Genomic DNA, 57,671 nt, shown 5'->3' with positions numbered 1-57,671 from the left:
TCTCCAGATATGTTGTACACGTCCCGGTTTTGTATTGAAAAGCCTGAAAAATACGCTTATGGCAGTTGCTATGAATAATAAAAATATAGCTTTTCGTGATTTCTTACCTATTTATCATAAGAAGAAAGGCAATGAATCCCCCGTTTCTGCTGCGCCAAAAGTGTTCATTGTCTTGACGCTCCTAGAGGGGGGGAGTACAATAAATATGTCATATTCTTGTACATGATGCTTATGGCAATGAGAAGATATTTTGCTGATATAGGAATATTTTTCACATTGCCTACTAATGTTTTGAGGGGGGTAAAATTTTTGGATAACAATCGTGAATTTCTAATGCGCAGGCTGCACTCTTTACTCGGAGTCATTCCAATCGGTTTGTTCCTGACGCAGCATTTGATCGTCAACCATTTCGCTACGCAAGGGGTGGAGGAGTTTAACCGCGCTGCTCACTTCATGGCAAATCTTCCATTCGTCATCTTCCTGGAGATCTTTGTCATCTACTTGCCGCTAATGTATCATGCTTTCTACGGATTATACATAGCGTTCACAGCGAAAAACAACCCGGGTCATTACAGCTATTTGCGCAACATGTTGTTTGTGGCGCAGCGCTATACGGGAATTTTCCTAGTGGTCTTTATCGCGTGGCACATCTTCGAAACTCGATTCCAAGTAGCAATCGGTGCAGCGGAAGCGGACTTCAGCATGATGGAAAACATCTTGTCGAACCCGTTCATGTTCGTATTCTACATCTTGGGTGTCGTATCGGCGACGTTCCACTTGGCGAACGGATTATGGTCTTTCTTTGTAACGTGGGGAATCACGGTTTCAGCGAAAGCACAGCGCTACTCAACTTATTTCACACTTCTAGTCTTTATTGTATTAACGATCATCGGTATCAGAGCATTGTTTGCGTTCGTTTAAGAATGTTTCAAACATTGGTGAACTAAAAGAGGAGTGAATACTACAATGGCGAAAGGCAAAGTTACTATCGTCGGTGGGGGCCTAGCAGGTCTTATGGCAGCGATCAAAGTTGCTGAAGTGGGCTCACCCGCTGATCTATTCTCTATCGTTCCAGTTAAACGATCTCATTCTGTGTGTGCACAGGGCGGAATTAACGGAGCGGTGAATACAAAAGGTGAAGGGGACTCCCCGGCAATTCACTTTGATGACACCGTTTATGGCGGCGACTTCCTGGCGAACCAAAAGCCAGTTCAAGCGATGGCAGATGCAGCACCTGAAATCATCCGCCTGCTTGACCGGATGGGCGTTATGTTCAACCGTACGCCGGAAGGTTTGCTCGATTTCCGCCGTTTCGGCGGCACGATGTACCACAGAACGGCATTTGCCGGTGCGACGACTGGCCAGCAATTGCTTTATGCACTTGATGAGCAAGTGCGCCGCTATGAAGTGGCCGGCTTGATCACAAAATTTGAAGGCTGGGAATTCCTTGGCCTCATTCTTGATGATCAAGGCGTATCAAGAGGCATTACAGCCCAGAACTTGACGACAATGGAGATTAAAGCGTTCCGCTCCGATGCTGTAATTATGGCAACGGGCGGTCCAGGGATTATCTTCGGGAAATCCACGAACTCCGTCATCAACACAGGATCTGCGGCATCAATCGTTTATCAGCAAGGCGCATATTACGCAAACGGCGAATTCATCCAAATCCACCCGACGGCGATTCCTGGGGACGACAAGCTCCGCTTGATGTCCGAATCAGCTCGCGGTGAAGGCGGCCGGATCTGGACATATAAAGACGGCAAGCCTTGGTATTTCCTTGAAGAGAAATATCCGGCTTACGGAAACCTTGTGCCGCGTGATATCGCGACACGTGAGATCTTCGACGTGTGCGTTAACCAGAAGCTCGGCATCAACGGCGAGAACATGGTGTACTTGGATCTTTCCCATAAAGACCCGAAAGAACTCGACCTCAAACTCGGGGGCATCATCGAAATCTACGAGAAGTTCACAGGCGACGACCCGCGTAAAGTGCCGATGAAAATCTTCCCGGCTGTCCACTATTCAATGGGCGGACTATGGGTAGACGATCATCAGATGACCAACATTCCAGGCGTATTAGCAGCAGGCGAATGCGATTATTCCCAGCACGGTGGCAATCGTCTCGGCGCAAACTCGCTTCTTTCTGCAATCTACGGAGGAATGGTCGCTGGCCCGCATGCGCTTGAATACATCAAAGGACTTGATGTTCTGGCAGAAGACATGCCGAACGATATTTTTGCAAAGCAAGAAGCTGAAGAGCAGCGTAAATGGGATGAGCTCCTTGCCCTTGACGGAACAGAAAATGCTTATATCTTGCACAAAGAGCTTGGCGAATGGATGACGGATAACGTGACAGTCGTGCGCTATAACGACCGCCTCGAAAAAACCGACAAGAAAATCGTCGAGTTGCTTGAACGCTTTAACCATATCAGCATGACCGACACGCAACTTTGGAGCAACCAAGGCGCGATGTTCGCACGTCAGCTGAAAAATATGCTGCACCTGGCACGCGCTATCACAATCGGAGCCTTGAAGCGCAACGAAAGCCGCGGAGCTCATTACAAGCCGGACTTTCCGGAACGTAATGACGAGGAATTCTTGAAGACGACAATGGCGAAATTCGATGGTTCCAATGCGCCGATCTTCCATTATGAAGAAGTCGATACTTCCTTAATCCCGCCACGCAAACGCGACTATTCAGCGAAAGCATAGCATTTAAGAAGGGAGCTAATTTACCATGGGTGAAGCAGCAAAAACGGTTATTTTCGAAATCGAACGCCAAAACTCCACAGATGATAGTTCATACTGGGAGAAGTTCGAATTGCCATATCGCGCCAACATGAATGTCATCTCGGCATTGATGGAAATCCGACGCAACCCGGTTAACATGGACGGCAAACGCACAACTCCAGTCAACTGGGACATGAACTGCCTTGAGGAAGTTTGTGGCGCGTGTTCTATGGTTATCAATGGCAAAGCACGCCAGTCGTGTACAGCTCTTGTCGATAAGCTCGAACAGCCGATCCGCCTTCAGCCGATGAAAACATTCCCGGTTGTCCGCGACTTGATCGTAGACCGCAGCCGCATGTTCGATTCTCTGAAAAAAGTCAAAGCGTGGGTGCCAATCGACGGTACGCATGATCTAGGCGAAGGTCCACGCATGCCAGAGCGCAAACGCCAGTGGGCTTATGAACTATCCAAATGTATGACTTGCGGTGTTTGTCTTGAGGCATGCCCGAACGTCAACGATAAATCCGACTTTATCGGTGCAGCTCCGCTTTCTCAAGTCCGCTTGATGAATGCGCATCCATCCGGAGCAATGAACCGTGATGAGCGTTTGAACGCCATCATGGGCGAGGGTGGCCTTGCTGATTGCGGTAACTCTCAAAACTGTGTGGAATCTTGTCCAAAAGGAATTCCTTTGACGACTTCCATCGCAGCTTTGAACCGTGACGCAACGATCCAAATGTTCCGCAACTTCTTCGGAAGCGATCACATGGTCGACTAATCAAAACTCCGCCATTATGGCGGAGTTTTTTTGTTGTGTGCCAGGCATGGCAACTATCTAGGTGGTGAAAGTCCACTGTGGGGGTACACATCGACCAACCACTAAGGAAGCGCAAGGTGCTTATCGTGAGGTGAGGGCTGGAGGAAGCGTGGAATAAAATCTTGGCTCGACGAACAGAAATCTGATACGAAGGCTCTTCAAAGGGATAAGGCTCCAACACAAGTCAAAGTCCAAAAGATGTGCGTAACTTTGTTGGGTAAATCAGGCGAGTAAAAGAGGAAAGATAGTTGTCTTACCCTGGTGGGTCTTGCGGATGCACTAACGTGCAGTCGAAAAAGGTTAATCGCAAGAAGTCAGCCGAAGCCATAGTAGTGAAGCAACTCACGAAGGGCTGAACCATTTATAGTGTTTCAACGCCGCGAGTGCGTAAGGGATGAACTCCGAATGTGTTACGGGTGAAAGTATGAGCGTATCTCAAAGGACAACCTAAAATGGAGCTATCCCTTACTACGCGAGAGGAAAGGAGAAACGAGTGTGGACCTTTTAGAACAGATTCTAAGTAATCAAAACATGAATGAAGCCTACTTGCGCGTTTATCGAAATAAAGGGCAAGTGGGGTCGATGGAATAACGGTCGATGAACTGAAGGAATACCTGAAAGAGAACAAAGATCTGCTTTAGAGCGTTATCTAAAAGTACACACTGTAATATAAATTGAAACGCCGTATACGAGAACCGTTCGTACGGTGTTGTGAGAGGGGCGAAGATAAATCACTTTTTTCCCTCTACTCGATTCAATTGAAATACTGTTAGCTTGGCTGAAACCGATGTCCTTGGCACCGGTTTTTGCTATACTTAAAAAATGAGAAGTAGATTATAGGGGGAACAAGGATGAAAGCGGCATACATAGAGAATTTTACGCAATGGCAGGAAGGTTTTACATTTTACGCACCGGTGCATGTGCGGTTTTCTGAGACCGATATGTTCGGCCATGTCAACAACACAGTACCGATCGCTTATTTTGAGTACGCACGGATTGAGTTTATGAAATCCATCGGGCTTATGCAAAGTTGGCTTCAGAAAGATAGTGATTTGATTCCTGTTGTAGCCGACATGCAAGTGGATTTTGTGCGGCAAGTATTTTTCGATGAACAGCTGAAAGTTTATGTCAAAGTGGCGTCAATCGGCAATTCTTCGGCGGACATCCATTACTGGGTGGTAAACGATCAGCAGGAAACGTGCTTCACCGGCAGAGGGGCCATCGTCCAAATTTCCAAAGCGAGTGGGAAAGGCTCTCCTTGGACTGCGGAAGAGAGAACGATGCTTGGCGCAGGAAGTCTGACTTCCTCGCGAAAATGAAGCAAGCCTTGCCTTCTTAGGAAGAAAGCTTCACTATAAAAGAAAAGAACTGTAGCTAGGGAGTGAACCGAGTCCATGACTGAAGACAAATTAAGCGGACGCCATGACTTAGAGCGCGTGGCGTTTATGGAAAAAGAATTGCGTTATATATCCGGAATCATCAAACAAAAAGGGCGCGAAATTCTCCATTCCTATACAATCACACCACCTCAATTCGTTGCTTTGCAATGGCTGTTCGAGCATGGGGATATGACGATCGGCGACCTGTCGAACAAAATGTTCCTCGCGTTCAGCACAACGACGGACCTCGTCGACCGGATGGAGAAAAATGAATTGGTTGTTCGGACCCGCGAAGAACAAGACCGCCGCGTCGTGCGCATCAAGCTGTTAAAAGAAGGCGAACGGATCATTGAAGAAGTCATCAAAAAACGTCAGGACTATTTGGAAAACGTCCTCGAAGATTTTAGCGAAGAAGAAGTCGAGCAATTTTCGTCATTGTTGGAGAAAATGCATATCAACATGAAATAGGAGCGGGGCTATGACATTGAATGCGCCAATCGGAGTCATTGATTCGGGCGTCGGCGGATTGACCGTCGCCAAAGAAATTATGAGACTTTTGCCTAATGAAAAGATTTGTTATATCGGCGATAATGCCCGTTGTCCTTATGGCCCCCGTCCACTTGCAGAAGTCCGGCGCTATACATGGCAAATGGCAGAGGCGCTCATGAAAATGAACGTCAAAATGCTGGTCATCGCCTGTAATACGGCCACGGCCGCGGCGCTCAATTCGCTTCAGAAAAAACTGCCCATTCCAGTCATCGGTGTTATTTTTCCAGGCGCCAGGGCAGCGATAAAATCATCCTCGACTAAAAAAATCGCGGTACTCGGAACAGCTGGAACTGTCAAAAGCGGCGCTTATGAAAAAGCGATCAAATCGCTCGTTTCGTCGTCCGAAGTCATCCAATTGGCGTGCCCGCGGTTTGTGCCGCTAGTGGAAAGTGATGAGTACGAAGGGGACTTTGCGCGGCGCATCGTCGTGGAAACGCTTAGCATGATCAAATTGAAGGAATTCGATACGGCGATTCTCGGCTGTACGCATTATCCGCTTTTGCAAGGATTTATCGAGCAGGAACTCGGCAAGACGGTGACCGTGCTGTCGTCAGCTGAAGAAACAGCAAAAGACGTGTTTCGCCATCTTAGTTATGAAGACAAGTTCGCAAAGCGCAAAAAACCGCCAGTCCATCAATTTTATACTTCCGGTTCAACTGAGATTTTCCGCACGATCATCCGCAAATGGCTCGCTATCGAAGAGCCTTGCATCCATTCGATTCAATTTGCAAAAACCTGACCGCCTTGCTGTCGGGTTTTTGTCGTTACAGTGGAAATATGTTAAGCTTTGTGGGTATATGAGGAGGAAAAAATATGACAAGAATAGATAATAGACAAGTTGATGAACTGCGCCAAGTGGAAGTAGAGACGGATTACTTGATCCATCCGGAAGGTTCCGTATTGATTACGGTCGGCCAGACAAAAGTCATTTGTACAGCGACAATCGAATCACGGGTGCCAAGCTTTTTAAGAGGGCAGGGCAAAGGTTGGATTACGGCTGAATACTCAATGCTGCCACGGGCAACAGGAAGCCGCAACCAGCGAGAAGCGACACGCGGCAAGCTTGGCGGACGGACAATGGAAATCCAGCGTCTGATCGGCCGCTCACTGCGTGCCGTTGTAGACCTTGAGAAAATCGGCGAGCGTACACTTTGGATCGATTGCGACGTCATCCAAGCGGACGGCGGAACACGCACAGCATCGATTACCGGTGCATTTATCGCTATGTCCATCGCACTCGGTAAATTGGATGTTCCGGTATTTCCGGTAACAGATTATTTGGCGGCAACTAGTGTCGGCATCAATAGCGACAAACAAGCGATCCTCGATTTGAATTATGAGGAAGATTCCACAGCAGCTGTCGATATGAATCTGGTCATGACCGGGTCCGGGGAATTTGTGGAAATGCAAGGAACCGGAGAAGAAGCAACGTTCAGCCGCACAGAGTTGAATGAAATGCTCGATCTAGGCGAAGAAGGCATCCGCCAATTGATCGAAATCCAGAAGCATGCACTTGGAGAACTGGCTTACCGCATCGGTGAAAAGGTAGAAACGGCATTATGAAAAAAATCGTCATCGCCACGCAAAACAAAGGAAAAGCCAAAGACTTTGAAACTTTGCTTGCGCCTTTAGGCTATGAAGTGCTGACATTGAAAGATGTCGCCGAAGAGTTGGATATCGAAGAAACAGGCACCACGTTTGAAGCGAACGCCATCTTAAAAGCAGAAGGCGTTGCAGCAGCACTCGGCATTCCGGTCATCGCGGATGACAGCGGTCTTGAAATCGATGCATTGGACGGCGAGCCTGGCGTGTACTCGGCGCGTTACGCCGGCGGGGAGAAAAGCGATGACGCCAATATCGATAAAGTGTTGGAGAAATTGGCGCAAGTGCCGGACACAGAGCGCACGGCGCGCTTCCGCTGCGTGTTGGCAGTCGCAGCACCCGGTGAAGAAACGGTGATGTTCTCAGGCTCATGTGAAGGCGAGATCTTGCGTCTGCGCCGCGGCGACCACGGCTTCGGCTACGATCCCGTTTTTTACGTTCCGTCACAGGAGCGGGCCATGGCGGAGCTTGAGCCGCAAGAAAAAGCAGCCATCTCACATCGCGGACAAGCAATTCGCAAGCTCAGCGAAGCAATGCCTACGTGGCTGAAATAAACAATTTGATATTTTTTTGAAATAGCATTGACTTTTCTTCGAATGATTTCTATAATTAAAATTGTCTTTCAGAAGGAAAGTCATGTCTCAGTAGCTCAGCTGGATAGAGCAACGCCCTTCTAAGGCGTCGGTCGGGGGTTCGAATCCCTCCTGGGACATTTGAACCTTGTTTTCCATTTATGGAAAGCGAGGTTTTTTGTTTTTCAATAATAATTTGAAGCGGAATGGTGAAAGAATGATGGCCTTTTGATTTCCTGCTGTTTATTTGCGGGCAATCGAGTACAATGGAAAAAGATAGAGAAAAAATAGACCTAAAGGTGGAAAAGATCAGTGTTCAAAAACAACTGGAAACGTCTTTTGATCATTTTCTCACTTATCCAAGTGAGCCTCATAGCATCAATCGCATTGAGCATTTGGGCTTTCGGCAACGAGTCGGAATTGCTTGAAGCCGATGCAGCAATCGTCCTCGGTACAAAAATCATCGGCGAAGAGCCTTCGCCTGTGCTCGAACAGCGCATACGCCATGCCATCGATTTATACGAAGCCGGCTATGTGAAGAAAATCATTTTCACAGGGGGCATCACTGATGGAGCGGACTTTGCCGAATCGGCCGTCAGCCGCGACTTTGCCATCCGCAATAACGTTCCGGCAGAAGATATTCTGATTGAAACCGAATCGTTGATCACAGAAGAAAACTTCCTTTTTGCCGGTGAGCTCGCAGCTGCGAACGATTTATCGAGCTTTCTTGTCGTCAGCGATCCCTTACATATGAAACGGGCGCTGCTAATGGCGGAGCATGCCGGCATTGACGCCCATTCATCCCCGACACCGTCGACTGAATTCACGAGTTTTTTCAAGACTCTACCGTTTTTTGCCCGGGAAATCATTTGTTATATCGCATACGTCGCCATCCATGCTTTCGTTTAAAACTGCCTTGCGCGTGCAGGCAGTTTTTTAATATGCTTAAAAGATGAAATATTCTGAAGTCGAATGATACACTGTTAAAAAGAGGAAAGGGTGATGGAGATGGAAACCGAACTATTGAAGCTCAGCACAAAATGGCAAGGTGATTTTGTTTTTGAAGCAAGCGGCCAAGGTGGACACGTCCTGAAGATGGACGCCCATAAAGGTGTCGGGAACGATCAAGGTTTATTGCCGATGCAAGCGCTGCTTGGTTCGCTCGCCGGTTGTGTCGGAATGGATGTCATTATGATTTTGCGTTCGAAAATCGACAAGGTGCAATCGATTGAGATTGTCACTGAAGGGGAAAAACGGAAGGATCCGCCAAAAGAATTTTTAGCGGTGACGGTCACGTTTTTAGTCGAAGGCGATATAGACGAGGAGAAAGTGCTTCACGCCATTGAAGTGAGCGGTGAGAAATATTGCCCGGTCGCTCATTCCATGAAAGCGGATGTCCGTTACGAACTTGTCCTGAACGGCAAAAAAGCTGGCGCACAGTAGTGCCAGCTTTGGTTTTAAAAGCACTATTTTATGGTATGATGAATGGACAAAGAGGTGGTAGGATGCGGAAGAAATTTGGGGATTTGAAACGCAGGGGCAATGTCATTGTTTTCCCGACGACCGTCACGCGTCTGTTGACGGAAGGCATGACCAACTTGAAAAACGAACAGTACGAAGACGCACGCGATAAACTATATCAAGTGCTCGTCTACGAACCGGAGCACGCAGCGGCACTCGGCGGCTATGCTTACAGCTTGTATGAACTTGGTGAGTTTACTGAGGCGCTCGAAGTAGTCAAGGAATTGCTGCGCATCGGACCGATCCATTATTTGGAGACGATGGAGTTATACATAAGCATTTTAATGCAAGTGAAAGAGTTTCAGGAAGCGGAGAAAATGATCGAAGTGCTGATAGAGGAGAACGTTCTGCCGGCAGAACGACTCGAGCAATTCCATCAATTGCGCGACTTGAATGAACGGATTGCGGAAAGCAATACTACGTTCAAAAAAGATGTCGAACGTTACGCACTTGATCAGTTTTTGCTTTTAAGCCCGGTCGAACAGGAACAACGGGTGACGGAATTGCCGAAAGAAGCATATGCTGCGATGTGCGATCAATTGCAGCAATTGATCGCACATCCGGAAGTGGACTGGGTTGCCAAATCCTATCTGCTGCTGATGCTGCGGGAACAGCAACTCTCCGGATCCGTCCACGTGGAGAAATTTCATTACACGCAAGAGTTCACGGTTGAAACGCTTCCGGATCCGCTGAAAGACAAACGGCTGTTGAATATCCGGCTGCTGCTGGAAAGGGGGTTGGAGAAAGAGCCGGCAAAATTGCAAATGGCGATGGAACTGGTCGACCGGCATATTTACCTGCTGTATCCGTTTTTCTGGGAAGATTTCGATGAAGCGGAAATTGCCGATGCCTACCATTTGTATCTCGACAGTTTGTTCAGCGGGGAAACGGCAGACCAAGCCAATCCGGAATTGATGAATCTGCTGAAGCAAGCGGAAGCCTACATAGAATTGCGCAACGGTTAGAAATAGTTGAACCTGCTCGTATTTATGATATAATGTGGAGGTTGTCAAAAATTCGTGCAAATAAAGTACACACTTTGTAAAAAAATGTTTGGAGGGCTTATACATGTCAGCAAAATGGGAAAAGCAAGAAGGTAACGTCGGAGTCTTAACAATAGAAGTACCGGCTGAAGAAGTAAACGGCGCACTTGATAAAGCATTTAAAAAAGTCGTAAAAGAAATTAACGTACCAGGTTTCCGTAAAGGGAAAATGCCACGCCAAATGTTCGAAAAGCGTTTCGGTGTAGAATCTCTTTACCAGGATGCACTTGATTTCATCCTGCCTGACGCATACGCGAACGCAGTCGAAGAATCAGGAATCAACCCAGTTGACCGTCCTGAAATCGACGTGGAAAAATTGGAAAAGAACGAACCGCTTGTCTTTACTGCAAAAGTTATAGTGAAGCCTGAATTACAGTTGGGCGAGTATAAAGGCCTTGAAGTTTCCAAAGAAGACGTGAACGTGACGGATGAGGAAATCGAAGCGCAATTGAAAGAAAGCCAGGAACGTATGGCTGAATTGTCGGTCAAAGAAGACAGCGCAATCGAAAATGGCGATACAGCTATTATCGATTTCGAAGGATTCGTAGACGGAGAATCGTTTGAAGGCGGAGCAGGCAATGACTACTCCCTAGAAATCGGTTCAAATTCATTCATTCCAGGATTTGAAGAGCAATTGATCGGCGCTAAAACCGGCGAACAAAAAGAAGTGGAAGTGTCTTTCCCTGAAGAATACCACGCGGAAGAACTTGCTGGAAAAGCAGCAACGTTCAAAGTGACGGTAAACGAAGTGAAAGCTAAAGAATTGCCAGAGCTTAACGATGAGTTCGCTAAAGAACTTGACGAAGAAGTAGAAGGCCTTGACGCACTTCGCACGAAAATGAAAGAAAGCTTGAAAGCGGAAAAAGAAACCGCTTCTGACGCAAAACTTCGCGATGACCTCGTGCAGCAAGCGGCTGAAAACTCAACAGTTGAGATTCCTGAAGCGATGATCAACACAGAAATCGATCGCATGATGCAAGATTTCGAACAGCGCCTAAGCCAGCAAGGAATGAACAAGGAATTGTACTTCCAGTTCTCCGGCCAGGACGAAGATGCACTCCGCGAACAAATGACAGCTGATGCTCAAACACGCGTACGCGTATCATTGACGCTTGAAGCAATCGCTAAAGCGGAAAACATGGAAGTCACTTCTGAAGACATCGATAAAGAGCTTGAAAAAATGGCTAGCCAGTTCAACATGGACAAAGAACAGATCAAAACTGCTCTTGGCGGCACTGAAATGCTTGAAAATGACATCCGCATGCAAAATACGGTTGAATTCCTAGTGAAAAACGCTAAAGTTTCCGATGACGCTAAGGCTTCTGAATAAGACCAATAAGATCTTTTAATAAAACAAGGTGCGGCATTCGCACCTTGTTTTCTATACATACTGGTAAAAGACTAAATATCTCTAAACATATTGCCGTTCACCGTCGGAAGATTACCTGCTGAAAGTCATAGCTTCAACTTAACAGATATGCTTTTCATTTCCTTCAATATAGAGTTTCTTCATATATAAAGGCAGTTTGATTGGAATAATTCTAATTAGTTGATACAATCATATTAATCTTGTAAGATAATGGCTTGAATAGGGGTGACTACATTGTTCAAATTCAATGATGAAAAAGAGCATTTAAAATGTTCATTTTGCGGTAAACCGCAGGAACAAGTTCGTAAACTGGTCGCTGGACCAGGTGTATATATTTGCGATGAGTGCATCGAACTTTGCACCGAAATCGTAGAGGAAGAACTCGGCACGGAAGAAGAAGTCGAATTCAAAGAAGTACCAAAACCGAAAGAGATTTTGGATACCTTAAACGGTTATGTCATCGGCCAGGAAAAAGCGAAAAAATCTTTGGCTGTGGCAGTTTATAATCATTACAAACGGGTTAATTCCAATAGCAAAATCGACGATGTCGAGCTTTCGAAATCGAATATCGTTTTGATCGGTCCTACAGGAAGCGGGAAAACTTTGCTTGCGCAAACACTCGCACGCATTTTGAATGTACCATTTGCAATTGCAGATGCTACATCTCTGACTGAAGCCGGTTATGTCGGCGAGGATGTCGAGAACATTCTGCTTAAACTGATCCAGGCTGCAGATTACGACGTGGACCGTGCAGAAAAAGGTATCATCTACATCGATGAAATCGATAAAGTGGCGCGCAAATCCGAGAACGCATCGATTACACGCGATGTTTCAGGTGAAGGCGTTCAGCAAGCTTTGCTGAAAATCCTAGAAGGCACAACAGCGAGCGTTCCCCCACAAGGCGGACGTAAGCATCCTCATCAGGAATTCATCCAAATCGATACGACGAACGTCTTGTTCATCGTCGGCGGTGCGTTTGATGGCGTCGATCAGATCATCAAACGCCGTCTCGGCAATAAGATCATCGGTTTCGGTGCCGATCCGAACAAAGAAGAATTGGATGAAAAATCCCTTCTTAGCCAATTGATCCCAGAGGACTTGTTGAAATTCGGCTTGATCCCTGAGTTCATCGGCCGTTTGCCGGTACTAGCAAGCTTAGAGCAATTGGATGAAAATGCACTCGTGGAAATTCTGACAGAGCCTAAAAACGCACTGATCAAGCAATATCAGAAAATGATGGAGCTTGACGGCGTGAAGTTGACGTTCGAACATGAAGCGCTGGTTGAAATTTCCCGCCTCGCCATCGATCGGAAAACAGGCGCACGCGGATTGCGTTCGATCATCGAAAACATCATGCTTGATGTGATGTTTGATCTGCCTTCCCGTGAAGACATTGTGGAGTGCATCATCACGAAAGAAACGGTGACTGACAGTGTTCAGCCTAAACTGATTCTTGAAGACGGCACTGAGTTCGATAACGGCAGCAACGAAAAAACATCCGCTTAATTTGTCCGGCGGATACACAAGAATAGGATGATACGGGCTGACTCTGAATCGTGCACATCCGCGCGTATGGGGTCAGCCCTTTTTTTTCTACGAAAAAACTTAGTAGCAAGAGAGATATAGAGAATTAACGGAGGTGGGTTACAAATGGCGAAGAAAAAAGTAACGAAGCGAGTTCCGCTCTTGCCACTTCGCGGGCTGCTCGTCTTTCCGGCGATGGTACTGCATATAGATGTCGGACGCGACCGTTCAGTAGCGGCATTAGAGCAGGCGATGATGGATGACCAAATCGTCTTTTTGGCTGCCCAAAAAGATATGGCAGTCGAACAGCCAGGCAAAGAAGACTTGCACAAAATCGGCACATTGGCATACGTCAAACAAATGCTGAAATTGCCGAACGGAACGATCCGTGTGCTGGTCGAAGGCCTAGAACGCGGCAAGTGGAAGGAATACGAAGAAGATGACAAGTTCACAGTAGTCGAAGTGATGTCGTTCCCGGATGAACCGGAACGGGACGCAGAGCAAGATGCCTTGATGCGGATCTTGCTTGAGCAATTTGAAGTCTTCGGCAAAAGCTCGAAAAAAGTGACGACTGAAACATTCAATACGGTAGCCGATATCGAAGAGCCGGGCCGGTTGGCTGATATGATCGCTTCGCATTTGTCGCTGAAAATGCCAGCAAAGCAGGAAGTACTCGAAACTTTCGACATCAGCAAGCGCCTGGAACTATTGATCAGCAGCCTGCATAATGAGCAGGAAGTGCAGGATATTGAAAAGCGCATTAACGACCGCGTGAAAAAAGCGATGGAAAAAACGCAGAAGGAATTCTACCTGCGCGAACAGATGAAAGCAATTCAAACTGAGCTTGGCGACAAGGACGGCAAAGGAGTAGAAGTAGCGGATTTGAAAAAGCGCATCAGCGAAATCGGCATGCCCGAATCGACGGAGAAAACCGCGCTGAAAGAATTGGAACGCTATGAGAAACTGCCTTCTGCGGCAGCGGAAAGCGGCATCATCCGCAATTATATTGAATGGCTCATCACGATCCCTTGGTCGGAAGCGACCGAAGACCGTCTTGACATCAACTACGCGGAAGAAGTATTAAACCGCGATCACGACGGCCTTGAGACGGTAAAAGAACGGGTGCTCGAATATTTGGCTGTCCAGCAGATGACGAAATCGCTGCGTGGACCGATTCTTTGCCTTGTTGGCCCTCCAGGCGTCGGGAAAACCTCACTTGCCCGTTCGATCGCCGAATCGCTCGACCGCAATTTCGTCCGCATCTCGCTAGGCGGCGTGCGCGATGAATCGGAAATCCGCGGCCACCGCCGTACATATGTCGGCGCGATGCCGGGACGCATCATTCAAGGAATGAAAAAAGCAGCCACGGTCAATCCGGTGTTCTTGCTTGATGAAATTGATAAAATGTCCAACGACTTCCGGGGTGATCCGTCTTCGGCGATGCTCGAAGTGCTCGACCCGGAACAGAACCATACATTCAGCGACCATTACATCGAAGAAAGTTATGACCTGTCGAATGTGCTGTTCATCGCGACAGCAAACGATCTGGGTTCGATCCCAGGACCTTTGCGCGACCGGATGGAAGTCATTTCGATCGCCGGCTATACGGAACTCGAAAAGAAATTGATCGCCAAAAACCATTTGGCGCCGAAACAAGTGAAAGAACACGGCTTGTCCGAAGAGCAGCTGTCATTCGGAGAAGATGCATTTGTCTCAATGATCCGCTATTACACACGTGAAGCCGGTGTGCGCGGATTGGAGCGCCAAATCGCATCCATCTGCCGGAAAGTCACCAAACAGATTGTTTCGAAAGAAATAGAACACGTGACGGTTGGAGCGAAAGAAGTCGAAGGCTATCTCGGCAAAAAGAAATTCCGCTACGGCGTCGCTGAAACCGAAAATCAAATCGGTGTTGCCACCGGCCTTGCGTATACCGCTGTCGGCGGCGATACATTGCAGATCGAAGTGTCCTTGTCCGCTGGGAAAGGCAAGTTGCAGTTGACCGGGAAGCTCGGGGACGTCATGAAAGAATCGGCACAGACCGCTCTTTCTTATGTCCGTGCACAAGCGGAAACACTCGGCATCGATCCGAACTTCAACGAATCGCACGATATCCATATCCATGTGCCGGAAGGAGCCGTTCCGAAAGACGGCCCTTCTGCCGGTGTGACGATTGCGACAGCGCTCGTCTCAGCCCTCACGAAGCGCCCTGTGCGCCGCGAGGTCGGGATGACGGGAGAAATTACGCTGCGCGGACGAGTGTTGCCGATCGGCGGGCTGAAAGAAAAAACCTTGAGTGCCCACCGAGCAGGTTTGAAGACAATCATCATACCTGCAGAGAATGAACGCGATCTCGACGATGTGCCGGAATCAATTCGCAAAGAATTGGAATTCCATCTTGTCAGCCAAGCGGAACAAGCGCTCGAGATTGCGCTGGAAGGAGAAAAACAATGAATGTCAATAACGTAGAACTCGTAATCAGTGCGGTCCGTCCGGCGCAATACCCGGAAACCGAGCTGCCGGAGTTTGCACTCGCAGGACGCTCGAATGTCGGCAAATCGTCCTTCATCAATAAACTGATCGGCCGCAAAAGCATGGCGCGGATTTCCTCCAAACCCGGCAAAACTCAAACTTTGAATTTTTACAAAATCGAAGAAGAATTGTTTTTTGTCGATGTGCCGGGCTATGGCTATGCAAAAGTATCGAAAACCGAACGTGAAGCATGGGGCAAGATGATCGAAACGTATATTACAAGCCGCGAGCAATTGCGGGCTGTCGTGCAAATCGTCGATCTTCGCCACCCGCCGAGCGTCGATGACCGGACGATGTATGATTTCATGAAATATTACAACATCCCGTGCATCATCATCGCGACAAAAGCCGATAAAATTCCGAAAGGCAAATGGGACAAGCATAAAAAGATTGTCCGTGAAACACTCGACATGGAAAAAGGCGATCCGTTAATCGTCTTCTCTTCCGAAACAGGACTCGGCAAAGATGCCGCCTGGCTCGAAATCGAAAAACGCATGAACTGAAAACAAACAGGGACCGAAAAATCATTGATTTTTCGGTCCCTGTTTTTAATTTGGGTTGGATTAATAAAAAGAGAGCTAATAGAATACGATAGCTTTAGTTGGACCGCTCGGCACATTAGAGAAGCGAAGTTGATAGGGTGTTTATGAGAGCGTGATGGTTCGTTCATGGATCGGTTCATCATGGACTAGCCGCCTTCCGCTTAGGGCACGCCTTTCGCAAGGAGCCCGTGTGCGCGGTGCGGCTGAGGGGTTTCATTGAAGTCAGCGGGAGATGAGGCGACCACATTGTTTTCTTCATCCGCTGGGTGAGCGAACTTATTTAGAGCTACCGAGTGACAAAACTTCTACACATTGAAAAGTGGCTGCTTACTCTACTAATTTTAGATAACGAGGAAACATACCACCATTTTAAAATTAGAGATGAAGCGGAAGGGAGGCGACGCCTGGGGGACTGCGCGGGACTGGCGAGACAAATGTGGCGCGCACTTTGCGGCACATTGGCTCGACGCCCGCCCCTCGGAAAGCAGCCCCTGCAACGGAATCTCCAAAAACCATTATGTATAAGTTCACAGTCTATTCCGACTACAAGCGTTATACTTGTTACGGAATTCGCGCTTTGCTAAGATTGAATTTAGGTTAAGATTAGGATGATTATATAGTGAAACTTCAATCAGTAGGGCATACCTGCTGATTGTTAGTTGAACCACTCGAACTTTTACGGCCAGTGGATCTCCCGCTTGAAAAGTGGCAGTCCTGCTGTCCGTTAAAGCGGGATTAACAAACAGGTTCATGCCTTGTTCACAAAATCGCAGGCATAATCCACTCGTGAAGTGGTATACTTAGAGAAGTGAAATATTGAACGTGAAAGGTGTTTTAAGCCCATGCATACACTCGTAATTGGGGTCAACTACCATTCAGCACCTGTATCCATACGTGAGAAGCTGTCGTTCATCGAAAGCGAACTTCCACAAGCGATGCAAGCGCTGCAACAACAAAAAAGCATATTGGAAAACGTAATCGTTTCGACATGCAACCGGACGGAAATCTATGCAGTAGTGGATCAACTCCACACCGGCCGTTTTTATGTGAAGCAATTTTTGGCTTCTTATTTTAAAATTCCGATGGAACAATTCTCTCAATATTTGTTCCTTCATGAACAGGACGAAGCGATTGATCATTTGTTCCGCGTTACTGCCGGAATTGACTCGATGGTGCTAGGCGAGACACAAATTCTCGGCCAAGTGAAATCCAGTTTCCTTGCAGGGCAAGAAATCGGCACAACGGGGACAGTATTTAATCAATTATTCAAGCAAGCCGTGACGCTTGCGAAGCGTGCACATAATGAAACTGCAATCGGCGAAAATGCCGTATCGGTTTCCTATGCGGCTGTTGAACTGGGCAAAAAGATTTTCGGTACGCTGAAAAATAAGCATGTCGTCATTCTCGGTGCAGGGAAAATGGGCGAACTCGCCATTAAAAACCTGCAAGGCAGCGGCGCAGATCGCATTACCGTGATCAACCGCACATTCGAGAAAGCGGAAGTGCTTGCCGATAAATTCGGTGGCAACGCAAAACCGTTGAACCAATTGCAATGTGCACTGCTTGAAGCGGACATTCTTATTTCTTCTACCGGGTCGACTGATTTCGTCATCGACTTGGAATTGATGCAGTTTGTCGAAAAGCTCCGAAAAGGCAAGCCTTTGTTTATGGTCGACATCGCGGTACCGCGCGACATGGACCCGCGCATCGGTGATCTTCAAAATGTGTTCTTGTACGATATTGATGATATGCAAGGCATCGTCGAAGCGAATCTTGCTGAACGTGAACGCGCGGCAAAACAAATCGGCGTCATGATCGAAGAAGAAGCAGAACAGTTCAACGATTGGCTCGGCACACTCGGTGTCGTTCCGGTCATTTCCGCTTTGCGTGAAAAAGCGCTCGGAATTCAAGCGGAGACGATGGCCAGCATCGAAAACAAGATGCCGGAATTGACGGATCGCGAAAAGAAGATTCTCAACAAGCATACGAAATCGATCATCAATCAACTATTGAAAGAGCCGATTTTGCAGGCGAAAGAAATGGGCACTGCCAAAAAATCACGCGAGCAATTAGAGCTGTTTATGCAGATCTTCGGCATCGAAGAAGAAGTCGAACAGCAGCTCGACAAGCAAGCACGCGCAGTCCGCCAGAAAGCGGAGCAAGTGAGGCTTGAAAAACAGCAGGAAACATTAGAAACTCCAGGTTATACTGTATAAATAAAAGCTAACAATCAGTGGGAAGTCTTCATTGTGTACTGATTGTTAGTTGGACCAATTGGACTTTTTCCGACCGTTAAAACGGGATAAAGCTATCTTATAATGAGGCGTTTTCGAATCTATATGTTAAAATGTAGAGGCGAAACGCCTTTAATTATGGAAACGAAGGGGAATGGGATGGCTGATATAACAATGGCAAGGCTGCACGAAGCTATGGTTATACTATACGCTGTCAGCCTTGTCTTTTATTTTGTCGATTACTTATATACTACGAAAAAAGCCATCCGGATCGCTATGACACTTCTTGGGGCCGTATGGTTATTGCAGACCGTGTTTCTTGTTCTTTACATCATTGAGACACAGCGCTTTCCGGTGCTGACTTTATTCGAAGGCATCTATTTCTATGCGTGGCTATTAGTTACGCTTTCGCTCGTCCTGCGGATTTTTTACCGCTTCGACTTTGCGGTGTTCCTGATCAATATCATCGGATTCATATTCATGGTTATCCATACATTTGCGCCGGTACAGATTGAACGTTCGCCGGTCGGGGAAGCGTTGGTGTCGGAGTTGTTGTTCATCCACATCACGTTCGCCATCCTGTCGTACGCGGCATTTTCGCTGTCGTTCGTTTTTTCGGCTTTGCATTTGCTGTTGTACCGGCTTTTGAAGCAGAAGAAATGGACGAAGCAATGGAGCAGTCTGCCGTCGCTCGGACAAACCGAACAAGGCGCAACCATCTCCATTCTTGTCGGGATTCCGCTGTTGTTCGTGTCGCTCGTCCTCGGTTTTCAATGGGCGGTCGTATCACTTGAAGAATTTTCCTTTTTAGATGTGAAAATTGTCGGCTCATTCATTTTGCTGATTATTTATAGCGGCATCTTATGGCGGCACCGGAAAGGTTCACTGAATGGCATGAGCTATGCATGGGCTCATTTATATGCATTTTTATTTTTGCTGCTTAATTTCTTTTTCGGCAGCCGGTTATCAGAATTTCATTTTTGGTATTAATAGAAGGGTAGGATTTAATTGAGAAAAATCATTGTAGGTTCTAGAAGAAGCAAGCTTGCGTTAACGCAAACTAATCAATTCATCGACAAATTGAAAGCGGCGGGGGCACCGTTCGAGTTCGAGATCAAGGAAATCGTCACAAAAGGCGACCGCATCTTGGATGTCCAATTGTCGAAAGTTGGGGGCAAAGGCCTTTTCGTCAAAGAAATCGAACAGGCGCTGGGCGATCAAGAAATCGATTTTGCGGTCCATAGCATGAAAGATATGCCGGCTGTATTGCCTGAAGGCTTTGTCATCGGTTGTATCCCAGACCGTGAAGACCCGCGCGATGCTTACATTGCAAACGACCATGTGAAATTGATGGAGTTGCCGGTTGGTGCTGTTGTTGGCACGAGCAGCTTGCGACGCAGCTCCCAGCTATTGCTGCTTCGCCCGGACCTTGATGTACAGTGGATTCGCGGTAATATCGACACTCGCTTGTCTAAGCTGCGTGCTGGCGATTTTGATGCCATCATTCTCGCAGCAGCCGGCTTGAAACGCATGGGCTGGGGCGATGAACTTGTAACGGAATTCATGTCAACAGAAGACTGCTTGCCGGCAATCGGACAAGGCGCTCTTGCCATTGAATGCCGCGAGGACGATGCAGAACTTTTGGCAGAACTGGCGAAAGTGAACGACAAGGAAACAGAACTTGCCGTAACAGCAGAACGAAAGTTCCTGAAAGATATGAACGGCAGCTGCCAAGTGCCGATCGCAGGTTATGCGACGATTTCTGGTGATGAAATTTCGTTCACCGGATTGATTGCTGCTCCAGAAGGCGACCAAGTGTATAAAGAGTCTGCTGCTGGAACCGATCCGATCGAAGCGGGACGCATCGTAGCCGAAAAAATCAGCGCTCAAGGCGGTTATGATTTGATTCAGCGCGTCATCGCAGAAAGCAATGTGTAAAGAACAACCGGTCATCATCTTTACCGGCAGCCGTTTGCCGAAAGAAGCGCAGCAGCTAGCGATCGAACATGGCGCAAGCGTACAGTATGTGCCGCTCATCGAAACGGTGCTGCGAAAAACCGATGCACCTGATTTCGGCCGCTACGGCTGGCTCATTTTTACGAGCCGCAATAGCGCCGAAGCTTTTTGCCGCCTCGGCTTGAAAACGCAAGCGAAAATCGCGGCTGTCGGCGATAAGACCGCTGAGTTGTTGGAAGCACATGGTTACCCGGTCGACTTTATACCATCCACATTCAGTGCTGACGTGTTTGTCCAGGAATTCCCCGAAATCGCGGGGACTGAGCGTTGTTTGTTTGTGCGCGGAGCGCTGGCAAAAGACACCATTTTGTCGATGCCTTTAGAGATTGATGAATGGACCGTCTACGATACGGTGAAACAAAGCGATCACGCGAAAAAGCTGGCGGAACTCGAGGGCGTCATTATTATTTTCGCCAGTCCGTCAGCTGTATCTGCCTATATCGAAGCAGGCGGTGATTTCCGCAACATCCAGTCAGCGGCAATCGGGCATATTACCGAACGAGCAATTTTGGATGCGGGGGGCACGGTTCATTTCCGCCCGCAAACTTATACGTATATAGAGATTATCCATGAAATAATGAAAGGAAGTTGCAATTCATGACAGACTTGAAATTTGATCGCCACCGCCGTTTGCGCGGCTCAACGAACCTTCGTGCAATGGTGCGTGAGACGTCTATTCAAAAAGAAGATTTCATTTACCCGATATTTGTCGTTGAAGGCGAAAATGTTAAAAATGAAATTTCATCCATGCCGGGAGTTTATCATTACTCGATCGACCGCCTCGGCGAAGAACTCGACGAAGTCGTGGAACTCGGCATTCCGTCCGTTATTCTTTTCGGCGTTCCGAAAGACAAAGATCCGGTCGGCTCTGGAGCTTATCATGACCACGCGATCACACAAGAAGCCATCCGTTTCGCGAAAGCGCGCCATCCAGAACTTGTTGTCATCGCCGATACGTGCCTATGCCAATACACAGACCACGGTCATTGCGGTGTCATCGAAGACGGCGTCATCCTGAACGACGAGTCGCTCGATCTTCTGGCGCGTACGGCAGTGTCCCAGGCAAAAGCCGGAGCGGACATCGTCGCACCGTCGAATATGATGGACGGTTTTGTCGCGGCGATCCGCTACGGGCTCGACCAGGCAGGATTCAGCCACATTCCGATCATGTCGTACGGCGTGAAATACGCTTCCGCTTATTACGGGCCGTTCCGTGAAGCGGCTCATAGCACACCGACATTCGGCGACCGGAAAACCTACCAAATGGATCCGGCTAACCGCATGGAAGCACTGCGGGAAGCATCATCCGACATGGCAGAAGGCGCGGATTTCATGATCGTCAAACCGGCCCTGTCGTATCTCGATATCATCCGCGAAGTGCGCGATAACTTCGACATACCGATTGTCGCTTATAACGTTTCCGGAGAATACGCCATGGTCAAAGCAGCCGCACAAAACGGCTGGGTCGACGAGGAGAAAATCGTCCTGGAAACATTGCTCAGCATGAAACGTGCGGGCGCAGATATTCTCATGTCGTACCACGCAAAAGATGCGGTACGCTGGCTGGAGGGGAAATAATATGGGTTACGAACGTTCAAAACAAGCATTCGAAGAAGCAAAAACCTTAATGCCGGGCGGCGTCAACAGTCCGGTACGGGCATTCAAATCGGTCAATATGGACCCGATTTTCATGCAATCCGGTAAAGGCGCAACCATCACAGACATCGACGGCAATACATATATCGATTACGTCTTGTCATGGGGCCCGCTAATTCTCGGGCACGCTCATCCGGAAGTCGTCAAAGCAATCCAGGAGCAGGCGGAACTCGGCACGTCATTCGGCGCACCGACCGAGCTGGAAAACGATATGGCTAAACTCGTTCAAGAACGCGTCCCGTCGATCGAGATGATCCGCATGGTATCGTCCGGTACGGAGGCGACGATGAGCGCACTTCGCGTGGCGCGCGGCTATACCGGGCGCAACAAGATCCTCAAGTTCGAAGGTTGCTACCACGGCCACGGCGATAGCTTGTTGATCAAAGCCGGGTCGGGTGTTGCGACACTCGGATTGCCGGATTCACCAGGCGTTCCGGAATCGGTCGCGAAAAACACGATCACGGTTCCTTATAACGACTTAGAGAGCGTCCGTGTGGCGTTCCAGGAATTCGGCGAAGATTTGGCGGCAGTGATCGTCGAGCCGGTTGCCGGAAATATGGGCGTCGTCCCACCGACAGAAGGCTTTCTTCAAGAACTGCGCAATTTGACGCACGAAAACGGCACCGTGCTTATTTTCGATGAAGTCATGACCGGTTTCCGCGTCGGCTTCACATGTGCACAAGGCCATTACAGCGTCACCCCGGATATGACGTGCCTCGGCAAAGTCATCGGGGGCGGGCTTCCTGTCGGGGCATTCGGCGGCAAGCGCGAAATCATGGAACAAGTTGCACCGAGCGGCTCAATCTACCAAGCAGGCACTTTGTCCGGCAATCCGCTGGCGATGCGTGCAGGATTCGAAACTTTGTCACGCTTGAACGAAGCGAGCTATGACACGTTTAATGAACGTGCGGACCAACTCGAAAAAGGATTCCGCGAAGCAGCTGAAAAATACAATATCCCGCACACCGTCAACCGTGCAGGCTCGATGATCGGCTTTTTCTTCACCGATCAGGAAGTGGTGGATTTCGAGACGGCATCAAGCTCGGATCTGGCATTGTTTGCGGAGTACTACCGTTTGATGGCAGAAGAAGGCATTTACCTTCCGCCGTCCCAGTTTGAAGGCATGTTCTTATCGACTGCCCATACACCAGAACAGATCGAACGCACAGTAGAAGCATTCCACACAGTATTTGCGAAACTGGCGAAGTAAATTAAATGAAGCTGCCCCCTGAAGGTCATATTGAATGACTTTAGGGGGCAGCTTTTTGTTATCTATTATAAGTTGAGTTGATTTTTTAGTTTTAAAACATTTCGCAAAACTGCTGCGCTTTCCTGCGGGCGAGCGCCAAGCCTCCTCGGTCGCTTCGCTCCCTGCGGGGTCTCGGCTGTCTCGCTTTCCCGCGGGAGTCTCCGCAGTTTTGCTTCATTTTTTATCATCGTTAAAATAAGTTTTAGCATAATTCACACAGCTGATATTGAGATGTTACTATCAGAATATATTTTATGGTTCGTCTTAAGTTGAAAAGGAGTTGATTGAAATGGAAGCGGCGACTCCAGCGGGAGCAGTGATGGAGCAGCGCGACGGAGCGACACGAGTCAAAGACCCTGCAAGCGAATGAGCGAAGTGAAACTGAGCACATTCGTTTGCGATGCTCGAATGCAGTGAGAGTTGAGCAGGCGGGTTTTAGCGATAGCGACGAAGCGGCTGAGGCCGTGCCCGCGGAAAGCGACCGCTGGAGTGGAAATCAACAGCTTCTATAGATTCCAGTCCCACATTGAAAAAGATTCTTTAAAAATCATTTTATGTCCAATTTTCTGGTAATATAAAACTACTTGGAATTTTAATTAGTGAAAGTTGGTAGTTTAGTGAAACGTTTTCTCTTAACTTTGGCCATCGCGCTCGGCGCTGGCTTTTTGTTCAGCTTGACTGGGCTGTTCTTGCCGTGGCTGTTAGGTCCGATGGCAGCATTTCTCATCTTGCGCCAAGTGACTGAACTTGAGTTCCACTGGCCGAAAGTGTTCAGGACACTCGGGCTATTGCTGCTGGGCATCCAGATCGGTGCATCCTTTACGCAGGCATCGGTCCTACTGATGGTTGCCGATTTGCCGTATATGTTCATCATGACGATCGCGGTCGTCGTGTTTTCTTTGCTGCTCGGCTTGTTGTTCCAGCGCATGACCCGCGTGAATTTGTCGACGGCGTTGCTCGGCTCGATGCCCGGCGGCTTGTCGCAGATGGTGTTGATCGCGGAAGAAGTGAAATCAGCCAATGTGACGGTCGTATCGGTCATGCAGACCTTCCGCATTTTGCTCATCGTCTTTACGGTGCCAATCGCTGCCGGCTTTTTGTCCGGACGTGCAGCTGGTGAACTGGTGGAAATGAGCTTCCGCTTTTCACCGTATGCTCTCGGCATCGCACTCGTATTCGGCTTTGCGCTGTACTGGCTCATGAAGCGCATTTCGTTTCCGGCGCGCGAATTGATGGCGCCGGTGCTGGCGATGGCGGTTGTGCAGACGGTAACCGGCAGTGATCTTATCGATCTGCCGGCGCTCGTCATCATCATCGCGCAAGTATTGATCGGGACGCATCTCGGTTTGTCGATGGAAAAACTGGGCGATTCACTGAACAGCCGCTTAGCCGGCGCGGTTTTCCTCAATACGGTGTTGTTGATCGTGTTTTCAGCGGGGCTCGCGTACGGGCTGGAACGGCTGTTGCCGGACTACCTGTTCCTTGATTTCTTCTTGAGTGCGGCTCCTGGCGGCATGGCGGAAATGACCATCACCGCGCTCGAAGCGGGAGCGGATGTGCCGCTTGTCACGAGCTTCCATCTGTTCCGGCTGTTCTTTATCCTGCTCGTCGCAGCTCCGCTCGTATCCTACTACGTGAAAAAGCTTGACGCTAAATCGGGCTATTGAGTACAATAAGAGCAATAGGATATTTATGCGTTGAAGAGGATAGTAAAGTGCCAGGAACATTTCAGAGAGGGAGCCGTTTGGTGAGAGGCTTTCATGGACCGCATTTGAATGTCACCTCGGAGCAGTTGCCGTGAAAAGATTAGCGGCAGCCGGATGCGAATCCGTTATCGAACTTGAGAGCCAGGCGCAATTTGCCTGTGTATAAAGGTGGTACCGCGAAAAACTCCTTCGTCCTTTACGAGACGACAGGAGTTTTTTTGTATTCATTTTCAAGTTCGACAGTATAATGAGCCGAATTGGGGCCAAGAGGAGGAATTTGGATGAGCAAGCAATTATCAACGAAATATGAACCGCAAACGATCGAACAAGGACGCTACGACTGGTGGGTGGACAACAAATTCTTCGAAGCGAAACCAGAAAGCAACAAGACGCCGTATACGATCGTCATCCCGCCGCCGAACGTTACCGGGAAACTCCACTTGGGGCACGCATGGGATACAACATTGCAGGACATCCTGACGCGCATGAAGCGCATGCAGGGCTATGACGCATTGTGGCTGCCGGGGATGGACCATGCCGGCATCGCTACGCAGGCGAAAGTCGAAGGCAAGCTGAAAGAAGAAGGGCGCTCGCGCTACGATATGGGACGTGAAGCGTTCCTCGAAGAATCATGGAAATGGAAAGAACAATACGCAGGGCATATCCGCGAGCAATGGTCGAAACTCGGGCTCGGGCTCGATTATTCACGCGAACGATTTACATTAGACGCGGGCTTGTCGAAAGCGGTTCAGGAAGTTTTCGTTAAATTGTATGAGAAGAAACTGATCTACCGCGGCAAATACATCATCAACTGGGACCCGGCGACCAAAACAGCGATTTCCGATATCGAAGTAATATATAAAGACGTGCAAGGTGCGTTTTATCATATGCGCTATCCGCTCGCTGACGGCAGCGGACATATCGAAGTCGCGACAACTCGTCCGGAAACGATGCTCGGGGATACTGCAGTTGCGGTTCACCCGAAAGACGAGCGTTATCAGCATTTGATCGGCAAAAAAGTAGTGCTGCCGATCATCGGCCGTGAAATGGAAATTGTTGCGGATGATTACGTCGACATGGAATTCGGAAGCGGCGCCGTGAAAATCACGCCGGCCCATGACCCGAACGACTTTGAAATCGGCAATCGCCACAACTTGGAGCGCGTACTCATCATGCACGAAGACGGCACGATGAACGAAAACGCCGGAAAATACGAAGGTATGGACCGCTTCGAATGCCGCAAAGCAATCGTCAAAGACCTTCAGGATATGGGCGTGCTATTCAAAATCGAAGAGCATCTCCATTCCGTCGGCCATTCCGAGCGCAGCGGTGCAGTCGTGGAACCGTATTTGTCGACGCAATGGTTCGTTGACATGAAGCCGCTTGCACAGGCTGCCGTCGATAGCCAGAAGAGCGAAGACGGCGTCAACTTTGTGCCGGAACGCTTCGAGAAAACCTATTTGCACTGGATGGAAAACATCCGCGATTGGTGCATTTCACGCCAGTTGTGGTGGGGACATCAGATTCCGGCTTGGTACCATAACGAAACCGGCGAAATTTATGTTGGGCATTCTGCACCCGAAGACGCTGAAAACTGGACGCAAGATGAAGACGTACTCGATACGTGGTTCTCATCTGCTTTATGGCCGTTCTCGACACTCGGCTGGCCGGAAGAAAATGATGAACTGAGCCGCTACTACCCGACCGATGCACTCGTAACCGGTTATGACATCATCAACTTCTGGGTATCACGGATGATTTTCCAGGCGCTGGAGTTCACCGGTGAAAAACCGTTTAAAGACGTACTTATCCACGGGTTGGTGCGCGACGCGGAAGGCCGCAAAATGTCGAAATCACTCGGTAACGGCGTTGACCCGATGGACGTCATCAAGGAATACGGCGCAGATTCCTTGCGCTACTTCCTGGCGACGGCCTCCTCACCAGGGCAGGATCTGCGCTACTCGAACGACAAAGTGGAGTCTGTTTGGAACTTTGCCAATAAAATCTGGAACGCTTCTCGTTTTGCGATGATGAACATGGAAGGCATGCGCTATGAGGACATTGATTTGTCCGGCAAGAAATCCGTGGCAGATACGTGGATCTTGACGCGCCTCAACGAAACGATCGAACAAGTGACAGATCTTGCGGAACGCTATGAGTTCGGTGAAGTTGGACGTTCGCTTTACAACTTTATCTGGGATGATTTCTGTGACTGGTATATCGAGATGGCGAAATTGCCATTGTACGGTGAAGACGAACAGGCGAAACAAATGACGCGTTCGGTTCTTGCATACGTGCTCGATAACACGATGCGCCTGCTTCACCCGTTCATGCCGTTCATCACGGAAGAAATTTGGCAGAACTTGCCGACTCAAGGCGAATCGATCACGATTGCGGCTTGGCCGACAGCCGATGCAGCTTTGAGCGACAACAAAAAAGCGAATAGCATGAAGCTGTTGATGGACGTCATCCGTTCGGTACGGACGATCCGCGCGGAAGTGCAGTCACCGATGAGCAAGAAAGTGCCGATGACCATCAGCGCGAAAGACGCGGCGACACTCGCTGTCCTCGAAGAAAACGCGGCGTATATCGAACGTTTCTGCAACCCGGAAACTTTGACGATCGGGCACAATCTCGACGCACCGGAAAAATCGATGTCCGCGGTCGTGTCTGGAGCGGAATTGTTCATGCCGCTTGAAGGCTTGATCGACATCGAAGAAGAGCTGAAACGCCTGCAAAAAGAACTCGATAAATGGGCGAAAGAAGTCAAACTCGTGGAAGGCAAACTATCGAACGAACGCTTCGTGTCGAAAGCGCCGGAAGCGGTAGTGGAAGAAGAACGCAAGAAACAAGCGGATTATATTGAAAAGCATGCGACCGTTGAAAAACGCATGGAAGAATTGAAGAACCTATAAGACAAAAAGCGATTCCCGAATTTGGGAATCGCTTTTTTATGGTTGATGAGAAACTCTTGAAAAGCGTATTTTCCGAAGCTTATCGCTCGCTTTCCGCGGGCTCGCGGGGTCTCGGTCGTCTCGCTTTTCCGCAGGAGTTGAGCGAACACTTCTCCAACCCACTAGGTCAGCTCATTTATTATGGCAAGTAGCGATTTAGGGTCGTTAAACCAAAACAACAGTAACTTAACTTTTTTATAAAACTTATTCAAAACGTAGTGAAAGACGGCGCCTCCTGCGGAAACAGTGCGAGCTGAAGACCCTGGACTGAGCAAAGCGAAGGAAGCGGCTGAGCCCGTATCCGCGGAAAGCGTCCGGTTGGAACGGAATGAAATAAGGAGCAAGTTTTTAATTTAAGTCTTGCTCTCGAAACGGATATTCCTTTTCAAGTTTCGTGACATGCTGTGCTAATAGTTGTGCAATATTTTCGTCGTGCGTTTTATAGAATGAGCGGGCGCCGACTGGGTCTTCAAGTTCATTGAACAAATGGCGACCGTCTTCGAGCAAAAGGAAATCCACGCCGAGGTAATCGCTGTGAAGCGCTTTGGCGATTTTTCCGACATCCCTACGTTGCGCAGCAGTCAATTCAAAGCGTTCGACCGCTGCGCCGAGCGAGTAATTCGCTTTGAAATTGTCTTGTGCGCTGCGCTTTACCGCACCGACGATTTCTGTCCCGATGACGTAAGCCCGGACGTCCGCTAGATGGGGCAAGACCGGCTGGTAGAGGAGGGGAACATCAATGGCTGGCAGATCCTTTTCCGATTCGAGCAGCCACACTTCCGCGCCGCCATGGCCATCCGCCGTTTTAGCGATGCACGGGTATTCGGGGGCTGAGCGGTAAGTCGGGATCGCGGGAAGGCCGAGCAACTGGAACAATTGAAAGCTTTTCCACTTGTCATTGGCGATGCGGTTGACTTCGGCGCGGTTGATGAGGCGCACGCCGCGGTCTTCCAAAAACCTGGCAGCATGCGGACGGCGCACGCGAAATAACACAAACTGATCCTTCGTCCGGTCTGCTAAGGCTTCGAGTCCGTCGTCGCTCCAGTCGTCCCACACGAGCAAATCGACCGAGAAAAAGCGTTTCAGTTCATCGATAAAGCCGGCGTTGCTGTTGGCGGCTTCCATTTCATACAAGACGATCATGCCAGATCCTCCTGGATATAGATGATCATCGCATCTGCGACGTTGACGCCGGTGACGTTTAGGATATTGCGAATATGGGCGGCGGCATTCACTTCACAGACAAGCGTCTGTCCGTCCGGAGCGTATAGCAGGTCGACGCCGGCAAACACCGCTCCGACCGCTCTTGCCGCATCTAGTGCGAGCTGCTCTTGGTCTTGGGTCAGCTCGACTGGGAAAGCGCGTCCGCCGTTGGTGATGTTCGCCCGGAAATCAGTGTCGGACTGGCGTTTCATCGCCGCAACGATCGAATCACCGACGATATTGACGCGGATGTCGCGCCCGCGGCTATGCTCGATAAATTCCTGGAATACATAATCGATGCCGGACAAGCTTTCGACTTTATCAAAAAACTCATTTTTCGTTTCGATCAAATACACTTTCATGCCGAATGAGCCATGGCCTTCTTTAATGATCATCGGCAATCCAAGTTTATTTATGACGCCTTCGAAATAGCCAGAATTCCGTATCGAGAACTTCGGATAAACTTTCGGGGCGACGATCGTTTGCGGCATCGGGATGTTTTGTTCTGCGAGGCGGATGTATTGCGTCGCCTTGTTGTCGCACAAATCGATGACCGCCGGCTCGTTATAGACCGGCACGCCGCGGCTTTTCAAAAAATAGCCGAGCAGGATGTCTTTATCGAGTAGAATAGCGAAATCCGGAAACTGCTGCGGTTCACCGAGTGACATCTGGATTTCGTAATTCTTTTTGATTTCCACTGTGATTCCTTGGCGTTTGGCCGCATCACTGACCAATTGCGCTTGATCTTCGAATTTATCGGAAACGAGGCTTCCGTTATAGATGACCCAACAACTCAACATATCCATTCCACCTTCGTGATATACTCATACTAAAAAAGTGTATCACGTTGATAAGAATTGAGGTTAGAAAATGATTAATGGACTGGACCTATACAAAGAAGAATGGAACATCGAGACAGAAAACGCCATCAAACCAGGACTGGATGCCATCGGTTCTGCACTCGAGGAACTCGGGAATCCGCACAGGCAAGGGCGTTTCGTCCATATTGCGGGCACCAACGGCAAAGGCTCGACAGCGGCGCTGTTGTCTGCGGTGTTGCGTGTGCATGGCAAAACGGTGGGAACCTTTTATTCGCCGGGCATCATCGACCTTCACGATCAGATTCAAGTGGACGCCGAGCCGATTTTACAAAAAGCGTTGGATAGAGTCATGGGCGAACTGGCCGGGGTGAAAACAGCGCTGACGGATTTCGAACTGCTGACGGCGGCGGCATTCCTGCACTTCCGCAACGCCGCACCCGATATCGTCATCATTGAAGCGGGTATGGGCGGGCGCTTTGACTCGACCAACGTCATCGACCCGGAAATCGCAATCATTCCATCGATTTCAAAAGAACATACTAACTTTCTCGGCGATCAAATCGAAGATATCGCCTTCCATAAAGCGGGCATCATCAAAAAATGGCGGCCGGTCATTGCAGGGCCGATCGAGGAGCGGGCGATGGCTGTGATCCGCCAGGAAGCGAAGCTCAAGCACGCCGAGCTCCTCGTACCGGCATGCCCGCATGAAGGCGAGATGAAACTGAAAGGTGCGCATCAAAAATGGAACGCACAGCTCGCACTAGAAGCCGCAAAGGAATTGCTGCAACTCGAGTTTCAGCCGCAGCTTGCACAAAAAGCCTTGTCCATGGCTGAACTTGCTTACCGATTTGAAACGGCCGCGCCTGGACTTGTTTTTGACGGGGCGCATAACGAGGCCAGCATCGATGCACTGGTGGAGACGATTCGTTCTGAATTTCCTGAAAAACACGTGCGCATCGTGCTCGGCATGCTGAGTGATAAAGCGTATGAAAGAGTGCTCCGCCAACTGGAAACAGTCAGCGATGACTTTGTGTTTGTCGACTTCTCCAATGCGCGTGCGTTGCCTGCGGAGAAATTATTTTTTGCAAGCAACAGTAAAATAAAGACAACTAAAAACTTATATGATATATTACCTGTAACAGAAAAAAACGCCGTGACTATAGTCACGGGTTCGTTATATTTACTTTCGGCCATGCGCAAGCCGGGTATTCCATTTTTGAGGGATTATCAAAATGTGACAAGCTAATGTGGATCCCTTGAGGAGTAGATGTGATGGACAGCAATAAAAAAAGGCAATGGCTTTTGTGGATGCTTTGGGCATTGGTCGTCCCTGCCGGCTTGTATTTGACTTATCAATATTATCCACCGGAAGTCCTGTTTGAATGGGAATTAGTGGCGTTTGCTGCATTTGCTGTGGTGACGGCGTTATTGCCGCTTAATATTAATGGTACGCCGATGTATCTCGTCCAGTGGGTGACTATTGCTGTATTCCTTAAGTACGGATTGTTCATCGAGATTCTTATGTCGCAATTGACGATGTTGGTGTTGTTGTTCCGCACGAGAAACGCAGTCGCAAGAAGCGAGCGTTTTACGTTCAATTCACTCATGTTTTTCGTCTTGTCGGCATTCTCCGGGCTTGTTTTCTTCTTTGCAGGCGGCGAGATCGGCTCGACAAACTTTGCGCATATCGTTTTGTATGGCTTGCTTTATCAGCTCATTTATTTAACGGCCAATCATTTGTATCTATACGCAGACGACGTACTGACGAAAAGTCCGAAATCATTCATTTCACTCGATTCGATTTGGGATTTCCTCATCACGCTGCTGATTTTCCCGTATGCGATTACACTTTACGTGCTCGATGCTTCGATCGGGGTTTATGCCTTGGTGCTGCTTGGCTTGCCGTTTATGGTCATGACGGTCGTGCTGCGTTTATATAACAGTTCGGAGAAAATCAATATCGACTTGAAAAAAGCGGGCAATATCGGCCATCAGCTCGCAGACCGTTTGTCGCAGGATGAAGTGATCGACCAATTCATCAAACATGTCGCAACGATGTTCAAGACCGATTATGCGTACGTCATCGATTACCGGAAAAGCCAGCTGCTCGTCATGCGGATTTTTCAAGACGGCCGTTTGGTCGAAATGGACATTCCTGCGGTTCCGTATACGAAAGGCATCGCCGGGCAAGTGATCGCTCAAAATGCACCGCTGTTGTTCGGCAAGCAGAAACAGTGGATCGAATTGGCCACGGTGCAGCTGCCGAAAGATCTCGAAAGCATCATGGCAACACCCATTTCCCGCAACAATAAGATAGAGGGTGTGCTATTGGTCGGATCGAGAAAAGAGTTTGCCTTTTCGGCCAATCAATTGCAGATCATGGAAATCTTGAGTACGTACTTTGCTGTATCGCTCGAGAAAGCCGGCTATATGGAAAATGTCATCGACAAAAGCGAACGCTGCGGGTTGACCAAGCTCTATAATTACCGCTATTTGGATGAAACGCTCGAACGCTGCATGAAGAAAATCGAAACCGGCGCGTTGGACCAGCTGTCGCTGATCATGATGGACATCGATTGGTTCAAAGGAGTCAATGATAAGTATGGCCATCAAAGCGGCAACGAAATCCTCATCCAGCTGGCCGACTTGTTAAAGCAGGCGGTCGGGGAAGAAGGAACGCTTGCCCGCTACGGCGGAGAAGAGTTCGTCGTCTTGCTGCCACATTATAGTAAGGAGCTCGCTTTAGTTCTCGCAGAAAATCTGCGCAAACAAATCGCTGAAACTCCGTTCACCATTCAGCAAAGCATACAAAATGAACACAAGACCGAAACGCTCCACATTACGATGAGCATCGGCGTCTCTACTGCTCCGGAAGACGGAGATGACGGGATGGCGATCATCCGCAACGCCGACCGCGCGCTTTATACCGGTGCCAAGCAGGCGGGGCGGAACCGAGTGGCAGCTTACACAAAATAAGACTACAGAACGGCTTCGGCCGATGCTGTAGTCTTTTTTTCTTACTAAAAATGGAAACAATAGCTAAATAAATAATAAAAAGAATAGATTTTCCTGTAAAAACCCCGTGTCAAAACAGCAAAAACATGCAATAATAAAATTGGACATAGATATAGTTATAAAGCAATCACTAATAGTAAAAATCATCCATAAAAAAGGTCTCACTTGAGGGGTGCGCGTATGAAACAGTTGAAAACTGAAAAAGGGTTGACGCTTGTCGAAGTGCTGGCGGCTCTTGTGATTCTCGGAATAGTCTTTATCGGCATCATGACCGTTTTCCCACAAATGACCTTATTCACCAATAAAACAGAAGCGAAACTGGATACGATGAATCTTGCGCGGCAGGAAATGGCCGCTATTTCAACTTCGGACTGGCTAGGAGATCGCAGTGAAGAAGACCCGGTCATTTATGAGGAGTTCGCAGATAAATACGAGCAAACCATGATCAGCTTGTCCTATACAAAAGTTTCACAACAAAACGGTTATGTGCGTTTTGAAAAGCAGGATGGCTATACGTATGAAGTCGATATCGAACTTGCTTGCACGCCGTTTCTCACCGAAACGGAGACGAGTTTGCTGAAATGCGACGACCCGTCTCTTGCACAACTCCATAAAGCCCATCTGAAGATTTATCAAGACGGCCGCATCAGTAGTGAAACGTATGGCTTTCTCCAATATCGCGTGGAGGCACAAAACTGATGCCAAAACTCGGTGAAAAAGGAGTCAGTCTTGTTGAAGTATTGGCCGCATTGCTGCTCGTGTCGATCATCGCGACAGCCGCATGGACGGCGCTGTCGATCGGCATGAAGCACACGACAGCAGAGACGAGCAAAACAGAAATCCAGCAAGACGCCAATATCATGATTTCACAACTATCAGCAGCCCACCGCCAAAGCGACAGCTATAAGATTCAATTTCAGAATGATCAATTATTACTTCAAACTTGCAGTGAGTCAGGATGCGGCGATTTTGAACCGGTGCTCGACAAAGCCTATGATTTTTCAGGCACTGTCATCAACGGCGTCAGTGCACCGAATGAATCCGCACTGATCGAACCGAAAAAAGAACATACCAACATTCAGTTGGAATTAACCAGAAACGGCCGAAGCTTGAGTATCCAGACGACTTTGACACGCATCCGCACAGATCGGCCATAGGAGGCGCCTTATGAAGAATATGAAAAACGACCAAGGTTATGCGCTCGTCATCGTCTTATTGATCATCGTGCTGTTCATGAGCCTCGCCGCTACATTTATGGCGGGTTCATTGAACCATGCAAGACAGGAAGCGACCGTCGATACGACGAACCAAGCTGTTGCCGCTGCCGAAATGGGGACAATCTTCTACAGCTCGGATTTTGAGCGCGAACTGAAATTATTAAAAGAAGAAATGCAGCAGGAAACCCAATTGCGCTTGAACGAACTGATTCTGTGCATCGAACAGCCAATCGGCGCCTTGTGTGATACTGAAGCGGAACGGACGGCGTGGGAAGAAAAAATCGATTTGGACATGAAAAATTTGTATGTACAGAATATCTTGGAAAAAAGCTCCGAGCTGGATAGTTTAAAGCTGGCCGGTGAAGAAACACCGTTTGACACTGAAGAAGTAAATTACCAAGTGAAATCGGCCGCCGCCATAAAGCTGAACGCAGCCGAAAAGAATGTCGAAGATCTGCTCATCACCGATAAAGCAGTGAAATGGGTGCAGGTCCAGTTGGATGTTGAAGGCCATTCGAACGGCACACAAAAAGAATTGAGAGCTACGTTCCAAGTGGAAATCCCAGACAGCTTTTTGAACAGCTCGGAGACTCGAAAAGTCAACACAGTCGTTATTGAAGAGGATGAGGATCTAACTTATGACAAAGTGTTTTCGCTGACACCTCCAAGCATTTCGTGCGCCGATTTATTAACAGCAGTCAGAAACAACAAGGCGGAGGCACCGTTTGAATGTAAAGCGACTGGCACTGAAACTTTGCAAGGTTTTTTGGCGAGTCTCGATGCTGATATGGACCCAAAAGATTTCCGTGTCTATACAGACGATTATAAAAAATATGTCTGTAATCCGAATTGCAATAACACCGACTTTGAAGGCATCAGCATCGTCGTCAACGAAAGCGACGCAGGTGCACCGAACAATATGAACAATTTAATCAACGCCAATTTGATTATTAACGGTAAGTTGTCTGTCGGCAATAACATTATCAACCTTGGAAAAAATGGGGAGAAACAGACGATCGTCGTTAAGGAACTTGATGTTGACGTCAATTTAAAGAATATGTTTAATACCAATTTCCTCATATTGGGCTATGCCGATTCCTCGAAAAAAGCTCGTATTGAATGGAAAAACCATATTGAAGTGTCAAACCATTCGAATCTGTGTTTGGATATTGACCGCATCAATCAAAGCGATCTCGACCGGCTGGCTCAGGAAGTGGACTTTTCAGATAGTGGGCATTTGATTTATTATACGGCCGATCCTAATAAACAATTCAAGCTAGTGGATAAAAACGGTCATGACCGGACAGTTAAAGTTGATAAAATCGAACATACCATGACCAGCATATACGTAACTCGATACAACGATTATTCTACATTTCTAGAAAACTGTGGAATCTCGATGAAAGATAGCAAAATTGTGCCGATCGATGTGTCGGTACCTGAACCGATCGGGTCCGGATTTGGCATGGAAGTGGAATATTAAAAAGAAACATGCACGGCGTAAGGGGGAGAAACAATGATTAAACTATTGATTTGGGTCATACTGGCCGCGGCAATTATGACCGCGACCGTATTTTTAGGGAAAGCGCAAAACAAGAAAAAAATGTACATCATCGCGATCGGCAGCTTGTTTGCTGCGGCAATCGCGCTGTGGATGCAAGGCAACTTCGCATGGCATATGAGCTTTCTTGCAATTCTCGGCTTGTCTCTTGTCACGGCTCTGTTATATATGAAAGTTGAAGAGCGCGAGCAGCTCGAGAAAGACCGACTAAAAGCGGAACGTCAGGCACTGAGGAATCAAGTGCGGGAAGAACCGAAACAAGCGCAAGCTTTGAAACAGCCTGAGCAAATAGTCGAACAACCCGCACAAGCACAACAAGAATCACCAACAGAGAAACCCGAGAAGGTATTTGGCATGGAGTCCATCGGCCCGGTCGGAAAGGGGAATTAAGATGGACAACAAGCAATTTGGAAAAGTGTTCGGCGGCGTGTTCGGGGCCGCCATTTTGGTATTTGGAACGGCGAATGCAGGCGCATACGCCGTCGATGAATGGATCTTTCCGTCGGCAAAATACGGCGAATACACGTATATCGGCACAACCGATGTTTCCAATATGGCAGTGGCAGATGCCAAGTCGATGTTTGTGACGCAAGCCGCGACATTCCGTGAGTCGGCAGAGCTGCATGTCACGTATTTGGATGAAACCGCGCAATATCCGTTGAAAGATGTGGAAATCTCGCTTGATGAAACAATGGAGCGTGCACAGAGCGGCTCACAAAATCATTTCATTTTTGATTTATCCGAATCGCAAACGCGGTCATTTTTGAAAAAACAATTTAACGGCATTCCGTTTACAGAAGCGGATATCGCCAATATCCACCTTCAGCTGGAAGACGCGCTAGAAGGCGGCCAGGCGGTGTCGCGCGCCGACATCAGCAGTGACGCATTGGAAATGCGACCGGACGTCGTGGCACAGACCAGTTTTTCGCATAGCTTAGAAACAGCCGATGCCCTGCAGGTGCTCGAGTCACTTGACGGAACAGTGCTTGCGCCGAACGAAACCTTCTCCTTTTTAACGACGCTGGAGGAATTGACATTGCTTGAAGCGACAGACGCTGAACTGACCGAAATCGCATCCGCCATTTACGGCGCGATGCTGCGGACCAATTTTCTCGTCGAACAGCGCAGCATTGGTGAATCTGTGCCGGAAAATGTGCCTGCAGGGGAAGAAGCGGCCATCAACCGGTCGCTCGGTGTTGATTTTGCATTCTCCAACCCAAATGCCAGCAGCTTTACATTGAATACGTATGTGCAAAACGGCGAATTGATGGCATCGATCCACGGCCTGCCATTCGTTCACATTTATGATATTTCCATAGCAAGCGACGTAGAAATAGAGCCAAGGCTCATCAAGCAATTCAGTGCATTCGTCTCGAGCGGCAATGAAGTGCGCGAAGAAGGACGCGACGGCAAACGCATCGAAGTGGTCCGCGCCATTTTAGAAGACGGCAAGGAAGTAGAAGTCGAGCCAGTTTCCAGCGATTTCTACCCGCCGGTGCACCGCGTCGAAGTATATCCGCTGACGCAGCCGGAAGCGCCTGCGACAGAAGGCGACACCGTCGTCGACTGGCCTGTACCGGGAGACCCAGACTTTGTCGACATCAACAATAACGGTATCCATGACGCAGCCGAACTCACTTACGGAGAAGGCGATACGATTGACTGGCCCGTGCCTGGAGACCCGGACTTTATCGACACAAACAATAACGGCATCCACGATCCGGCGGAACTCACCTATGAAGAAGGCACGATCTTGCCGGACGGTACGGTCATTCCAGGCACTGAAGGGGACGACTCTGCTAACCCGTCATCAGGTGGAGAAAACAACCCTGAAACAGACGATGACACAAATTCCGACAAGGAAGCGCAATATGATAAAGGCGGCAAACGGGTTCAGCCGTAACTGAGCAGAAAGGGGGAGTAGCATGGCCATCAAACGCAAAAGGCTCGGCGATATACTCGTCGAGCAAGGATTGCTGACGCAACAAGATCTTCAAGGAACGCTCGACGTCAAGACGACCGATCAAAAACTCGGCGATGCGTTATTGGCACGAGGGCTCATCACAGAACAGCAATTGATTGAAACGCTTGAAATGCAGCTCGGCATACCGCACGTCACGCTGTTCCGCTATCCTTTCGACCCAATGCTCTTTAACGTCGTGCCAAAAGAATTCGCCAAGCGCAAATTGCTCGTGCCGCTGAAAACTGAAGGCGATAAATTGTTCATCGCCATGACTGATCCGACCGATTTCATCACGATCGACGATTTGCGTCTGGCGACCGGTTTCCAGATCGAGCCGACCATCGCGTCGAAAGAAGACATCTTGAAGACGATCGCCAAATATTACGAAGAAGAATCGTACGATGAATTGCTCGAGGATTTGCCGGCGATGAACGAAGAAAAAACCGATGAACTGACCGACCTCGACGCGCCGATCGTGCGGCTGGTCAATCAATTATTGTCGAACGCCGTGTCGATGAAAGCGTCCGACGTCCACCTTGATCCGCATGAAGGCAAGCTGGTCGTGCGCTACCGCATCGACGGCACGCTGCGGACAGAGCGGGTGTTGCCGAAAACGATGCAACAAATGGTCACCGCGCGCATCAAAATCCTGGCCAATCTCGACATTACCGAAAACCGCATCCCGCAAGATGGCCGCATCAAGACAACGGTCGACTTCCGGGCAATCGATCTGCGGGTATCGTCGCTGCCGACGGTGTTCGGTGAAAAAATCGTTATGCGGATTTTGGATTTGAGCCAGAACTTGACCGATATCTCCAAACTCGGCTTTAACGCCACCAATATGGAACGCTTTATGCACGAAATCGATAAGCCGAACGGCATCGTCCTCATTTCGGGCCCGACCGGTTCCGGTAAATCATCGACTTTGTACGCGGCACTCAACAAACTCAATTCCGAAGAGGTCAATATCATCACCGTCGAAGACCCGGTGGAGTATCAGTTAGAGGGCATCAACCAAATCCAAGTGAACGCCAACGTCGGCTTGAGTTTCGCCGCAGGGCTGCGGTCGATTCTGCGCCAGGATCCGGACATCGTCATGGTCGGGGAAATCCGCGACAAAGAAACGGCCGACATCTCGATCCGTGCTTCACTGACAGGACACTTGGTTTTGAGCACGATCCACACGAACGACTCGATCGCCTCCATCACCCGTCTGATGGACATGGGCATCGAACCGTTTCTCGTCACCGCCTCGCTCAACGCGGTCATCGCACAGCGTTTGATCCGCCGCGTGTGCCGGGACTGTCGTGAAATCCAGCCGGCCACTGTCCGCGAGAAGGAAATTTTCCAAAGACGTGGCATCTCCATCGAGACGATCACTCGCGGTACAGGCTGTTCGCAATGCAATATGAGCGGCTATAAAGGCCGCATGGCGATACACGAAGTGCTCGTCGTCGACGATGCGATCAAAGACGTCATCAACCGCGGCGGCACTGCCGCAGAAATCCGTAAAATTGCCGTCGCCAACAAGACGATCTTTTTGATCGATGACGGCTTATTAAAAGTAAAGGAGGGCATGACGACGACGGAAGAAGTGCTCCGCGTTGCCATGAGTGACTAATATGACTGATACGGCTATCCAATTTATCGACAAAGTACTGACCTCGGCACGTGAACTTGATGTGTCCGATATCCACATGACGACAGGCATTCCGCCCGTCTTCCGCATGCACGGCACATTGAAGCGCTACGGTGAGGAGCGGCTCATGCCGGAAGACACCGAAGCGATCGCCAGAGCCCTCATGCCCGAAAGCCTATGGGACACATTCATCGAAAAAGGCGAGATGGATTATTCCTACTCGATTCCCGGCGTCGCCCGTTTCCGCGTTAACACGTTCCACCAGCGCGGCTCGATTTCTCACGCATTCCGGACGATCCCGACGGTCATCCCGTCGATCGATGATTTGAAAATGCCGGACACGTTGAAGAAGCTGTCCGATACGCACCAAGGACTCATTCTCGTCACCGGCCCGACCGGCTCCGGAAAATCGACGACCTTGGCGGCGATGATCCGCTATATGAACGAAAACATGACCAAGCACATCATCACTTTAGAAGACCCGATCGAGTATATGCACAAACACGGCACTTCGGTCATCGACCAGCGTGAAGTCGGCTTTGATACAAATTCGTTCGCCAACGGACTTCGCGCAGCCTTGCGTCAAGATCCCGACGTCATTTTGGTCGGAGAAATGCGTGATCTCGAGACGATTACCACTGCCATCACCGCCGCCGAAACCGGCCACTTGGTCATGGGTACGCTGCATACGTCGAGCGCGGCATCGACCGTCGAGCGGATCATCGATGTATTCCCGCCGGAGCAGCACGCGCAAATCCGTACGCAGCTCGGCGGCATTCTTAAGGCGGTCATCTCGCAGCGCCTGCTTCCGACAGCCGACGGCAAGGGACGCGTCGCCGCGACCGAAATCATGATCCACAATACAGCGATCGCCAACTTGATCCGCACCGAAAAAGTCCACCAAATTCCGAACGTCATCTTGACCAACCGGGCGGCGGGCATGCATCTCATGCAGACCTCGGTGCAGGAGCTGCTCAATAAAGGGCGCATTTCGAAACTAGTCGCGGCACCTTATTTGATCGGAGGCGAGGAGTAAGTGGCGCGCTTTAAATACGAAGGGCGTGACCGCAAGAAAGTGCGCGCCGGCTTTATCACCTCCGGTAACCGTAAAGAAGCGGTGCAGAAATTGCGCGAAGAAGGCATACGCGTCATCGACATCAGGGAAGTGCCGGTCGGAACGCTGCAAAAAGACATCACCTTCGGCAGCCCGGTCAAACGCGACCAGTTCATCATGTTCCTGCGCCAGTTTTCGACACTCATGCGCGCCGGTGTCACCATCGTCGACTCGGTCAAGATTTTGTCACAACAAGTCGAATCAAAAGCGCTGCGCAAAACGCTCGCGGAAATCGAAGAAGAACTGAGGAAAGGAAATTCCTTATCGGATTCGCTCGCAAAATATCCGAAAGTGTTTGAACCGCTGACGGTCAACTTGGTCAGGGCGGGGGAACTGTCTGGGAATATCGATGACTCGCTTGACCGTCTTGCTACGCATTACGATAAAGCGTACCAGACGAGGCAGAAAGTCATCTCGGCGATGAGTTATCCGGTCGTCGTCGGCATAATAGCGATTGCCGTCGTTATTTTCCTGCTGTCTTCCATCGTGCCGATGTTCGTTGATATGTTTCAAGGGTTCGGCGGGGAATTGCCGCTTATCACACAGATCGTTATGGAGGCTAGTGATTTTACGGTTCAGTACTGGTATTTGCTCATCTTGTTTGTAGGACTCTTTGTCGGAACCATTTGGCTCATGAAAAAGAGCGCACAAGGGCGCATGATCCTCGATACGCTCGTTTTGAAGATTCCGATCTTCGGAAAGCTGCTGCAGAAGTCAGCGCTCGCTCGCTTGACACGGACGCTCAGTTCTCTCTTCACCAGTTCCGTGCCGATCTTGCAAGCGATGACAATGACCGAAAAAGTTGTCGGCAACGCCGTCATGTCGAAAGTGCTGCTCGCATCGCGCGATTCATTGGAGCGCGGCGGCTCTCTTACAGCTCCAATGAAACAGCATTGGGCATTTCCTCCGCTTATCCCGCACATGATCGCAATCGGTGAACAGACAGGTTCCTTGGATCATATGCTTGCGAAAGTAGCGGAATTTTACGAGAAGGAAGTAGAAGCGGAGACAGATCGATTGAAGGCTTTGATTGAGCCGCTAATGATTGTCTTTCTAGCTGCGCTTGTTGGGACTATTGTCTTAGCGATTATGATGCCGATGTTTGAAATGTTTAATAATGTAGATAATATGTAGGTGTTTTAGAGAAAATAAAAAGAAAATATTTCTAAAAAAATAACCAAATAGATATTGTTTAATGCGTGACCATTGGTATAATAAAGTTGTGCTAATCTAGTACTTACTTAACAATATGACAGGGGGAAAAGAGAATGAAGAAATTTTTACAAAAGAAATTAAAAGACCAGAAGGGTATGACTTTGATTGAGCTTTTAGCAGTTATCGTTATCATTGCGATTATCGCGGCAATTGCAATTCCAGCGATTGGGAACATTATTGAGAACAGTCGTTATGGAGCTGCAAAAGCTGATTTCCAAAATGCAATTGCTGCTGCAAACCTTTATGTAGCTGAAGAAGGAGCTGTTCCTACTGAAGCACAATTAACAGCTGATTATTTTGCTGATAAAGGATCTATTAAAACTTTAACATTTGCTAAAGTAGGAACTACAAATGTACTAACTGTGGCAGGAAAATTTGAAATTAGTGGTGTTGAGAAAACTCTTGCTGCTAAAACTAATGCAGAATTAAGTGAGTTATCTGCAGCAGACTTTAAAGCATTAGTGAATCCATAATAAAGATATTTAAATGATTTAGATTTAATTAGGAGCTGATCAAATGGCCTTACTGTTTTTCCAGAAAAAAGCGCGCGTAGCGACGATTACGATAGAAGAAGATGCAATCCGCTACGTTGAGCTGAAGTCGGCGGAGCCGGTGTCACTGATCCAGGCGGAAGAGATTTTTCTTCCCGACGGTATCATGGACAGCGGCAAAATCGCCGACCCGGAAGCGCTAATTGCGGAACTCGGTAAGGCTGTCAATCAGTGGGGTCTCTCCAAAAAGTCAGTCCGATTCCTCGCCCCTGACGAATTTGTTATTATCCGCAAAGTTCCTTACCCCGAAGACGTCGAAGCCGACGAATTAAAAGGGCATTTCTTTATCGAAATCGGTTCGACATTATACTTGCCATTCGAAGACCCTGTATTCGACGTGGTGCCATACCACCCGGATACCGACGAACCAGAAGCGATCATCATCGCATCCAAAGAATCGGTGATCAAAGATTACGAAGACGCTTTTGACGGCGTTAAGCTCAAGCCGCTCGTCGCGGATATCGCCCCGCTCGCTTTGTACCGGTTGGCGTATCTCGAACACGACATTTCGGAAGACGAGCACATTATGTTGATCGACATTCAAGGAAAGAAAATGACCGTGTCGATTTTCCACGAACATTTCCCGATGTTCATGCGGCCTGTCGATCTTGAAGTGCTCGTTACCGACCCGACAGATCCAATGCAGCTATTGGTGGCGGTCGAAGAAGAAGCCGAGAAGCTCGGCAATTTCTACCGTTATAATATGAACGAAGGCGAACAAGGCATCACGAAAGTTATTTGCAACGGCGAGTTCGGCGATTGGAAAGCATTTTGCGGACGTTTGGCTGAGCGGCTTCAACTGGATGTCAATCCGCTTGTGAAGCTCGGAATCGAAGCGGGCGACAGAATCGTGCCGCCGAGATTCAACCGTGCGATTGGCCTTGCGTTGAAAGAGGTGTAGAGATGTTAGTCGATATAAATTTACTGCCCCAAAAAGAGCGCGACCGCCCCGCTGTTTTAATCGCGGCGGTCGCGATTTTATTGCTTGCCGTTATCATTTGGGCGGTGCTTGGCATGATGGCGAAAGCTGAGGCGAACGAACAGCAGGCGATACAAGCCCAGACGGACGCGGTTATCGCCGAACAAACCGAAATCCGTGCCGAACTCGAAGCGCGAGAAGGCATGAACGAAGAGCAGCAGCTCCAGTCAACGGTCGAATGGGCAGAAAGCTATCAATTTGATACCATTCCGCTGCTTGAAGAACTTGTGTCGCTGCTTCCGGCGCGCGGCTTTTTCCAAACTTTCTCCTATACAGGACTTGACCAAGCGCAACTGACCGTTCAATTCGATGCATCCCGCGAGTCGGCTTATTATTTGGCGCAATTAAAAGCGTCGGAATTGCTGGCATCTGCAACGCTTGATAGCGTCGCAACGGAAGTTTTTGAAGAAGCAGAAGAAGGAGAAGTTATCGTTGAGCCGAGCGAGCCGCGTTTTTTGGCGACGTATACATTGATCTTCCAGGACGAACGCATTCCGGTTGAAGGCGACGAAGAAGCGGCGGATGGTGAAGCCGCTGAAGCTGTCGAGCCTATCGAAGAAGCAACGCCGGAAACGACCGAAACTGAAGAAACTGACGTGGAAGTCGATGTGGACGTAGAGACAGAGGAATCAGGAGATGACGCCGCATGAGCAGCATGACGAAAAGCCAAAAAGAAAAAGCGCTCATCGCACTCGCCGTATTCTTCTTATTAGCTCTCGTACTTTACGCCTACTTCCTGGTCTATGCACCGGCTAAAGAAGCCCGCGAACTAGCCCAGCAATCGCTGGGTTCTGAACGCGACGTGCTGATGGCGCTGCAAACGCAAGTAAAAGAGCTGCCGGAAGGGGAATCTGTCAGCACGCTCGAGCTGCAGAAAAAGGTATCGATCGATCCGTTGTCGGAATTGATGGTGCTGCAGATCGAAGAGGCGGAACTATTGTCCGGCACACGCGTTGAAGCGATTTCTCTGACGGAAGCCGATGTTGCGCTTCCGGTTCCTGTCGAAGGCTTGGAAAACTTAAAAGAAGTGGAAACGACCGTGACGTTTACGGCAGAAGATTATAATGAAATTACCGCTTTCATCTCCGAAATCGAAACGATGGAACGCATACTTGTGGTCGAGTCGATCAATTTCGGCGCCAACCCAGAAATTCGTGAAGTGGTCGAAGAAACCGAACGCCTGCAAGTGACATTGTCGTTCGCGGCTTACTACCGTCCCGACTTGATCGCGTTAGGCGATACAGTGCCGAAAATTGATGCACCTGCGCCTGCCAACAAGCAAGATCCATTGCCGGCCAATGACGGCACAGAGTTCGCAATCGACGAAGAGGAAGAAGAGATTGACCCAGACCTCGAAATCGATCTGGACATCACCGTCGAAGAAAGTGCATCTCAAGGAGACTAAAAGGAAATCATTGTGATTTCCTTTTCTCTTTGTTTGAAAACGCTACGAAAATTCACTAATGAAAGAGGGACATTATGATTGCTGTCTATTCTGTTTTTGCTTCTGTCTTCGGGCTCGTGTTCGGCTCGTTTTATAACGTCGTCGGACTGCGCGTGCCGAAAAATGAATCGATCGCCTATCCGCCGTCCCATTGCACGAATTGCGACCGTCGGCTGACGGCACTTGACCTGGTGCCGGTGTTCTCTTATTTATTCCTGCGCGGCAAATGCCGGAGTTGCGGCGCATCGATCCACTGGGTCTACCCGCTCATGGAAGCGATCACCGCCGTTTTGTTCACCGCTGTGTTCTTGAAGTTCGGCTTCACGCCGGATCTCATTGTCGGCTTATTGTTCGTGTCGATGCTCGTCATCATCACGGTGTCGGACATCGCCTATATGCTCATTCCGGATAAAGTGCTGTTGCCGTTTGCGGCGGTACTGCTCGCACTAAGATTTGCCGTCCCGCTCGACCCGTGGTGGGATTCACTGTTAGGCGCGCTCGTCGGATTTTCCGTTTTGCTGCTGATCGCGGTACTTTCAAAAGGCGGCATGGGCGGCGGCGACATCAAACTGTTTTTCGTCATCGGCTTAGTGTTAGGTGCAGCGGGGACATTATTGACCTTGTTCCTCGCATCGTTCATCGGCGCAATCGTCGGCATCGTCATTTTGCGCATCCGCAAGCAAGGGCGCAAAACACCGATCCCGTTCGGCCCATCCATCGCACTCGCCGCCGTACTCGTCTATTTTTGGGGCGAGCAATGGATCGGCTGGTATGTGAATTTAGTAATGTAGACATATTAATATTATGTAAACTGTAAAACTGAAAACACTCAAAACTACTCGTGACATCTTCTGAAGATATGGAGCAAAACAGCGTAGACGCCTGCGGGAAAGCTCGGCGCTCGCCCGCGGCAAATGAATAGGCGAGGGGCAGCTGAGCAAGCTGTTTTGCGGAATATCAATTTATGATTAACTCAAACACATACCAAAAGCGACAGCACCGAAATCCGGCGCTGTCGCTTTTGGTATGCCTTAATTATTGTAATGGATCGGAGAAGCTGGTCCAAGATCGATGCCGAATAGCATCCAGACGATCAGCATCACGGTCCAAATGGCCATAAAGAAGATCGAGTACGGGAACATGACCGAGATCAATGTACCGATGCCCATCTTCTTATCGTATTTCTGTGCAAAGGCGATGATGATCGCGAAATACGTCATAAGCGGTGTAATGATGTTCGTCGACGAATCCGCAATGCGGTAAGCCATTTGCGTCAGTTCCGGCGAATAGCCGAGCTGCATCATGATCGGTACGAAGACCGGTGCGAGCATCGCCCATTTCGCAGAAGCGGAACCGATGAACAAATTGATGATCCCGACGACGACGATAAAGCCGATGATCAGCGGAATGCCGGTCAAGCTCATGGATTCCAGTGCTTCTGCACCGTAAACCCCTAGCACCATGCCGATGTTCGATTCCGCAAAGTAAGCGACGAATTGCCCGGCCGTGAAGGCGAGGACGATAAAGACGCCCATCGACGCCATCGTTTCGGACATTTGCTCCGCGACATCTTTATCGCTGGTGATGTTTTTCGTCGCGATTCCGTAAGCAAGACCCGGAAGGAAGAACAAGATCGTGATGATCGGAACGAGAGAACTCATGAACGGTGATTGGACGATGCCGCCGTCTTCACCGCGCAGTACGCCGTTTTCAGGAACGATGAGAAGAGCCGTCAAGATGACGCCGACAAGCGTCGCGACTCCAGCCCACAACAAGCCTTTTTTCTCGAGCGTCGTCAAGCCTTTCATGTCTTCGCGGAACTCGCCTGTGTATTCACCGAGGCGCGGTTCGACGATTTTTTCAGTGACAAGGGCACCAACAATTGTCAGAAGGAACACAGAAGCGATGATGAAGTAATAGTTCATCGCGATGTTCATGCCTTCCGCATAAGCCGGATCCATGATTGCAGCGGCGGAGATCGTCAGTTCACCGAGCATGGCGTCCGTTGCCGATAGCAATAAGTTCGCAGAGAATCCGGCAGAAACACCGGCAAACGCTGCGGCAAGGCCGGCGAGCGGGTGGCGGCCGAGTGCTGCGAAAATGACGGCACCGAGCGGAGGCAAGACAACATAGCCGGCGTCAGACGCGACACTTGCCATGATCCCGGCAAATACGAGTCCGCCAGTGATCAAATATTTCGGAATCGATAACACGAAACCGCGCAGTAAGGCCGAGATCAACCCGGTCCGTTCAGCGACACCGATCCCGAGCATCGTGACGAGCACGACGCCGAGTGGGGCGAAGCCGATGAAGTTACTGACCATGCTGCCGAATATGTATTGGATGCCTTCTGCATTCAGCAAGTTCTTGACTTCGACGATTTCGCCTTCTTGCCCTGGGTGCTCAACCGAGATGCCGAGGTTCGCCAGCACTGCGGAAATGATCAAGACAAGTATGGCGAGACCCGCAAACAGCGTGACCGGGTGCGGCAGTTTATTACCGATCGTTTCGATTCGGTCGAGGGATTTTTGGAACAATCCTCGTCTTTGTTTTTTCAAAATAGACAAACTCCCTTCAAACAATTGATGTGAAAAAGACTATCTAATTATTGTGTAATAGTAATTTTCGAAAAATTAAAGCTGTTACTCATTATAAAACGTTCATAATCATAAGAAAAGCATATTACGGAAGTGCCAATTGCGTTAATTTTGAATAATATTTGATCATAACAATAGATGCCTTCATGATGGGCTTCACGGCACTTAGCCCCAAAGCCAGTGTTGGGAAAAAACTTTTGAAAACGGATGTTACCAATGAAAGCGCTATCTTGAAATCGTGAATATGAACCTTGAATTCTGCTCAAATCCCGAATTTCGCCATTTTGCCGTGGTTCTTGCCGAATGGTATGATGACTGTGAAAAGGAGGGATATTAATTATGAAATTCACATCGAAACACCCGGTCATTTTAGCGTCGCAATCACCGCGCCGCCGCGAACTGCTCGGTCTGCTCGGCATTCCGTTCGAGGTGACGCCAAGCGAACGGGCAGAGCCGGACCCGAACAATTTCCAAACTGTACTCGGCTATGTGATGGCTTGCGCGCAACAAAAAGCGGCGGACATCGCGCAACATGAGAAAGACGCGCTGGTGATCGGCGCGGATACAATCGTCGTATTGGATGGAGACATTCTGCTCAAGCCGCAAGACAAAAACCAGGCGGTCGCGTATCTCCAGCGCCTATCCGGCCGCACGCACGAAGTCATCACCGCGGTGACGGTACGCCAAGGGGCGAGCGAGTTGTCGTTCCATGAACGCGTTAAGGTGCGTTTTTATGAACTGCCGGCCAGTTGGATCGTTGCCTATACCGACACCGAAGATCCGTACGATAAAGCAGGGGCATACGGCATCCAGACCCTGTCCGGACTGTTCGTCGAAGGCATCGAAGGCGACTATAACGCTGTCGTCGGCTTGCCGGTCGCAAAACTCCTTCAGCAGCTGACGCACGCAGGCTACGCCCGGATCGAAGGAGCGCATGATTATGCCAAATGACCAAGCGCTTATGATACGCGATGTCCACGTTGCTGACCGTCCGCGCGAGCGGCTCATCAAACAAGGGGCGGTGAGCTTGTCCAATCAAGAGCTCATCGCCATTTTGCTGCGCACCGGAACGCGCGAAGAGTCGGTGCTGCATATCGCCAACCGCGTGCTCAAGCAGTTCGAGCATCTCCACGAACTTAAACACGCGGCCATCGAAGAGTTGACGGCGATCAACGGCATCGGCCAAGCGAAAGCGGTCCAACTGTTAGCCGCCGTCGAACTCGGCCGGCGCCTCGCGTCGAAACAAACCGACGAGCGCTTTACGATCCGTTCCCCGAAAGACGCCGCCACCTATTTGATGGACGACATGACCTCGCTCAAGCAAGAACATTTCGTCTGTCTGTTCCTCAACATCAAAAACCAAGTGATGCACAAACAAACAATCTTTGTCGGCAGCCTCAACGCCTCTATCGTGCACCCACGCGAAATCGTGCGTCCATAAGGGCTTATAGAAAACCTGCTTTCGCAAAGCAGTAAGGGAATATCACAATACTTTACCCTTATCATCAGTCAACTTATCTGAAAGGGAAACCGGACAGGGAGTGTAGCATGTTGAAAAAGCCGTAAGTTGCTTAATTGCCAAAGCACGACTGAATGGCGAGATGAAACGTATGAATAAGGATGAAAGCTAAACTGCTTGAATGATAGCTCAAGAGGGACGACGGGGACCTTTAGCGGGAGGCAATGATTTACGCTATTTGAAATGTGCTTCATTCTTAAAAATTTCGAGAATGATGAAGTGATACCATTTCACCCAACTTTAGTATAAAAGTAACGAGCGAACGTCACATCCGACATCATACATGCGATATTTCTATAAATCTAAATGGAGATTACCTAAGTCAGAATGCCTTATGGGCTATGCATAAATGATGCTGAATATCTGATAGGGTAACGGAGCTCCCATAGTAGTCCGAGCTAGGGAAAGCCTAGTACATGGCGAAGGGGAGCAGTTTACAATGTTAATACCAAATTGGGAAGGAGCGGAGGCTCTATGAGAATTCCAAAAGTAGTATTAAGTCGTCTAACTACCAAAGCAGAAGATGAAAACTATGTATTTGAACGATTGTATCGTAACTTATACAACAAAGAGTTCTATTTTGAAGCTTACGCAAAACTGTACAGAAACAAGGGCAGTCATACAAAAGGAATCAATGAGGATACGATTGACGGAATGAGTTTAAAACGTATAGAAAAACTCATTGCGAGAATAGAAGATCAAACGTATCAACCAAATCCAGCACGACGGACGTATATCCCAAAGAAAAACGGGAAAACACGACCGCTTGGCATTCCTACTTTTGAGGATAAACTAATCCAAGAAGTTGTTCGGCAATTGCTTGAAAGCATTTTTGAGCCGCAGTTCACAGTACATTCTCATGGATTTAGACCAAATCTTAGCTGTCATACAGCGTTAAAAGAAATCCGTAATACTTTTACGGGAACCAGATGGTTTATTGAGGGTGATATTAAAGGGTTCTTCGATAACATAGACCACCACATCCTAATTAGCATTTTGCGAAAACGGATTCGAGATGAAAAACTCATCAATTTAATCTGGAAATTTTTGCGGGCAGGTTATGTGGAAGATTGGGTGTTTCATAAAACCTATAGTGGTGCACCACAAGGAGGGATTATCAGTCCTCTATTATCGAATATTTATTTAAATGAACTCGATAAATATGTGGAGCAATATATTGAACACTATAATAAAGGTAAAAAACGTATCCATAATATTAGATACCACAATCTCGCATCCAAAATCGCTAAAAGAAAAAGTAATAACAAACGTGATTGGGCTATTTTATCCGAAGAGGAAAAGAAAGAACGCTTAAAGGAACTGAAAACCCTTTATAAGGAACTGCAAAGCCATGACAGCAAAAACCTTTTCGACCCAAATTACCGGCGTCTAAAATATGTTCGTTATGCGGATGATTTCATACTAGGCGTCATTGGTAGTAAAGAGGAAGCCGAACAAATTAAGCAAAACTTGACATGGTTCTTGAAAGAACAGCTGATGCTAGAATTAAGTGCTGAGAAAACCTTGATTACCCATAGCGAGAAAAATGCCCGTTTTCTTGGGTATGACATTCGGGTTGCCAGAGATTGGCACCGAATGAAGATGCCGAACGGAACCAAAAAGCGGAAGTTTAACTATCAAACAAAACTTTTCGTTCCGCATGAAAAATATATCCAAAAGCTTGTACAGTTAAATGCGTTAAAAATAGGACCGAACAATGGTTGGAAACCTATTCATCGCCCGTATCTGGTTCATAACGATGACCTCGAAATTTTACGTACGTATAATGCAGAAATAGAAGGCTATTACAATTATTATCGCTTGGCGAGTAACGTACATGTTTTACAATCATACCGACAAACGATGAAATACAGCATGATTAAAACGTACGCGAATAAATACAAATCTACCGTTAGTAAAACTATTAGTAAGTTTAATATTAACGGGGGATTCGGGGTTCGATATGAAACAAAAGAAGGCAGCAAAATAGCCTGCTTTACGGTGCAACGAATGGAAAAAAACGATGCAATTACTCAACCAAACTTTGATACAGTTGAAAATACATTAGTTTACTCCGGGCGAACTAGCATGATTGACCGTTTACTTGCCGAAAAATGCGAATGGTGTGCTGCATCAGGTATACCGCTTGAGATGCACCATATTCGCAAATTAAAAGATTTACAAGGCAAGAAGAAATGGGAGCAAAGAATGATCGCCCGTAATCGTAAAACGATGGCTCTATGCGTATCATGCCATCACGATTTGCATAATGGCAAGTTAGATTAAAGTAAATGGAAAGCCGTATACTCTGAGAGGAGTACGTACGGTTTGGAGGGGAGTTCTTGGAAACCTAGTATAGCAATATACCAAGGCACCGGGTTCTCACCCTACTACCGCGAAGCCGTCAGACGCTCAGCAGCTTCAATCGTATGTTCGCATAACCATCGTGCGACACGTTCGTAACTGAAAAGCTTACGCATGCTGTCTGAAAGTCAAATGACTGGAAGAGAGTCGTGAACTCTTCGCTCGATAGGTAAAATGATAGGGTAACGCCTTGAAGTGCCTACTCTGATACTCCGACATGCAAATCCTGAATGTGTAAAAGGGGTTTGTGTGAAGCTCGGTAAAGTCGGCTGAAAGTTGTCGTAGTGCTAATCTAGTAACCGAAAGCTAACCAGAGGTGGTTGGTGCAACCGATAGGTCGGGAGTCGTAAAAAACTTAATATGGTGAGAATGTGGTAAAACACTGACGAACTAGCGAATGAAATGTCTGTAAGTGTGACTATTCAGAAATGAGTGGGCTTGATGAAAGAATCAAGTGCGTTCCGTGGGCGAGTACCTATGGTGGTTTCGAAAGCTCCATGCACCGTTACAGGCGGTGGAGAGAACGTCAGGCAAGAGCTAGCACCTACGTTAAGGTATAGATAGAGTGAAGGGAACGTGGAAAGCTATCGACATGGAGAGTGCACACTCGGTGAAGTGGTAGGAAGGAAAGGATTCATCTATAACTTCCTTTAACGATAGTGAGAGTAGAGGCATGAGCGTTGAAGTTTCTGTAATGGAAATGGAGCAATAGCCTCAAGTCGAATGTCTATTATTATTTCAACTCAATCACCTTAAGGATTCTCGTATGACGAAAAAGGTCACGAGCCAAGATCGGAGCGTGATAGACCTTGAAAGAAAATTATAAGAAAATCCCAAAGATGAAAAATACGCGATTACGCCATGCAGAATATTATGGCATGACCGAAACCATGGACAGGCTTTTTGCAGAAAGTAGAGAAAACCAAAAATTCACGGATCTAATGTCCATTATTACTTCAGACGATAATATTCTCCTCGCTTATCGAAACATCAAGCGGAATAACGGAAGTGCAACGGCTGGAGAGGACAAAATCACAATCGCTGATATCGAAAAGTTGAGCACAACCGACTTTATCGAGATTGTGAAGAAACGATTCGCACATTACAATCCTCGGAAAGTAAGACGTGTGGAAATACCAAAGCCTAACGGAAAAACGAGGCCTTTAGGGATACCTTCGATGTGGGATAGAGTAGCGCAACAATGCATTCTCCAAGTTTTAGAACCGATATGCGAAGCTAAATTCTATAAATACAGTTTCGGTTTCAGGCCGACCAAATCCGCCGAAAATGCGATTTCCATGTGTGCAGGACGGATCAACAATAATAAAATGCAATACGTGGTGGATGTTGACATCAAAAGCTTCTTTGATGAAGTAAAACATTCAAAACTGATGCAACAAATGTGGACCATGGGCATCCGGGATAAACAGTTGCTTGTTATCATCCGGAAAATGCTGAAAGCTCCAGTCGTCTTGCCAGACGGCGAAATTGTTTATCCGACCATGGGAACGCCACAAGGTGGAATACTTTCCCCATTGTTAGCCAATATCAATTTAAATGAATTTGATTGGTGGATTGCGAACCAATGGGAAAGTAAAAAGTGTCGCAATATAAACGATTACCTGAACAAGAAAACGGGACTGTACAGCCATCAATATAGATATGAGCAATTACGTAAAACTTCTAAACTGAAAGAAATGTACATTGTCCGCTACGCTGACGACTTTAAAATCTTTACGACAACACGCTCCAACGCCGATAAAATATACATGGCAAGTAGAATGTGGCTGGAAGAACGGTTGAATCTTCCGATTTCCGAAGAGAAATCCCAAATTACAAACCTGAAAAAGAAAAGTAGTGAATTTCTTGGGTTTGAATTGAAGATGGAACGGAAAGGAACTGACCGTTTAGGGCGTAAAAAGTTTGTCTGTCAATCCCGTATAGCAGAAAAAGCACGAACGAGGATTAAAAAGCAACTTAAAGACCAAATCAAACTAATGCAAAAAGCACCTAGTGGAACTGACTTAATCAAAAACGTGCAGATCTATAACAGTATGGTGATTGGCATTCACAACTATTACCAAATCGCAACTCAAGTAAATGCCAGCCTGATGCCTATACAATATCAACTGACACTGGTCGAGCGTCATCGATTAAAACAGTTTTCGCTTAGGAAAACAACCAACTACCCAATCAAAGACAAAGGCATTAAACCTTATTTAAAGTCGGAAATGACAAGGTATATAAACGGATATCCCCTGATACCAATTGGATTCGTCAAAACGAAAACAGCATTGATGCCCAAAAATGGTGTTAATAAATTCACCAAAGAAGGACGTGCGCTGATGCATCGTGAACAGAATGCAGTCCCAAGCTGGAAATTGCAATGGATTAGAAAGCATCCAGTCTTAGACGGACGAGCATCAATTGAATTCAATGACAATCGAATCTCACTTTTCATTTCTCAAAATGGAATGTGTGCAGTAACGGGGGAAGAATTAATCCTTTCTGAAATGGACTGCCATCATAAGACGCTATGGAGTGTCACGAAAGACGACAGATACTCGAACCTGATATTAATTACCAGGGATGTCCACCGGCTAGTGCATTCTACAGAAAGTGATATTGTCCAAAAGTATCTTCGATTTTTAAACTTAGATGGGGAACAGCTGAAAAAGCTGAATACGCTCCGTCTTTTGGTTGGAAATGAAGCAATCGAGTAATGGGGTTTACGCATAATTGGACAGGTTGAGAAAAATGAAATAGATAGACAATCGATGGAACGCCGTGTGCAATGAAAGTTGCACGCACGGTGTGAAGCAGGGGAAAAGGTGGAGATCATTTCAAAGCCTTACCTATTGCTATCGTCCGGAAACCCCGCCCCGTCGCCCGAAGACATCGATGTCACCAAGCGGCTGATGGAAGCCGGCTCGATCATCGGCATCGAACTCCTCGACCACAGTGTGCGCTGTTCCTAGACAATCTGCATAGAAATGTGCAATAAAACTAGGCAAAGATTATCTATCTTTGAACTTTACACTTGAATAGGTTGGTGAAATTCCAACTCATCGTTCAATGTTGGGAACGATGCTCTGAAACTCCGACATGCATGAATGGTTAACTATATTTGTGTATGAAGCTCGGTAAAGGCGTTGAAAAACAGACCTGTGAAGTGGTTAGTGAAGTAAGCGGGAGGCTATAAAACTGTCATGCTGACTCACCAGGAATCCTCGTATGTACGGCTCGTAAAGTGAGAGGGAAACGAAAAGGAAGTTTCTCGCTTCTGTTAAAGAAGTTTAATCGTGGATTTTGTATTTGTGGTTGCAAAATCTGTACTACTCCTATAAAGGAATAGTGTCTTGCGTCCTCCCAACAGTGGGCAAAAAGACGGTTAACGGGTCAAAGAGGACAGCTAAAACAGTTATGAAAAGCTAGAGTGTAAGGAACAGCGGAACCACAGAAGATGATGATAAAAGGAGTTAACCTTGATGCATCTAAATTGAAGGAAATAGCAATTGAATCTGTGGGGCAGCAGCCCGTAGTAGCATCGAAGTTTCTGTAATGGAAATGGAGCGAAGGGGCATAGTCAACTTGATTAATTAAATCAACTTGTTAGGGAAGCCGTTTGGGCACATCTGATTAAAACCTTGCATTCTCCCAATAAGGAGATGAATCGCAATGGTACAAAAATCTAACTATCTAAAATCGGAACAAGAACTAAGGGATAAACAGGACGAATTATACAAAAAGACCATCGAAGGCCTACGAGAAAAAGGACAATCACCTGGCCACAAAGATTTATTGGAGTTAATGGCAAATGAAATTACGATTTTAACGGCCATCCATCATGTTAAAGCCAACAAAGGGAGCCGAACAGCCGGAAGCGACCATAAATTAATGAAGCCAGACATATTACAAAAAGATTATCCTAATGTCATACAGCTGGTACAAGAAAGCTTTCGGAAATATCGTCCTGAACCCATTAGAAGAAAGTATATCCCAAAATCAAATTCTGAAGGCTTACGTCCTTTGGGTATACCCAGCATTGTGGATCGAATCGTCCAAGAATGTGTGCGATTGATTATAGAGCCCATCTTAGAAGCTCAATTTTTCCAACACTCATATGGTTTCAGACCCATGAGGGATTCAAGCATGATCTGTCCGCGTAACTGATATTGTCCATATTACGGGTCATTACTGGGTAATCGAAGGAGACATCAGCAAATTCTTTGATTGCGTTAACCACACGACCCTGGTAAAGAAACTATGGAATATGGGAATCAGGGACAGACGAGTCTTAATGATCATTAAGGCGATGTTGAAAGCTGGAATTATGGGGGAATTGAGGGAGAATCCTGTCGGAACACCACAGGGAGGGATTATCTCTCCTCTGTTGGCAAATGTCTATCTTCATTCATTTGACCAATGGGTGACTAGGGAATGGGAAGATAAGAAAACGCAATATCCGTATGCACAGAAATATAAAAAGTTTGATAGACTACGGAAAACAACACAGCTAAAGGAAACTTATCTGGTTCGATACGCAGACGACTGGGTGCTCATCACCAGTTCAAGACGTAATGCAGAAAAATGGAAATTCAGAATTACGAAATATCTAAAAGAGCGATTAAAGTTAACGTTATCTGAAGAAAAAACGCTCATAACGGATATAAGAAGACGACCAATAAAATTTCTCGGCTTTGAAATCAAAGCAATAAAAGGGAACGCAAAACATGGACATATTCTCGTCAGTAAACCTAATCAACAACGATTAAAAGAAAAAGTAAATGAAATTCATAAAACCATCAAAAAAATAAAGAGTGCTACCAAGAAAGAAGACCTAATTCACTGGATAAATCTCATCAACTCTAAGATAAGAGGGCTTATTCAGTACTATGAATGTACAACGAAGGTAAATGTGTACGCACGAAAATATTCAGACAAACTCCACTACGCGGCATACTTAAAGCTACGAAAGCATGGGGGCTATAAGTTGCCTGCAAAACAAGTGGATAACCTTCGATCACTACACGAAAAGTACAACACAAAAATACCGGTTATCGAATATAATGGGTTGAAAATAGGTATAACAAGGCTGGACTTCTGCACATGGCAAAAAGCTAAAAACAAAAGCCCTAAAGAAACGCCATACATTGAAGAAGGTCGCCGCGTTTATATGAATCGAACCGGTAATAAACCCTTAAAGGTAAGAGCTGATGAACTTCTAAGTATGAATTGGTCTAAGATAATAAAAATCGGGCACAAAGAAAAGCTGTATAACTTTGAGTATTTTATGAATCGAGCATACGCTTTTAATCGTGATAAAGGGAAATGTCGAGTATGTAAAGAGGTACTACAAGGGAACGATATTCATATACATCATATCAACCCTAAGTTATCTCTGGATGAGGTGAATCGTGTATCCAACCTTGCATCCATGCATAAAAGTTGCCATCAAATGATTCATAGCACGAGAGATTATTCAATGGTCGGAAAGAAAACTTGGGAAAAAGTTCTTGGTTTTAGAGAAAAGTTGAGCATAATTTGAATAATTAGGTTGATGGAACGCCGTATGAGGTGAAAATCTCACGTACGGTGTGAAGTGGGGGAAAAGAACTCCTAACGAATAATGTCGAGGTTGTTTCTTACCTATCACTATTCATCATCGGCGACCACCAATTCACTTCATTGAAAGAAAAGGGGTTCATGTAGCACTGTATATTTTTTTTCAAATGTTCTATAATGGGAGGTATTGTGCAAAGCTGTTGCCGGTACCCCCGGTTTACATAAGAAGGGAACGATCAATGTGTTTGGATTTGCTTCGAAAGATATCGGCATCGACCTCGGAACGGCGAATACGCTCGTCTATTTAAAAGGGCGCGGCATTGTGCTCCGTGAACCGTCGATCGTCATTAAAAATACCCGCACGAACGAAATCGTCGCTGTCGGCAAACGCGCGCGCGACATGATGGGCCGAACGCCGAACAATATCGTCGCGCTGCGTCCGATGAAGGACGGCGTCATTTCCGATTACGACACGACGCTCGCGATGATCAAACATTGCATCGCACAGGCGACCGGAAAAGCGCCCGGCAAATGGCGCGGCGGCAAGGTGATAATCTGTGTTCCTTACGGAGTTACTTCTATAGAAAAGCGCGCCGTATTGGATGCAGCGCGAGCTGTCGGGGCGAGCGAAGCGTATACGATCGAAGAGCCGTTCGCCGCTGCAATCGGCGCAGGTCTTCCGGTATGGGAACCTGTCGGCAGTATGGTCGTCGATATAGGAGGCGGTACGGCGGAAGTCGCCATCATCTCGCTCGGCGGCATCGTATCGAGTGAATCGATCCGCGTCGGCGGGGACGAGATGGACGAAGCGATCATCCATTATGTCCGCAAAACATACAACGTCATCATCGGCGAACGGACAGCCGAAAACCTGAAAATGGGGATCGGCACCGCCGCGGTGATGGA

General features: G+C 47.9%; 47 protein-coding genes, 1 tRNA gene, 2 pseudogenes and 1 other annotated feature (1 of these 51 cut by a window edge). Of the genes and pseudogenes, 47 read left to right on the top strand and 3 right to left on the bottom strand.

Translation table 11 applies throughout. The annotated features are described in order from the left end of the window. Positions 1-309: 309 nt before the first annotated feature. The 24 genes from J7E21_RS06575 (at position 310) to J7E21_RS06460 (ending at position 27,959) form a co-directional block, all read left to right on the top strand. Entirely contained in the window at positions 310-921 is a 612-nt protein-coding gene (locus J7E21_RS06575; protein ID WP_251047800.1) for a succinate dehydrogenase cytochrome b558 subunit, read from the top strand. A 45-nt stretch (positions 922-966) separates the two neighbouring features. Next, complete coding sequence (gene sdhA, locus J7E21_RS06570; protein ID WP_215105824.1) at positions 967-2,715, top strand: succinate dehydrogenase flavoprotein subunit; 1,749 nt, start codon at positions 967-969, stop codon at positions 2,713-2,715. A gap of 25 nt (positions 2,716-2,740) precedes the next feature. Beyond that, positions 2,741-3,511: a succinate dehydrogenase iron-sulfur subunit gene (sdhB, locus tag J7E21_RS06565; protein ID WP_215105822.1), complete on the top strand. Its 771-nt coding sequence runs from the start codon at positions 2,741-2,743 to the stop codon at positions 3,509-3,511. An 890-nt stretch (positions 3,512-4,401) separates the two neighbouring features. Continuing rightward, positions 4,402-4,869 carry an acyl-CoA thioesterase gene (locus tag J7E21_RS06560; protein ID WP_215105820.1) on the top strand — a complete coding sequence of 156 codons (468 nt, stop codon included), beginning with the start codon at positions 4,402-4,404 and terminating at the stop codon, positions 4,867-4,869. Positions 4,870-4,944: 75 nt separating this feature from the next. Continuing rightward, entirely contained in the window at positions 4,945-5,397 is a 453-nt protein-coding gene (locus tag J7E21_RS06555; protein ID WP_215105818.1) for a MarR family winged helix-turn-helix transcriptional regulator, read from the top strand. Between the two features lie 16 nt (positions 5,398-5,413). Beyond that, positions 5,414-6,217: a glutamate racemase gene (gene racE / locus J7E21_RS06550; RefSeq protein ID WP_285228736.1), complete on the top strand. Its 804-nt coding sequence runs from the start codon at positions 5,414-5,416 to the stop codon at positions 6,215-6,217. A 74-nt stretch (positions 6,218-6,291) separates the two neighbouring features. Further along, complete coding sequence (gene rph / locus J7E21_RS06545) at positions 6,292-7,041, top strand: ribonuclease PH (protein WP_215105814.1); 750 nt, start codon at positions 6,292-6,294, stop codon at positions 7,039-7,041. Further along, a complete protein-coding gene (locus J7E21_RS06540; protein ID WP_215105812.1) occupies positions 7,038-7,634 on the top strand; it encodes an XTP/dITP diphosphatase in 597 nt (198 codons plus the stop codon). The genes rph and J7E21_RS06540 overlap by 4 nt, the downstream gene beginning before the upstream one ends. A gap of 84 nt (positions 7,635-7,718) precedes the next feature. Next, a tRNA-Arg gene (locus J7E21_RS06535) sits at positions 7,719-7,792 on the top strand. 172 nt (positions 7,793-7,964) lie between these two features. Then, on the top strand, positions 7,965-8,561 hold the full coding sequence (locus tag J7E21_RS06530; protein ID WP_215105810.1) for a YdcF family protein: 597 nt from the start codon (positions 7,965-7,967) through the stop codon (positions 8,559-8,561). Between the two features lie 93 nt (positions 8,562-8,654). Then, complete coding sequence (locus J7E21_RS06525) at positions 8,655-9,095, top strand: OsmC family protein (RefSeq protein WP_251047799.1); 441 nt, start codon at positions 8,655-8,657, stop codon at positions 9,093-9,095. A gap of 62 nt (positions 9,096-9,157) precedes the next feature. Continuing rightward, positions 9,158-10,138, top strand: coding sequence for a tetratricopeptide repeat protein (locus J7E21_RS06520; RefSeq protein ID WP_215105808.1), 981 nt, complete (start codon positions 9,158-9,160; stop codon positions 10,136-10,138). Positions 10,139-10,241: 103 nt separating this feature from the next. Continuing rightward, complete coding sequence (gene tig, locus J7E21_RS06515; RefSeq protein WP_215105806.1) at positions 10,242-11,546, top strand: trigger factor; 1,305 nt, start codon at positions 10,242-10,244, stop codon at positions 11,544-11,546. 273 nt (positions 11,547-11,819) lie between these two features. Beyond that, positions 11,820-13,091: an ATP-dependent protease ATP-binding subunit ClpX gene (clpX, locus tag J7E21_RS06510; RefSeq protein WP_215105804.1), complete on the top strand. Its 1,272-nt coding sequence runs from the start codon at positions 11,820-11,822 to the stop codon at positions 13,089-13,091. A 144-nt stretch (positions 13,092-13,235) separates the two neighbouring features. Beyond that, a complete protein-coding gene (lon, locus tag J7E21_RS06505; RefSeq protein WP_215105802.1) occupies positions 13,236-15,563 on the top strand; it encodes an endopeptidase La in 2,328 nt (775 codons plus the stop codon). Continuing rightward, a complete protein-coding gene (yihA, locus tag J7E21_RS06500; protein ID WP_215105800.1) occupies positions 15,560-16,144 on the top strand; it encodes a ribosome biogenesis GTP-binding protein YihA/YsxC in 585 nt (194 codons plus the stop codon). The genes lon and yihA overlap by 4 nt, the downstream gene beginning before the upstream one ends. 881 nt (positions 16,145-17,025) lie before the next feature. Then, positions 17,026-18,399 carry a glutamyl-tRNA reductase gene (hemA, locus tag J7E21_RS06495; RefSeq protein ID WP_215105798.1) on the top strand — a complete coding sequence of 458 codons (1,374 nt, stop codon included), beginning with the start codon at positions 17,026-17,028 and terminating at the stop codon, positions 18,397-18,399. A 177-nt stretch (positions 18,400-18,576) separates the two neighbouring features. Then, positions 18,577-19,407: a cytochrome c biogenesis protein CcsA gene (ccsA, locus tag J7E21_RS06490; protein ID WP_215105796.1), complete on the top strand. Its 831-nt coding sequence runs from the start codon at positions 18,577-18,579 to the stop codon at positions 19,405-19,407. A gap of 18 nt (positions 19,408-19,425) precedes the next feature. Further along, on the top strand, positions 19,426-20,355 hold the full coding sequence (gene hemC / locus J7E21_RS06485) for a hydroxymethylbilane synthase (protein ID WP_215105793.1): 930 nt from the start codon (positions 19,426-19,428) through the stop codon (positions 20,353-20,355). After that, positions 20,348-21,034: a uroporphyrinogen-III synthase gene (locus J7E21_RS06480; RefSeq protein ID WP_215105791.1), complete on the top strand. Its 687-nt coding sequence runs from the start codon at positions 20,348-20,350 to the stop codon at positions 21,032-21,034. The genes hemC and J7E21_RS06480 overlap by 8 nt, the downstream gene beginning before the upstream one ends. After that, the gene (gene hemB, locus J7E21_RS06475) at positions 21,031-22,011 is read left to right on the top strand and encodes a porphobilinogen synthase (RefSeq protein WP_215105789.1); all 981 of its coding nucleotides are present in this window, start codon (positions 21,031-21,033) and stop codon (positions 22,009-22,011) included. Before J7E21_RS06480 ends, hemB begins: the two co-directional genes overlap by 4 nt. A gap of 1 nt (position 22,012) precedes the next feature. Further along, entirely contained in the window at positions 22,013-23,299 is a 1,287-nt protein-coding gene (hemL, locus tag J7E21_RS06470; protein WP_215105787.1) for a glutamate-1-semialdehyde 2,1-aminomutase, read from the top strand. A gap of 638 nt (positions 23,300-23,937) precedes the next feature. Further along, on the top strand, positions 23,938-25,005 hold the full coding sequence (locus J7E21_RS06465; protein WP_353047732.1) for an AbrB family transcriptional regulator: 1,068 nt from the start codon (positions 23,938-23,940) through the stop codon (positions 25,003-25,005). Between the two features lie 21 nt (positions 25,006-25,026). Beyond that, positions 25,027-25,244, top strand: a binding site (T-box leader). Between the two features lie 81 nt (positions 25,245-25,325). Further along, complete coding sequence (locus J7E21_RS06460; RefSeq protein WP_215105784.1) at positions 25,326-27,959, top strand: valine--tRNA ligase; 2,634 nt, start codon at positions 25,326-25,328, stop codon at positions 27,957-27,959. Between the two features lie 387 nt (positions 27,960-28,346). On the opposite strand, the gene J7E21_RS06455 is transcribed toward J7E21_RS06460, so the two are convergent. Then, positions 28,347-29,141, bottom strand: coding sequence for an ATP-grasp domain-containing protein (locus J7E21_RS06455; RefSeq protein ID WP_215105782.1), 795 nt, complete (start codon positions 29,139-29,141; stop codon positions 28,347-28,349). Further along, the gene (locus J7E21_RS06450; protein WP_215105780.1) at positions 29,138-30,001 is read right to left on the bottom strand and encodes an ATP-grasp domain-containing protein; all 864 of its coding nucleotides are present in this window, start codon (positions 29,999-30,001) and stop codon (positions 29,138-29,140) included. Before J7E21_RS06450 ends, J7E21_RS06455 begins: the two co-directional genes overlap by 4 nt. Before the next feature lie 70 nt (positions 30,002-30,071). On the opposite strand from J7E21_RS06450, the gene J7E21_RS06445 reads away from it, so the two are divergent. The 15 genes from J7E21_RS06445 (at position 30,072) to J7E21_RS06375 (ending at position 45,511) form a co-directional block, all read left to right on the top strand. Then, positions 30,072-31,268 (top strand): bifunctional folylpolyglutamate synthase/dihydrofolate synthase, encoded by a 1,197-nt coding sequence (locus tag J7E21_RS06445; protein WP_215105778.1) that lies wholly within the window; start codon positions 30,072-30,074, stop codon positions 31,266-31,268. Positions 31,269-31,294: 26 nt separating this feature from the next. After that, entirely contained in the window at positions 31,295-32,998 is a 1,704-nt protein-coding gene (locus J7E21_RS06440; protein WP_215105777.1) for a sensor domain-containing diguanylate cyclase, read from the top strand. Between the two features lie 219 nt (positions 32,999-33,217). Further along, the gene (locus J7E21_RS06435; protein ID WP_215105775.1) at positions 33,218-33,736 is read left to right on the top strand and encodes a type IV pilus modification PilV family protein; all 519 of its coding nucleotides are present in this window, start codon (positions 33,218-33,220) and stop codon (positions 33,734-33,736) included. Further along, entirely contained in the window at positions 33,736-34,194 is a 459-nt protein-coding gene (locus J7E21_RS06430; protein ID WP_215105774.1) for a prepilin-type N-terminal cleavage/methylation domain-containing protein, read from the top strand. The genes J7E21_RS06435 and J7E21_RS06430 overlap by 1 nt, the downstream gene beginning before the upstream one ends. Positions 34,195-34,204: 10 nt before the next feature. Further along, complete coding sequence (locus J7E21_RS06425) at positions 34,205-35,737, top strand: hypothetical protein (protein WP_215105772.1); 1,533 nt, start codon at positions 34,205-34,207, stop codon at positions 35,735-35,737. 33 nt (positions 35,738-35,770) lie between these two features. Next, positions 35,771-36,205 carry a hypothetical protein gene (locus J7E21_RS06420; RefSeq protein ID WP_215105770.1) on the top strand — a complete coding sequence of 145 codons (435 nt, stop codon included), beginning with the start codon at positions 35,771-35,773 and terminating at the stop codon, positions 36,203-36,205. 1 nt (position 36,206) lies between these two features. After that, the gene (locus tag J7E21_RS06415; protein ID WP_215105768.1) at positions 36,207-37,718 is read left to right on the top strand and encodes a VanW family protein; all 1,512 of its coding nucleotides are present in this window, start codon (positions 36,207-36,209) and stop codon (positions 37,716-37,718) included. 22 nt (positions 37,719-37,740) lie between these two features. After that, complete coding sequence (locus J7E21_RS06410) at positions 37,741-39,399, top strand: GspE/PulE family protein (protein WP_215105766.1); 1,659 nt, start codon at positions 37,741-37,743, stop codon at positions 39,397-39,399. Position 39,400: 1 nt separating this feature from the next. After that, positions 39,401-40,453, top strand: a complete 1,053-nt coding sequence (locus J7E21_RS06405; protein ID WP_215105764.1) for a type IV pilus twitching motility protein PilT — start codon at positions 39,401-39,403, stop codon at positions 40,451-40,453. Continuing rightward, positions 40,454-41,665, top strand: a complete 1,212-nt coding sequence (locus J7E21_RS06400; RefSeq protein ID WP_215105763.1) for a type II secretion system F family protein — start codon at positions 40,454-40,456, stop codon at positions 41,663-41,665. It abuts the gene before it with no gap. Between the two features lie 134 nt (positions 41,666-41,799). After that, positions 41,800-42,219, top strand: coding sequence for a prepilin-type N-terminal cleavage/methylation domain-containing protein (locus tag J7E21_RS06395; protein WP_215105761.1), 420 nt, complete (start codon positions 41,800-41,802; stop codon positions 42,217-42,219). A gap of 43 nt (positions 42,220-42,262) precedes the next feature. Next, a complete protein-coding gene (gene pilM / locus J7E21_RS06390; RefSeq protein ID WP_215105759.1) occupies positions 42,263-43,198 on the top strand; it encodes a type IV pilus biogenesis protein PilM in 936 nt (311 codons plus the stop codon). Positions 43,199-43,200: 2 nt separating this feature from the next. Continuing rightward, positions 43,201-43,926, top strand: a complete 726-nt coding sequence (locus J7E21_RS06385; RefSeq protein ID WP_215105757.1) for a PilN domain-containing protein — start codon at positions 43,201-43,203, stop codon at positions 43,924-43,926. Beyond that, the gene (locus J7E21_RS06380; protein WP_215105755.1) at positions 43,923-44,681 is read left to right on the top strand and encodes a type II secretion system protein M; all 759 of its coding nucleotides are present in this window, start codon (positions 43,923-43,925) and stop codon (positions 44,679-44,681) included. Before J7E21_RS06385 ends, J7E21_RS06380 begins: the two co-directional genes overlap by 4 nt. Positions 44,682-44,755: 74 nt before the next feature. Next, on the top strand, positions 44,756-45,511 hold the full coding sequence (locus J7E21_RS06375; RefSeq protein ID WP_215105753.1) for a prepilin peptidase: 756 nt from the start codon (positions 44,756-44,758) through the stop codon (positions 45,509-45,511). A 240-nt stretch (positions 45,512-45,751) separates the two neighbouring features. Here the strand turns inward: J7E21_RS06375 and J7E21_RS06370 are convergent, their stop codons facing one another. Next, a complete protein-coding gene (locus J7E21_RS06370; RefSeq protein WP_215105751.1) occupies positions 45,752-47,278 on the bottom strand; it encodes an AbgT family transporter in 1,527 nt (508 codons plus the stop codon). Between the two features lie 378 nt (positions 47,279-47,656). Here J7E21_RS06370 and J7E21_RS06365 point away from each other — a divergent pair, with 378 nt between their 5' ends. The 8 genes and pseudogenes from J7E21_RS06365 to J7E21_RS06335 form a co-directional block, all read left to right on the top strand. Next, positions 47,657-48,268 (top strand): Maf family protein, encoded by a 612-nt coding sequence (locus J7E21_RS06365; protein WP_215105749.1) that lies wholly within the window; start codon positions 47,657-47,659, stop codon positions 48,266-48,268. Beyond that, positions 48,258-48,752: pseudogene (gene radC / locus J7E21_RS06360) on the top strand (RadC family protein); the annotation flags it as partial. The gene J7E21_RS06365 and the pseudogene radC, both read left to right, overlap by 11 nt. Before the next feature lie 558 nt (positions 48,753-49,310). Beyond that, on the top strand, positions 49,311-51,122 hold the full coding sequence (locus J7E21_RS06355) for a reverse transcriptase/maturase family protein (protein ID WP_215105747.1): 1,812 nt from the start codon (positions 49,311-49,313) through the stop codon (positions 51,120-51,122). Between the two features lie 887 nt (positions 51,123-52,009). Beyond that, on the top strand, positions 52,010-53,923 hold the full coding sequence (ltrA, locus tag J7E21_RS06350) for a group II intron reverse transcriptase/maturase (protein WP_483313479.1): 1,914 nt from the start codon (positions 52,010-52,012) through the stop codon (positions 53,921-53,923). A 144-nt stretch (positions 53,924-54,067) separates the two neighbouring features. Then, a pseudogene (locus J7E21_RS16415) lies at positions 54,068-54,178 on the top strand (JAB domain-containing protein); the annotation flags it as partial. A 700-nt stretch (positions 54,179-54,878) separates the two neighbouring features. Continuing rightward, positions 54,879-55,373, top strand: a complete 495-nt coding sequence (locus tag J7E21_RS16195; protein ID WP_251047798.1) for an RNA-dependent RNA polymerase family protein — start codon at positions 54,879-54,881, stop codon at positions 55,371-55,373. Between the two features lies 1 nt (position 55,374). Further along, complete coding sequence (locus J7E21_RS16530; RefSeq protein ID WP_353047741.1) at positions 55,375-56,748, top strand: group II intron reverse transcriptase; 1,374 nt, start codon at positions 55,375-55,377, stop codon at positions 56,746-56,748. Positions 56,749-57,006: 258 nt separating this feature from the next. Further along, positions 57,007-57,671, top strand: the 5' portion of a protein-coding gene (locus J7E21_RS06335) for a rod shape-determining protein (RefSeq protein WP_215105745.1). 364 nt of this gene lie beyond the right edge of the window; only the first 665 of its 1,029 coding nucleotides appear in the window; the start codon lies at positions 57,007-57,009; the stop codon falls past the right edge of the window.

Source organism: Planococcus sp. ISL-109 (genome assembly GCF_018613655.1).
In the GTDB taxonomy this organism is placed as follows: Bacteria; Bacillota; Bacilli; order Bacillales_A; family Planococcaceae; genus Planococcus.
This window is presented reverse-complemented; position numbering and strand designations above follow the sequence as displayed.

Coding starts and splice junctions, on each gene's coding strand:
- hemB (WP_215105789.1), top strand. CDS start 21,031: ATGACAGACTTGAAATTTGATCGCCACCGCCGTTTGCGCGGCTCAACG.
- sdhB (WP_215105822.1), top strand. CDS start 2,741: ATGGGTGAAGCAGCAAAAACGGTTATTTTCGAAATCGAACGCCAAAAC.
- J7E21_RS06455 (WP_215105782.1), bottom strand. CDS start 29,141: ATGATCGTCTTGTATGAAATGGAAGCCGCCAACAGCAACGCCGGCTTT.
- sdhA (WP_215105824.1), top strand. CDS start 967: ATGGCGAAAGGCAAAGTTACTATCGTCGGTGGGGGCCTAGCAGGTCTT.
- J7E21_RS06520 (WP_215105808.1), top strand. CDS start 9,158: ATGCGGAAGAAATTTGGGGATTTGAAACGCAGGGGCAATGTCATTGTT.
- tig (WP_215105806.1), top strand. CDS start 10,242: ATGTCAGCAAAATGGGAAAAGCAAGAAGGTAACGTCGGAGTCTTAACA.
- J7E21_RS06365 (WP_215105749.1), top strand. CDS start 47,657: ATGAAATTCACATCGAAACACCCGGTCATTTTAGCGTCGCAATCACCG.
- J7E21_RS06410 (WP_215105766.1), top strand. CDS start 37,741: ATGGCCATCAAACGCAAAAGGCTCGGCGATATACTCGTCGAGCAAGGA.
- rph (WP_215105814.1), top strand. CDS start 6,292: ATGACAAGAATAGATAATAGACAAGTTGATGAACTGCGCCAAGTGGAA.
- hemA (WP_215105798.1), top strand. CDS start 17,026: ATGCATACACTCGTAATTGGGGTCAACTACCATTCAGCACCTGTATCC.
- J7E21_RS16195 (WP_251047798.1), top strand. CDS start 54,879: ATGGTACAAAAATCTAACTATCTAAAATCGGAACAAGAACTAAGGGAT.
- ccsA (WP_215105796.1), top strand. CDS start 18,577: ATGGCTGATATAACAATGGCAAGGCTGCACGAAGCTATGGTTATACTA.
- J7E21_RS06405 (WP_215105764.1), top strand. CDS start 39,401: ATGACTGATACGGCTATCCAATTTATCGACAAAGTACTGACCTCGGCA.
- pilM (WP_215105759.1), top strand. CDS start 42,263: ATGGCCTTACTGTTTTTCCAGAAAAAAGCGCGCGTAGCGACGATTACG.
- J7E21_RS06460 (WP_215105784.1), top strand. CDS start 25,326: ATGAGCAAGCAATTATCAACGAAATATGAACCGCAAACGATCGAACAA.
- J7E21_RS06415 (WP_215105768.1), top strand. CDS start 36,207: ATGGACAACAAGCAATTTGGAAAAGTGTTCGGCGGCGTGTTCGGGGCC.
- J7E21_RS06440 (WP_215105777.1), top strand. CDS start 31,295: ATGGACAGCAATAAAAAAAGGCAATGGCTTTTGTGGATGCTTTGGGCA.
- J7E21_RS06540 (WP_215105812.1), top strand. CDS start 7,038: ATGAAAAAAATCGTCATCGCCACGCAAAACAAAGGAAAAGCCAAAGAC.
- J7E21_RS06385 (WP_215105757.1), top strand. CDS start 43,201: ATGTTAGTCGATATAAATTTACTGCCCCAAAAAGAGCGCGACCGCCCC.
- J7E21_RS06430 (WP_215105774.1), top strand. CDS start 33,736: ATGCCAAAACTCGGTGAAAAAGGAGTCAGTCTTGTTGAAGTATTGGCC.
- J7E21_RS06480 (WP_215105791.1), top strand. CDS start 20,348: ATGTGTAAAGAACAACCGGTCATCATCTTTACCGGCAGCCGTTTGCCG.
- J7E21_RS06395 (WP_215105761.1), top strand. CDS start 41,800: ATGAAGAAATTTTTACAAAAGAAATTAAAAGACCAGAAGGGTATGACT.
- lon (WP_215105802.1), top strand. CDS start 13,236: ATGGCGAAGAAAAAAGTAACGAAGCGAGTTCCGCTCTTGCCACTTCGC.
- J7E21_RS06525 (WP_251047799.1), top strand. CDS start 8,655: ATGGAGATGGAAACCGAACTATTGAAGCTCAGCACAAAATGGCAAGGT.
- J7E21_RS06425 (WP_215105772.1), top strand. CDS start 34,205: ATGAAGAATATGAAAAACGACCAAGGTTATGCGCTCGTCATCGTCTTA.
- J7E21_RS06355 (WP_215105747.1), top strand. CDS start 49,311: ATGAGAATTCCAAAAGTAGTATTAAGTCGTCTAACTACCAAAGCAGAA.
- J7E21_RS06450 (WP_215105780.1), bottom strand. CDS start 30,001: ATGTTGAGTTGTTGGGTCATCTATAACGGAAGCCTCGTTTCCGATAAA.
- J7E21_RS06420 (WP_215105770.1), top strand. CDS start 35,771: ATGATTAAACTATTGATTTGGGTCATACTGGCCGCGGCAATTATGACC.
- J7E21_RS06380 (WP_215105755.1), top strand. CDS start 43,923: ATGAGCAGCATGACGAAAAGCCAAAAAGAAAAAGCGCTCATCGCACTC.
- J7E21_RS06435 (WP_215105775.1), top strand. CDS start 33,218: ATGAAACAGTTGAAAACTGAAAAAGGGTTGACGCTTGTCGAAGTGCTG.
- J7E21_RS06560 (WP_215105820.1), top strand. CDS start 4,402: ATGAAAGCGGCATACATAGAGAATTTTACGCAATGGCAGGAAGGTTTT.
- yihA (WP_215105800.1), top strand. CDS start 15,560: ATGAATGTCAATAACGTAGAACTCGTAATCAGTGCGGTCCGTCCGGCG.
- J7E21_RS06555 (WP_215105818.1), top strand. CDS start 4,945: ATGACTGAAGACAAATTAAGCGGACGCCATGACTTAGAGCGCGTGGCG.
- J7E21_RS06445 (WP_215105778.1), top strand. CDS start 30,072: ATGATTAATGGACTGGACCTATACAAAGAAGAATGGAACATCGAGACA.
- J7E21_RS06375 (WP_215105753.1), top strand. CDS start 44,756: ATGATTGCTGTCTATTCTGTTTTTGCTTCTGTCTTCGGGCTCGTGTTC.
- hemL (WP_215105787.1), top strand. CDS start 22,013: ATGGGTTACGAACGTTCAAAACAAGCATTCGAAGAAGCAAAAACCTTA.